This is a genomic window from Ruegeria marisflavi, from assembly GCF_025673445.1.
Taxonomy (GTDB): Bacteria; Pseudomonadota; Alphaproteobacteria; order Rhodobacterales; family Rhodobacteraceae; genus Ruegeria_B; species Ruegeria_B marisflavi.
In genome coordinates this window covers 1-55,989 of record NZ_JAOVQN010000006.1, presented here as the reverse complement: position 1 = coordinate 55,989, position 55,989 = coordinate 1, and the positions used below count along the sequence as shown (strand labels likewise).

The following is a 55,989-nucleotide window of genomic DNA, read 5'->3' as shown; positions in this document are numbered from 1 at the left end:
GATCGTACCCATCCCGGCAAACAAGGCCAAGGCAGAACGCAACACAGCGGGCAAGACCAGCCTATCTTATTTAATTTGACTTTCAAATTAAAATGACACACGATCCTTGCACCGGCCCCGCCCGAGGCAAGGAATGGCGTGCGGCTGCAAATGTTTTTGGGAGGACAGAATGAAACTCTATGCAACCGCATCCGCGGTGATCGTCAGCGCCATGCTGGGAACTGCGGCCTGGGCGGCCGATGTCGTCGTGGGCGTCAGCTGGTCGAACTTCCAGGAGGAGCGCTGGAAAACCGACGAGGCCGCGATCAAGGCCGAGCTCGAGGCCAAGGGTGCCAAGTATATCTCGGCGGATGCGCAAAGCTCGTCGGCCAAGCAGTTGTCGGACGTGGAAAGCCTGATCGCGCAAGGCGCCACCGCGCTGATCATCCTGGCGCAGGACGCGCAGGCCATCGGCCCCGCCGTGCAGGCCGCAGCCGACGAAGGCATCCCGGTCGTGGGCTATGACCGCCTGATTGAGGACAGCCGCGCTTTTTACCTGACCTTCGACAACGTCGAGGTAGGCCGGATGCAGGCCCGTGCCGTTCTCGAAGCAGCCCCCACCGGACGCTACGTGATGATCAAGGGCTCTCCCACCGATCCGAACGCGGATTTCCTGCGTGGTGGCCAGCAGGAAGTGCTGCAAGCCGCCATCGACAAGGGTGACATCACCATCGTGGGCGAGGCCTATACCGACGGCTGGCTTCCCGCCAACGCGCAGCGCAACATGGAACAGATCCTGACCGCCACCGACAATGGTGTCGACGCGGTTGTCGCCTCGAACGACGGCACCGCCGGCGGCGTTGTGGCGGCGCTGACCGCGCAGGGCATGGAAGGGCTGCCGGTCTCGGGCCAGGACGGTGATCATGCCGCGCTGAACCGGGTGGCCAAGGGCACCCAGACCGTATCGGTCTGGAAGGACGCCCGCGACCTCGGCCGCGCCGCCGCGCGCATCGCCGTGTCGCTGGCCGAAGGCACCAAGATGAACGCCATCGGTGGCGCTGACGACTGGACCTCGCCGGGCGGCACCAAGATGAGCGCGCTGTTCCTCGAACCGCTGCCGATCACCAAGGACAACCTGTCGGTCGTTGTCGACGCTGGCTGGATCACCCAGGAAACCCTGTGCCAGGGCGTGACCAACGGTCCCGCACCCTGCAACTGATCCTTTTCCAACACGACCGGTCTCACCCTTCATCGGGGTGAGACCCCCAAAATCGCAGGACATCCCATGACTCATTCCGAGGCGGAGCTGTCCCCGGCACATCCCAAGAAATCCTTTGTTCAGACGCTGGAACTTGATCTGCGCCTTCTCGGCATGATCGGTGCCTTCGCGATCCTGTGCATCGGCTTCGACCTTGTGACCGGCGGCCGTTTCCTGACACCGCGCAACATCTTCAACCTGACCATCCAGACCGTTTCGGTCGCGATCATGGCCACCGGCATGGTGTTCGTCATCGTCACCCGCCATATCGACCTGAGCGTCGGCGCGCTTCTGGCGACCTGCTCGGCGGTGATGGCGATGACCCAGACCGAGATCCTGCCCAACATGCTGGGCCTGGGGCTGGGCCATCCGCTGATCCCTTGGGTAACCATCCTTGTCGGCTTGCTGATCGGCACGCTGATCGGCGCCTTTCACGGCTGGCTGGTGGGCTATCTGACCATCCCCGCCTTTATCGTGACCCTGGGCGGCCTGCTGGTCTGGCGTAACACCGGCTGGTACCTGACCAGCGGCAAGACCATCGGCCCGCTGGACCCGACCTTTGAAAAGTTCGGCGGCATCAACGGCACACTGGGCGCGGGCTGGTCCTGGATTGTGGGTCTGCTGGCGCTCACTGCCGCCCTCTATGGCCTTTGGATGAGCCGCAGCAACAAGATCCGCCATGGCTTCCCGGTCAAACCGCTCTGGGCCGAAGGCGTGCTGGCCGGGCTGATCTCGGCGGCGATCGTTGGCTTTGTGGCGATCCTGAACGCCTATGAGGTGCCGACCGCGCGGTTGAAGCGTGATTTCGAGGCGCAGGGTCTCACCTTGCCCGAAGGCTATACCGAGGCCTATGGCATCCCGATCTCGGTGCTGCTGCTGATCTTCATCGCAGTGGGTATGACCATGCTGGCGCGGCGCACCCGGCTTGGCCGTTACATCTTCGCCACCGGCGGCAACCCCGACGCGGCGGAACTCAGCGGCATCAACACGCGGCTTCTGACGGTCAAGATCTTTGCCCTGATGGGCGCGCTCTGCGCCATCTCGGCGGTGGTGGCCTCGGCCCGCCTGACCAACCACTCCAACGACATCGGCACGCTGGACGAACTGCGCGTGATCGCGGCGGCCGTCATCGGCGGCACCGCGCTGGCGGGCGGCTTCGGCACCATCCACGGGGCGATTCTGGGCGCGCTGATCATGCAGTCGCTGCAATCGGGCATGGCCATGGTCGGTGTAGATGCGCCCTTGCAGAACATCGTCGTGGGCACGGTTCTGGTGCTGGCGGTGCTGATCGACATTCTCTATCGCAAACGGACGGGGGTGGCGTGATGGAACAGTGTACAAAACGGTCAATAGGTGCGTCATGACAGGTACAAAACAGTCAAAACGCGGTACACCTCTGGTCGAGATGCGCGACATCTGCATCTCCTTCGGCGGCGTGCATGCGGTCGATCACGTGAGCGTCGACCTATATCCGGGCGAGGTCGTGGGCCTTTTGGGCCATAACGGCGCCGGCAAGTCGACCCTGATCAAGATCCTCTCGGGCGCCTACCAGATGGACTCAGGCGAGATCCGCATCAACGGCGAAAAGGCCGAGATCCACAATCCCCGCGATGCACGGCGTTACAATATAGAGACGATATATCAGACACTTGCGCTGGCAGATAACCTCGATGCAAGCTCGAACCTGTTCCTCGGGCGCGAGCTGGTGACGCCCTTCGGGCTGGTCGATGACGACGCGATGGAGGCCGAGACGCGCAAGATCATGGCGCGGCTCAACCCCAACTTCAAGAAGTTCAACGTGCCGGTCTCGGCCCTGTCCGGCGGCCAGCGCCAGTCGGTCGCCATCGCCCGCGCGGTCTACTTCGACGCCCGCATCCTGATCATGGACGAACCTACCGCCGCCCTCGGACCCCATGAAACGCAGATGGTCGCCGAGCTGATCGAGCAGCTAAAGGCCCAGGGAATAGGGATTTTTCTGATCAGCCACGACATTCACGACGTGATGAAACTGTGCGACCGGGCCAGCGTCATGAAGAACGGACAACTGGTCGGAACGGTGGACGTGGACAAGGTCACCGATGATGATCTGTTGGGCATGATCATCCTGGGCAAGCACCCAGGTGCGCAGGCCGAGGCGTGACCATGCCGGTTCTGGTCGCAGATGTGGGCGGGACCAATACTCGCGTGGCACTGGCCAGCGCCGGGCGCCTGTCCCAGCTTGCCCGCTTCGGCAACGACGCCTACGCGTCGTTCGCCGAGGTGCTGTCGGCCTATGCGCGGGGCCACAACCTGCCGGCCCTGCGCGGCATCTGCGTGGCTGTGGCGGGTCCGGTCGCCGCTGGCCGCGCCGAATTAACCAACAGAAACTGGCACTTCAACGAATCCGGGTTGGCAGCCCCGCTGCCGGAACAAGGGGATATCCCCGCACGGCTGATCAACGATCTGGTGGCGCTGGGTCATGCCTTGCCGGGGCTTGTGCCGTCGCAACTCGACGTGATCCGTGCCGGTGCCGTGCAGCCCTCGAACGACCAGGCGCTGGTCGCAGGGCTGGGCACCGGTTTCAACGCCTGCCTACTCAAGGGCGGGTCGGTGGTCGAGGCAGAACTGGGCCACGCCAGCCTTCCACTGGCCATCGCCGAGGAGCTGCGCGCACAGCTGGGCGACGCGGCCTCGGGGTTTCGTACAAATGAATGCCTGTTCTCCGGTCGCGGCCTGTCTCGGTTGCACAACATATTGACAAATAAGGATAAACGAGGCCAGGATATCCTGGAGGATTTCGCCACCGGGGCTGATCCGCAGGCGGCGGCCGCGGTAACCCTGACCGCTCGCCTGCTGGGGCTTTTTGCACGAGAACTGGTGTTCCAGTACCTGCCGTTTCGCGGCATCCACTTCGCTGGCGGCGCGGCGCGCGGCATCCTCGGCTCGGCGGCGCGGGCAGAGTTCCTGTCAACATTTGAAGCCGGGGGACGGTTCGCCGACCATCTGGACCGGGTGCCGGTGCGGCTGATCGCCGACGATGCCGCAGCACTGAGCGGCGCGGCCCGGCTGATGGAGGAAAGCGCATGACTGCCCCCTTGTTCCGATGGGGCATCCTGTCGACGGCCAAGATCGCGCGCGAGCACGTGATGCCCGCCATAGCCCGATCTGAAACCGGCGTGATCCACGCCATCGCCAGCCGCGACGCGGGCCGGGCGCAGGCACAGGCGGCACGGTTCTCGGCCGCGCGCTGGTATGACGGTTACGATGCGCTGCTGTCCGATCCGGATGTGGACGGGGTCTATATCCCGCTGCCAACGTCGCAGCATGCCGAATGGGCGATCCGCGCGGCCGAGGCGGGTAAACACGTGTTGTGCGAGAAGCCCATCGCGCTGAGGGCCGAGCAGATCGACCGCGTCATCGCGGCGCGCGATGCCATGGGCCGGGTCGTGTCCGAGGCGTTCATGGTCTGGTATCACCCGCAATGGCACAAGGTGCGCGAGCTGATCGCCAGCGGCGCCATCGGGGCGCTGCGGCAGGTCACCGGCGGGTTTTCCTATCACAACACCGACCCGAACAACATGCGCAACCGGCCCGAACTGGGTGGCGGCGCGCTGCCCGATATCGGGGTTTATCCGGTGGTGACGACCCTCTTGGCAACCGGGGCAGAGATGCGCCGGGCCGAGGCGCGGATCGCGTACTCGCCTGCCTTCGGAACGGATGTTTTCGCACGTGCTACTGTCGGCTTCGACGGGTTCGACCTGAACTTCCACGTGGCCACCCAGATGGGCGCGCATCAGTCGATGCGGTTTTTCGGCGAAACCGGCTGGATTGACGTGCTCACCCCGTTCAACGCGGGGCTTTATGGGTTTGACGAGGTGGTGCTGCATGATCAGAAGGCGCTGTCGCGGCAGGTCTTCCGGTTTCCCGGCGTGAACCAGTACGAGGCGCAGGTGGATGCTTTCGTGCGCGCCACTCGGGGCACGGGCGAAGTGTTTCCGCTGGAACTGTCGCGCCGTGTGCAAGAGGTGATCGACGCAATCTACGATGCGGCTGCCCGGCATGGGGGAGAGTAGGGGGCTCTACCCCCCTCGTCCCTTGCGGGCCCCACCCCCGGAGTGTTTCAGACCAGAAAGAAGCGCATCAGCGCCCGATGGCATAGGCCTGCATCAGGCGTGGCGTGGCGGCGGCGCGCAACAGTCCGTCTGAATTTCGGCTGGCGGCGGTGAGCCGCCCGATGGACCAGGGCTCGGATACCTCGACCGCGTGGCCGCGCTGGCGGAGCTCGGCGATGACCGCCTCGCCAAAGGCGGGTTCGATCATCAGGTGACCGGGCCTTGCAGGGCGGGGATAGAAAGACTCTTGGAAATGACCGGTATGGAACAGCGGCGCATCCACCGCCTGTTGCAGGTTCAGGCCGCCATGCACCAGCCGCAGCAGGTACATGAGCTGCCACTGGTCCTGCTGGTCGCCGCCCGGCGTACCAAAGGCCAGCTCGGTCCCGTCCGGTTCGCGCGCCATCGACGGCGACAGGGTGGTGCGCGGCCTGCGTCCCGGCGCCAGCGAGGTGGGCAGCCCCTCGTCCAGCCAGAACATCTGGGCACGCGTGTTGAGCGGCATGCCCAGCCCCGGTACCACCGGCGAGCTTTGCAGCCAGCCGCCCGAAGGTGTGGCCGAGACCATGTTGCCCCAGCGGTCGATCACGTCGATATGCACCGTATCGCCCCGGCGTTGCGACAGATGCGCCATGGTCGGCTCGCCCGCGCCGGTGCCGCCGCCCGAAACATAGTCTTCGCTCGCATGGCGCCGCGCGGCGGCAGCCCAGGTCTCATGGCCCGGCAGCTGGCCCGGGCGCTGTTCGACCGAGGCCGTCTCGCCGATCAGCGCGCGCCGTTCCTCGGCGTATTTCTCCGACAACAGCGTGTTCATCGGGATGTCGGTATGGTCCGGGTCGCCGTAATAGGCCTCGCGGTCGGCAAAGGCCAGCTTCATGACCTCGGTCACCAGATGCACGAAACGGGCGCCGTTAAGGTCGAGCGCATCCAGATCGAACCCGTCGAGGATTTGCAGCGATTGCAGCAGGGCGGGGCCCTGCGTCCAGGGCCCGCCTTTCCACACGGTCCAGCCTTTGTAGCGGGTCGAGATCGGGGCCTCGTAGCTTGCCTGCCAGCCGGCCATATCCTCGCCGCTGAGCACGCCCTTGCGGCGGCGGCCGGCGGCATCCATCACGCAGGCGTCGCGCAGATAGCGGTCGATCGCTTCGGCAACGAAGCCGCGATAGAAGGCGTCGCGCGCCGCCTCGATCTGCGCCTCGCGGCCCTGTTTTGCCTCGGCCTCGGCCAGCAGACGGGTCCAGGTGTCGGCCAGCGCGGGGTTTTTCATCAGCGCGCCGGGTTGTGGCGCGGACCCGCCCGGCAGCCATGTGTCATAAGAGGTCGGCCACTCGTCCCGAAAGAATTCGGCCAGCCCCGAGATCGTCGTTGACACGCGCGCCAGCGCGGGGTGGCCCGACCGGGCATAGTGGATCGCCGGTTCCAGGATATCGCGCAAGGGCAGGCTGCCATGGTCGCGCAGCGTGATCATCCAGGCATCAAAAGCGCCGGGGATCACGGTGGCCAGCAGTCCCGAACCTGGGATGCGGGTCAGGCCCTCGTCCCGGTAATGCCTGATAGTGGCGCGAGCCGGTGCGGTGCCCTGGCCGCAGACCAGGGTCGGCACTGTGTCGCACGAGGGCTTGATCAGCATCGGCATGTCGCCCAGTGGCCCGTTCAGGTGCGGTTCGACCACATGCAGCACAAACCCCATCGCCGCCGCCGCGTCAAAGGCGTTGCCGCCCTTCTCCAGCAGGCTCATCCCGACCGCCGAGGCGATCCAGTGGGTCGAGGTGGCCACGCCGAATGTACCGGCGATCTCGGGACGGGTGGTGAAGTGCATCGGTTCAGTAATCCCGTTCGAAGAAGATCCCGACCGATGTATCGCCCGCATTGTCCACCGTGCCCTTTAGCGTCAGGTTGTCGGTGACATCGAGGTTGAGGTTCACCTCGGTTTCACCGGCAGTGTTGACGTTGAAATCGGTATAGAGGTTCTCGCCCAGGTAAGCGCCCGCGCCCAGCTGGGCCTTGCCGTCCGCATCGGCACCGATTTCGATGGTATCCGCCCCCGTCGCATTGCGCACACCCTTGGTGGCATCGCCCCCGGCGCCGGACAGTTGTGCCAGCGAGGCCGCCATCTGTGCGATGACAAAGGGCGACAGGTCCGAGAACTGGTTGCCGAAGAGCAGCATGGCCAGTGCCTCTTCAGAAGGGCGGTCGGGATCCGCGGTCACCTTGATTTCGGGTGCGTCCAGTGGCCCGATGATCTGAAGCGACGCCTGCCCCTCCGAGGTGGTGGTGGTCGAGGCAAACTCGACGAAGGGCGTAAGGTCGCCTTGCAGCGTGATGATGCCCTTGCTCAGTTTCAGTCGCCTGCCGAGCATGTTGAAATCGCCCCGGATCAGACCGATCTGACCGGACGGCACCACCGCGGCGGTGGTGCCGCCAATGTGAATGCGGCCGCCCATTTCGGCGTTCAGCCCACGCCCTCGGGCATAGACCCGACCGGGAGCGTCGATGGCGATGTCCAGCGACATTGACGAACCGCCACCGCCGCCGTTGCCGGTATCGACAAGCTTTGCGCGCTGGCGGGTGGCATAGACCGGGCCGGGTTCGGCGCGATGCGCGATATCGGGGATCGGCGCCGCCCCGGCGGCGCCCCCGGCGGTATTCAGGTTAATATTGGTTTCCCCGACATTGATCTGCCCTGACAGCGAGCTGTTGCCGGTCAGCGGCCCGGCCAACGTGATCTGGCCGCCAAGCCGGCTGTCGTAGGACAGGTTGTCCGTCATCACCAGGTCATTGAGTGCCACGGTGATCCGCCCGTCAAAGGGGGGCAGCAGCGACACCGGGCCAGACACGGTGAACCCGCCACCGGCGCGAACACCGCCGTTGATGGCAATCTGCACCGCCTGATCGGCGATCCGCACGGTGCCGCCGATGCCGGTGATGGTCTGCCCGGCGTCCGGTATCGCCAGCGACGTCCCCGAGGTGGTGATGCTGCCGCTCAGCGCGCTCAGGCCCGGGGTGCCCTTCATCACCATGTTGAATTGCGCGCTGCCGTCGATCTTGTTGGGCGACAGCGCCTTGTTTGCGATGCCCAAGCTCAGCTGGCCCGAGGTGGTCATGTCGACCTGTCCGCTGGCCTCGTCGAATGTTCCGCCGACATCGGCGGCCAGCCCGGCCGGCCCGCGCGCGTTGCCATTGATGGTCCAGACGCCGCCGGAACGGTCCGCTGTGCCGCGTGCGGTCAGGCTGCCCGGCATGTCCGGCACGAACCGTTCCAGCCGGGCCAGTTCCGCGTCGAAATCCAGGTCCGCCGCGCCTTCGCTGTCGATGGTGCCGTCAAGGCGCGCAAAAGAGCTGTCCGGCCCTTTCAGCGAGACGTCTGTGCGGATGCCTGTTGGCGTGGGCGAAACCGTACCCGCCAGTTTCAGCGGCCCCGACACGGCAGTGGTGACCCGCGCCAGATCGTCGAGCGCCGCCTTGAACCGCAATTCGCTGTCTGCTGACCGGAAGGAGCCTTTGGCCTCGGCGCTGAGCGCACTGCCATTCAGGGTGAAGTCGCGGATATCCATGCCCGCATCGTCGCGCAGCCCATCGAAATGCAGCTTTGTGCGCCCGGCGATCAGCGTGTCGAGCTGTTCGATCCCCGCCTTCAGGTCCATGGTGTCGAGATCGAGCCGCATGTCAAAGGTCTGGTCGACCACCTGTGCCCGGCCATCCAGCGCGGCCGTCACCGATCCGCCCAACTCGCGGCCCGCAAGGGCCGAGAAGACCGACAGGCGCGGGGCCGAAATCTTGGCCTTGCCATCCACGACCAGCGCCCCGGTCAGGTCGGTGATCAGCGCCGCGACCTCGGCGGTAGCGGCGCGGCTGTCCAGCGTCACCTTGCGCAGGTCGAGGGCGTTGCCGTCACGGCTGGCATCCAGATGCAGGGTGACCGGGCCGGTGATCAGCGGATCGATCTGGGCCAAGCCGGTCGACAGCCCGCGCCCGTCGACATCCAGCACCAGGTCGAAATTTTCACCCGTCTGTGTCGCCTTGCCGGTCACTTCGGCCACCACGGTTCCGGTCAGGTCGTAACCCGCAAGCGCCGAGAAAGGCGCCAGGTCCGGGGCCTCGACCCGGGCCCGGCCATCCAGCGTCAAAACGCCGTCCGGCTGGGTCACCATCGCCGCCGCCTCGGCCCGGACCGCAGGCGCGTCCAGTCTGAGTTCGCGCACGGTCATCCCGGTCGTGTTGCGCACCGCGTCCAGGTGGATGGTACTGCTACCCGCCAGCAGCGGGTCAATCTCGGCCATGCCGCTGACCAAGTCCCGGCCAACCGCATCCAGAACGAAATCGAAAGAGCCCGATAAGGGCGCGCCCTTGCCGGTCAGTTCGGCACTGACAGACCCGCCCAGGGACTGCCCGGCGAGGTCGGAAAACCGGCCCAGGTCATCGGCGGACAGGGTGACCTTGCCATCCATTGCAAAGCCCGATGTCAGCCCGTCGATCACCGCATCCGCCGTGGCTGTGAAATCCGCGCCTTTCAGCTCGACTCCGCTGAGCGTCAGCGATTGGTTTGCCGGCAGGTCGAACTGACCGTCCAGCGTGATCGCAGCGCCAATCGCGCGGTTCAGCGCCGGGTCGGCAAAGGCAAGCCCCGCCAGCGCCGATTGCAGATCGCCGGTAACATGGGCGCCTTCGGGGCCGGTGGTCAAAGTGCCTTCGGCGGCAATGCGCGCGCGGCCCAGCCGCAGGCCGGGTGTTGCCACCTCGTCGGCGGTCAGGCTCAGCACCCAGCCGTCGCTGTTGGACTTGTCATAAAGCCCCGAAATCTGCGCCGATTTCAGTGTTATGCGCGGCTCTGCCACAGGCAGTATCACGCGGTCGCCATCGGGTGGTGTCACCCGCCCCTGCAAGGCGGCATGCAGCAACTGGCCACCGGCGGCCATGGACATTTCGCCCTCCAGCCGCAGCGCCTGGGCAGCAAGGGTGAACTCGTCCACATCCAGCGCGCCGCCGGGAGAGCTGATCCCGGTCACGAATAGACGGGTCTCGGTGCCGAAGAACGGGTCGTATTCCGCGTTCAGAAACGGGGTCAGGTCGCCGCCCAGATCGGCGGTAAAGGCAATGCCCGGCTGCGCCGTGCCGGTTACCGGCAGGGCCGATTGCAACCGAACCTGGCCTGAGACCCGTTCGGTGCCTTCGCTGGCCAGTGCGATATCGGCGGTGAAATCGGTCACCGGGCCTTCGCCCGCTGCGGTCAGTTTCAGCGCGGGCGCATCCGGAATGCCAAGTGTGGTGGAGATCAGCCCGCCCGCATCCTCGGTCACCTGCATGTCGAGGGTGATCTGGCTTGTCTCGTTGGCAAAGCCAGCGATCAGGTCCACCTTGTCCCCCGGACGGTCCAGCCGCGTGATGTCTAGCGCGCTGTCTAGCGCCCCGTCCGCCAGCGTGAGCTTGCCCAGAACCGAGAGCTCCGCCGCCGTACCCGCCAGCGGTGCGCCAAGCGTCAGCTTGTCCACCCGGATCTCGCCCAGTTCGATCGCCACCGGCAGTTCCGGCAATTGGAACGGGGTTGCGGCGGCATCGGGCAGGTCTTCCTGTTCGGGGCCGGGCAGGGGGGCGCGGTTGATACGGATTTCCGCCGCAGTCAGCTCGTTGACCGAGAACCGCCCCCGGATCAGCGCCAGCCGGTTCCAATCCAGCGCCGCGTCGCGGATCGTCAGCCAGACGCCGTCATCATCGGCAACGGTAATCTCTTCGATGGTGGCCTTGGCGCTCAGCGCGCCGCTCAGGCCGCGCACCTTGATGTTGCGCCCGTCGCCCGACAGCGTGTCCTCGAGGAAATCGACCAAAAGGCCGCCGCTTTCCTCCAGGCTTTGCGACATGGCCATGCCCGAAGGGGTCAGCATCAGCGTCACGGCAAGGGGATAGGTGAACTGTTTCATCAGAATGCCTGCCCGATACCGATGTAGAATTGCAGACCATCCCCGGTCGCGCCGCTGGTCGGATAGGCAAGGTCGAGCCGCAGCGGCCCGAAACCGCCCAGATCATATCGCACGCCCAAACCGGCGCCCGCATGGCTGTCGGAGCCGGAGCCGACAAAGGCCGAGTCCCCGACCATTCCGAAGTCATAGAAACCGACCAGCGAGATGTTCTGAGTCACCCTGCCGCGCACCTCGGTCGACAGGCCAAGGAACGACCGGCCGCCCGCCGTGTTTGCGCCAACGGGAATGCCGAGGCTTTCATACGGCTGACCGCGCACCGTGCCCGCCCCGCCGGAAAAGAACAGCAGTTCCGGCGACACCTCGGACAGCGACGGGCCGAACACCGAGCCAAGCTGCATCCGCCCCGCCAGAACCAGCCGGCCCTCGGTGCCGATGTCCCAATAGACCCGGCCATCGGCCAGGAATTGCGCCCCGGACTTGGTGCCGGACAGGCCGACAAAGGGGGCAAGCCCCGCGTTCAGGTAGAACCCCCGCGTCGCGCTGACCTTGTTGTCGCGCTTGTCCCATTCGAAAGTGGTACGCAGCCCGAAATAGCGGAACTTGCGGCCCGAGCCGAAGGCATCGGACGCATCGCCATAGCTGAAGCCAACGGCGGCCTCGGCATAGAGCTCGTCCGAAAAGGTGCGCCGCGCGCCTACGCCCAGAACCGCGCGCGTGATGTTGTAATGCGTCCGGTTCCGGCGTTCTGCCTCGCCAATATAGAAGATGCTGTCGTCCGGCCCCAGCCGGTCCGGTTTCTCCAGGCGAAAACCGATGCGGCCGTCGATATCCTCGGTGCCGCCGATGTTGCGGACTGTCGCCTCCAGCCGCAGCCGGTCTGCCCGGCCCGTCAGGTTGCGGTGGATCCAGACCGTGGACAGGTCGAGACCGTCGCGCGACGACAGTTCCGCGCCAAAGCTGATCCGGCGTTTTGGCAGGTCTTCGAAGGTGGCGTCAAAATCGAGCGTGCCGTCGGGGTTGGGCGTTTCGCGTTCCTTTATCGAAACCAGGTTGAAGGTTCCGGTCCGGCGTAAACGGGTGCCGACCTTTTGCACATGGGCCGGCGAATAGATTTCGCCGGTTGGAAAACCGGCGATCCTGCGAATGGAGTCCTGTTTAACGTCGGTTTCGCCGTCGATATGCATCTGGCCAAACCGCAGTTGCGGTCCCGGTAACAGGCGTATCTCGGCGTCCAGTTCGGCCTCGGCATGACGTGCCCGAATACGCTGATCACCGACCTTCGCCTTGGGGTAACCCGCATCGCGCCAACCCGAGATGCTGGCGCGTACCGTCGATTGCAGCACCTCGGTCGATGCAGGCTGTCCTGGTGCGAACTCAGGTGGAACCATGTTGCCGGGTGCGATCGGGTCGATCCGCGCCGTCCCGAAGCGGAAGGGCGGGCCGGTTTCGACGCTGATCTCGATCCGGTCGATCCGGGCTGGTGTCTGGATCGGGTCGATACTGGCAGCCTCGCTCCCGTCGAGCCGGATATGCACGACCGGGCTGAAGTATCCTTCGTCGTAGAGGATCTGGATCAGCGTCCGATAGTCGGCCAGCGCCGAGGACAGAAGTTCCAGCGGCGAATCGAGACCGCGCGCCGGCGCTGACAGGGCCGCAGAACTCTGTTCCAATCGCTCGATCAGATCTTCTGGTGCGCCCGGGGCCGTCAAGGTCGCTTCGAGCGCTGTGGCCGCTCCCGGAGCAAACAGAAAACCCGCGGCCACAAGGCCACGCGACAGGGCACCAATAGCGCCTTTGAACGTCATTCAACCGGCTCCAGACAGCTCCGCCTCAACAGTACGGGCCCTCCCCCCAAGGATGACTCGCAAGACATATCCGGGATAACACAGTCCCGCGCGCAATAGGAACGCAGAATGCGCCCCGCACCCCAAAGGATAGTAGGTGCGATGCCGGAACTGGCAATATGCCGCTGTTACTCGGTGGCGGCGCGGTACCAGGCAACGATGGCGGCCCGGTCCTCGGGCTCCATGAAGGTCACGTTGGCCGGGGGCATCGCATGGGTCACGCCCGACTGCACATAGATCGCCCGGGCATTGCGGGCGATATCGGCCTCGGTTTCGAGCAGAACGCCCTTGGGCGCCCAGAGGATGCCCTCCCAGACCGGCTCGCGGGCATGGCACATGGAGCAGCGCCCCAGCACCACGTCATGCGCCTCGGCAAAGCCGGGGGCGGCTGCGACGCGCTGCTCGGTCGCGGTCATTGGCTGCGCCTCGGCCTCTTCCAGCGGCTGGTGCATCGGGGCGGTGGACAGCCACATGATGGCGAGGAACAGCAGCGCAGTCACCAACCAGGTCCAGGTCGGGTTGCCGGTGCGGGCATGCAGCGAGTTGAAATAATGCCGGATCGTCACCCCCATCAGAAACACCAGCGCCGCGATGATCCAGTTGTACTGGGTGGCAAAGGCCAGCGGATAGTGGTTCGACAGCATCAGGAAGACGACCGGCAGCGTCAGATAGTTGTTATGGGTCGAGCGCAGCTTGGCAATCTTGCCATACTTCGGATCGGGCGCGCGCCCGGCCATCAGGTCGGCCACCACGATCTTCTGGTTGGGGATGATGATGAAGAAGACGTTGGCGCTCATGATCGTGGCGGTAAAGGCACCCAGATGCAGCATCATGGCCCGCCCGGTGAACACCTGGTTCAGTGCCCAGCCCATCAACACCAGCAGGCCAAAGAGAAGCACCATCAACAGGGTCGGGCGCTCGGCCAGGCCGGATTTGCACAGCCGGTCATAAACCAGCCAGCCGATCGACAGCGTCGCCGCCGAGATCAGGATACCCTGCCACAGCGCCAGCTCTGCCTTGGACTGGTCGATCAGATACAGCTCGCCCCCCGCCCAGTAGACGATCATCAGCAGGGCAAAACCGCTGAGCCAGGTCGAATAGCTTTCCCATTTGAACCAGGTCAGGTGTTCCGGCATCCGCTCGGGCGCCACCAGGAACTTGCGGATGTGGTAGAACCCGCCACCATGCACCTGCCATTCTTCGCCATGGGCACCAGGCGGCAGATCGGGCGCCTTGCGCAGCCCGAGGTCGAGCGCGATGAAATAAAACGACGATCCGATCCAGGCCACGGCGGTAATTACATGCAGCCAGCGCACGCCAAAGCCCAGCCATTCCCAGAACACGGCAAGATCATACATGAGACGGTCTCCGAACTGTTTTCACCAGACTATGCAAGAGCCATTTTTTCCGGTATTCCAGCATATTGCCAAGCTGTATCAAAAAATCCGGAACAATGTCCTATCTCGACAATATCCGAACCTTCGTGCGGGTCTACGATCTGGGCAGCATGTCAGCCGCCGGGCGCGACCTGCGGATCTCTCCGGCGGTGACCTCGGCCCGGATTTCGCAGCTCGAAGAGCACCTGAACGTGCGACTGTTCCAGCGCACCACCCGCAACCTGACGCCCACTGAACAGGGGCGGGCGTTTTATCCCGGGGCAGTTGCAGTGCTCGAAGCGGTGGACGAGGCCGAAGCGCAGGTCATGCACCTGACCGAGGCGCCACGCGGTGCGATCTATGTCGCCGCGCCCCTGGGTCTGGGGCGGCGGCTGCTGGCGCCGAACGTGCCGGAGTTTTTAGAGCAATATCCTCAGATCGATATCCGCCTGCGCCTGACCGACCGCACTGTCGACCTGACGACCGAGGGGCTGGATCTGGCGTTCTTCCTCGGTCAGCCCGAGGACAGCAACCTGCGTATCCGCAAGATCGCCGATTGCCGGCGGGTGCTGTGCGCGGCCCCCGATTATGTTGCCCGCCGTGGCCTGCCCGAACACGGGCAGGCGCTGATCGACCAGCGTCACGAGTGCCTCAACCTGCGGTTTCCCGGCGCGACCGAGTTTCAATGGATGCTTCAGACCCCGGATGGCCCGCGCCGCTTTGCGGTTTCCGGTCGCTATGAATGCGACGATGGCGATGTTCTGACCGACTGGGCGCTGTCCGGGCAGGGGATCGCGCTGAAACCCGTTTTCGAAGTGGCCGAGCACCTCAAGGACGGCCGTCTTGTGCCGGTGGCGCCGCAGACACCGCCGGTGCCGGTGCAGATGGCTTGCCTCTATACCCACCGGCGGCACCAGGATCCCAAGACGCGCCTGCTGATGGAGTTCATGACCGAACGGATCGGTCGTGCAGTCAAAGCCGCCGAAGCGCGCGCCGCCTGAGCGCGGCATACGCTCCCGCCTCCGGATCACCGCCCTGCCGGGCGATGCCCGGAGTTGGGTCCGGCGCCGGACCTGCGGTCCGGCGCGGTCGGTCCAAGCGGGCAAGGGTTGCCCCCAGCGTGACCGTGCCGCGCCCTTGGGCGCGGCGCCCGGCCCAACGGGAGGAGGGCATCTTTGATGCCCGATCGACGGGCGGGAGTGCCCCGTCGCCCTAGCTGCCGCGATAGGTCGAATAGCCGAAGGGCGACAAGAGCAGCGGCACATGGTAATGCGCCTCGCCATCGCTGATCCCGAACCGGATCGGTACCTCGTCCAGAAACAGCGGCTCATCGCCGGATTGGCCAGTCTTGCGCAGATAGTCCCCCGCTGCGAAGACCAGTTCGTAAACTCCGGGCACGAATTCCCCCTTGGGCAGGATCGGGCTGTCGGTGCGCCCATCGTCATTGGTGCGCATTTCGGCCAGTTGCTGCCGCGCTCCCCCGTTCAGCCGGTAAAGGGTGATGGTCAGCCCCTCGGCGGGACAGCCGCGCGCGGTGTCCAGAACATGTGTGGTCAGATATCCGTTCATCCCTGTCTCCTGTCTTTCCCCCAGATTTCACATTGGGCCAGAAACATGCAAACCCCGATCCGGCGAGACAGTTTCTGCTCCTTTTTGAAGATCGCGCGCCTATCGCCGCGCCTTCTCCGCATCGCGCTCTTTGTCATTTCCGAAAGCTGCGTCAAACTGCATTTGATAAACAGTGGCGATTTTCTGCGCTATTGAGGAAATAGGATATCCGTAAATTGCAGGACATTGCCCATGACCGCCCCCCGATACCCCCGCGACATGATCGGCTATGGCGCCACGCCGCCCAAGGCGAACTGGCCGGGCGGCGCAAAGCTCGCCGTTCAGATCGTGCTGAACTACGAAGAGGGCGGCGAGAACAACATTCTGCATGGCGATGCGGCGTCCGAGGCGTTCCTGTCCGAGATCGTCGGTGCCGCGCAATGGCCCGGCCAGCGCCATTGGAACATGGAGACGATCTATGAATACGGCGCGCGGGCCGGGTTCTGGCGCTTGCACCGGCTGATGCGGGACCTTCCCGTTACCGTCTATGGCGTCGCCACCGCGCTGGCCCGCTCGCCCGATCAGGTCGCGGCGATGAAATCGGCCGGTTGGGAGATTGCCAGCCACGGGTTGAAATGGGTCGAACACAAGGACATGCCCGCGGAAGAGGAGCGCGCCCAGATCGCCGAGGCGATCCGCCTGCATACCGAGGTGACCGGCAGCCGCCCGCGCGGCTGGTACACCGGGCGCTGTTCGATGAACACCGTGCGCCTCGCGTCCGAGGCGGGGATGGACTACATCGCCGACACCTATGACGACGATCTGCCCTACTGGAAACGGCTGGGCGGGCGCGACCAGCTGATCGTGCCCTATACGCTCGACTGCAACGACATGCGCTTTGCCACGCCACAGGGATTCAATTCGGGCGATCAGTTCTTTGCCTATCTCAAGGACAGTTTCGACGCGCTCTACGCCGAAGGCGCCGAGGGCGCGCCCAAGATGCTCTCTATCGGCTTGCATTGCCGCCTGATCGGCCGTCCTGGCCGGGTGATGGCGCTGAAACGCTTCCTCGACTATGCGCGCGGGCACGCGGACGTCTGGTTTGCCACCCGCTTGCAAATCGCCGAACACTGGGCGCGCGAACACCCGCCGGTGGCGCGCACCCGTCCGTCCGAGATGGCGCAGGCGGAGTTTGTCGCGGCCTATGGCGGTATTTTCGAACATTCCCCCTGGATTGCAGAACGCGCCCATGGGCTGGAGCTTGGCCCTGCCCACGATACTGCTGGCGGGCTGCACAATGCGCTCTGCCGCATGTTCCGCTCGGCCAGCGCCGAGGAGCGGCTGGGCGTATTGACCGCCCACCCGGATCTGGCGGGCAAGCTGGCGCAGGCGAAACGGCTGACGGCGGAAAGCACCTCGGAACAGGCCTCGGCTGGCCTGGATGCGCTGACCGACGAGGAACGCACCACCTTTACCCGGCTCAATGCCGAATATGTGGCGCGCTTCGGCTTTCCCTTCATCATCGCGGTGCGCGACCATGACAAGGCGTCGATCCTTGCCGCCTTTCAGCGCCGCATCGGCAATGACCGCGAGACCGAATTCGCCGAGGCCTGCCGTCAGGTCGAACGCATCGCCGAGTTCCGCCTGCGCGACGTGCTGCCCTCATGAACCGCCGCATCGTGACAGAGCCGATCACCGAAGCCGCCTTCGCGCCCTTTGGAGACCTCATGTCGGTTTCGGGAGCACCGGACAAGACCATCAATCAGGGCCAATGCGGGCGCTATCACGACCGCGCGCGGCTCGATTTCGCTGATGGGCGCGCGGGCATCAGCCTGTTCGACGCCAAGCCGCGCGCGCTGCCCTACACGCTCGACATGGTCGAGCGGCACCCCGACGGTAGTCAGGCCTTCATCCCGATGAGCCATCAGCCCTTTCTGGTCATCGTGGCCCCCGACGAGGACGGCCGCCCCGGCAAGCCGCGCGCCTTTGTCACCGAAGCAGGGCAGGCGGTGAACTATCATCGCGGCACCTGGCACGGGGTACTGACGCCGCTGGCCGCGCCCGGGCTGTTTGCGGTGGTCGACCGTATCGGCCCCGGCGCCAATCTTGAGGAATTCTGGTTCGACGACCCATGGGAGGTGGTCGCCGGATAAAGAAGCCGCCCGGCAGACAAGAGGCGGCAAGACCCCCATGATCCACACAGGGAGGACAGTGATATCATGGCCGACACTTCGATAGGGACAGCGGATCAGCTCCGCGATCCGGATTACACCCCGCCGCTGGCAAAGGCGGTGCCGCTGGGTATCCAGCATGTACTGGCAATGTTCGTCTCGAACGTCACGCCCGCGATCATCGTGGCGGGGGCGGCGGGCTTTGGTTTTGGCTCGAACTCGCCCGATTTTCCCGAACTTCTCTACCTGATCCAGATGTCGATGCTGTTTGCCGGTGTGGCGACGCTGTTGCAGACGGTGACACTGGGCCCGGTCGGCGCGGGCCTGCCCATCGTGCAGGGGACCAGCTTTGCCTTTCTGCCGATCATGATTCCACTGGTCGCGGGCAAGGGGGTGGACGCACTGGCGGCCCTGTTTGGCGGCGCGATCATCGGCGGCCTGTTTCATTTCTGCCTCGGCTTCTTCATCGGGCGCATCCGCTTTGCCCTGCCGCCACTTGTCACGGGCCTTGTCGTGACGATGATCGGTCTCGCACTGGTCAAGGTCGGCATCCAGTACGCTGCGGGCGGCGTGCCCGCCATCGGCACGCCGGAATACGGCTCGCTCCTCAACTGGTCGGCGGCGCTGGTGGTGATCCTGGTGACGCTGGGGCTGAAGTTCTTCACCCGCGGCATGCTGTCTGTCTCGGCGGTGCTGCTGGGGCTGATCGTGGGCTATGCCTATGCGCTGATGGTGGGCATGGTGACCTTCGAGGCGATCGGCACCAGCTGGGGTCGCGCTGCCGGGTTCGCCCTGCCGGTGCCGTTCAAATACGGGTTCGAGTTCTCGCTGGCCGCCGTCATCGGCTTTGCCATGATGGCGGTGGTTTCGGCCATCGAAACGGTGGGCGATGTTTCGGGCATCACCAAGGGCGGCGCGGGGCGCGAGGCGAATGACAAGGAAATCGCCGGTGCCACCTATGCCGATGGTCTGGGCACTGCGGTTGCGGGTCTGTTTGGCGCCTTCCCCAACACCTCGTTCAGCCAGAACGTGGGCCTGATCGCCATGACCGGGGTGATGAGCCGCCATGTGGTCACCATTGGGGCGCTGTTCCTGATCCTTTGCGGACTGGTGCCCAAGGTGGGCGCGATCATCCGTACCGTGCCCATCGAGGTGCTGGGCGGCGGTGTCATCGTGATGTTCGGAATGGTGGTTGCCGCCGGTATTTCGATGCTGTCGGATGTGCACTGGAACCGGCGCAACATGGTGATCTTTGCCATTGCGCTGTCGGTCGGGCTGGGCTTGCAACTGGAGCCCGGCGCGGTGCAGCACCTGCCTGATACCGCGCAGATCCTGATGACCAGCGGCTTGCTGCCCGCCGCCGTGATCGCCATCGTGCTGAACCTGATCCTGCCGCAGGAATTGGGGGAAGAGGCGACCGAGGAAGTCTCGGGCGGCATGGCCGGACACGGGCGTCGGTAAACCTATCACCGGGCGGGCCGCTCCCGCCCGGTTCCGCCGCATCGAAGATGCGTTGGCCCCGGTTGGGCCGGGCAGGCGGGGCGTAAGCCCCGCGCGCGGCTCTCGCCCTCAGCCCGCCATCAGGCGCGCCACATCCAGCATCCGCGCCGAAAACCCCCATTCATTGTCATACCAGCCAAAGACGCGCACCTGACGGTCACCCACCATTCGGGTTTCGAGGCCCGCAATGACCAGCGATTCCGGCCGCGCGCGCAGGTCCGAGGAGACCAGAGGCTTGCCGGTCCAGCCCAGCACCGGCGAGGCCGCAACCGCGTTGCGCAGGGTGGTATCGAATTCCGCCTCCGACATCAGGCGCTGCATCTGTACCACCAGATCCACGGCCGAAACGCTGGCCGTCGGCACCCGCACCGCAGCGCCCGAGATGCGACCCGCCAGATGCGGCAGCACCTCGTCGATCAGATGGGTGGCGCTCGATGTGGTCGGCACCATCGACAGCGCGCCCGCCCGCGAGCGCGCGGCGTCGCCGCGCGGCGCGTCGACCATCGGCTGGCTGTTGGTATAGCAGTGGATCGTGGTCATATGGGCGCTGGCGATGCCTGCGATCTCGTCGATCACCCGCGCCAGCGGCGCCAGCGCATTGGTGGTACACGACGCGTTCGATACGATCCGGGCATTACCCAGCCGCGCCTCGTTCGCGCCCAGCACCACGGTGATCTCGGCCGCCGGGGACGGCCCCGAGATCAGCACCTTGCCCGCCCCGGCGGCAAGACCGCGCGCGGCCACATCCGAGGTGCGCGCGATCCCGGTGCAATCGAGCAGCACATCCACCCCCGACAGATCCACCCGCGCCAGATCGGCGCTATGGCTCATCGGGATCTCGACCCCGTCCACCACCAGCGTCTCATCCCCTGTCTCGACGCTGCCGCGCCAGGGGCCGAAGGTGCTGTCGTATTCGAAGAGATAGGCGCAAGTGTCGAGCGGCGCGATATCGTTGATCAGCACAAGCTCGATATCCGTGACCCGCGGCCGAGCCATCAGCTGCCGCAGGATGGTGCGGCCGATGCGGCCGAATCCGTTGATCGCGATTTTCATGCGCAAGCTATGGCAGGAGCGTTGACCGACCTCAATGCCCCGGTTTGACGGATCTCACTTGCACGTGACCCGGGCGAAGAACTGACCCGAGATGTTCTGGTAGAGCGTCTTGCGGTCGACCGTGCAGCCGGTCGCTTGCTGCACGGCGGCAATTGCCTGATGGGTCCGCAGCCGGGCGGGCGGGCCAAAGGGGTTGAGGTTGTTCATGTCCCGCGTGGCGCGATAGACGATGGGATCCTGCGATACTTGCGTGACAGCCCAGCTCCGGCTCATCACGTGAACGGTGACCGATGCGTCCTGTGCCGTGGCAATCGCGGGCCAGAGAGCGCATAGGGCGACAAGGGCGACCGTGTTCGGGCGCTTGGGGCGCGTATTCATGGTGGGCCTCCTCTAAAACGTGAAATCCTGTGACAAGTTGAGCAGATTGCACGCGGCCTGAGAAGCCTATGCATGGATAAGCTTGGGGCATGGCTTTGACGCCGCGGAACAGCCGCTCGCAAGGGACGGGACCATACCGCCCACAACTGCGGGCTGGTTGCGCGGCCTCACCCCATGAACCGCGGATCGCCCGTCGCCCATGCGACACCATCGCCCCGGTCCATCGTTTCGATCAGGGCCATGTCATCGGCGTCGAGCACAAATCCGAACAGATCCATGTTCTCGCGCATCCGCCGGGGGTTGAGGCTTTTCGGCAGGACCGCAAAGCCCTTTTGCACGCCCCAATGCAACAGCACCTGCGCTTCGGTCACCCCGTATTTCGCGGCCATCGCCTTGAACGGAGACCCCGCATCGCTGCCCTCTGCCTGCATCTCGGCGGTCTTGCCGCTGGCTTGCCCGGGCTCGCTGCGCCAGGTGGACAGCGGCACCAGCGAGCTGTAGGCAATCGGCGCAATGCCGTTTTCCGCCATGAATGCCAGCAATTCGGGTTTCTGTGACCAGGGGTGCAGCTCGATCTGATTGTACTCGGGCATCGGCAGCCCAGCCGCCCGGATCTCTTCGATATGGGCTTCGGTATAGTTGCTGACCCCGATGGCGCGGGTCTTTCCTTGTTCCTTTAGGTCGACCAGCGCCCGCCATTCGTTGACCCGTTCTGACCCGCCGGACGGGGCATGGATCAGGTAAAGGTCGACATGGTCCAGCCCCAGCGCCGCGCGCGACGTCTCAAAGGCCGCGATGGTCTCGTCATAACCTTTGGGCGTGTCCCCCCAGGCCGGGTTGCCCGGCCAAAGCTTTGTCGTCACGAACACGTCGGCCCGGTCAAGCCCAGCCGCCGAAAGACCATCGCGGATGCCTTGGCCCACGCCAGCCTCGTTGTGATACCCCGCCGCCGTGTCGATGTGGCGATACCCGGCACCGATGGCCGCCGCGACCGCAGCGGCGGCATCCGCGTCGGAAATGAGGTAAGTGCCGAACCCGACCAGGGGCAGGCCGGCGGCTGTCTTTGGGGTGTCGTTGTGGGTACTGGTCATCTGGTTTCTCCGACACGTGTTCAGGAAAAGCTAGGGCTTGCTTTATTGGAGAAGTTGTAGCGAGGAATTAGCTCCAAATTTGTCAATTTGTCGTTTTGTCTTGCCATATTCTCCAGTTTCTCGGAGAATAGCCTCTGCCCGATCAGCTTTGTGCTATGCGGCTTCCAAGAAAGGTCTCAGGGGGGTCCCATGCAATCGGAACTCATTCGTCTGGCAAGTGAACTGGCAGCGCCCGATGCGGTCGATGGCGTGACCCGGCTTGGCTTGGGCGGGGCTGCCCTGCTGCGGCGCACCCGCCCCTCGGATATCGAGGGGACACTGTACCGTCCCTTGCTCTGCCTGGTCCTGCAAGGCGCCAAGGAGGTCATCGCAGGGACCCTGTCGGTTCATTGCCCGGCGGGGCATGCCATCATCGTCAGCCACGATCTGCCGGTGCTGTCGCGCATCACCCGGGCCTCTCCGGCGGAACCTTACATCGCCGTCGTGCTGCCGCTGGACCTCGGCCTGCTGCGCGGTTTCTTCGACCAGATGCCGGACATCGCCGAGGGCGCGGACAACCCGGCGGCGTTAATGGCTTGCACGGCCGAACGTGAATTGAGCGATGCCGTTGCCCGGTTCCTGGCGCTGGCCCGACAGCAGGCCGCCGCTCCACTTCTGGCTCCGATACTGCTGCGCGAGATCCACGCGCGGCTTCTGCTCTCGCCGCAGGGGGCGATCCTCAGACGGTTCCTCTACCGCGAGGACCCTTCGAACCACGTCGCGCGGGCCATCGCCTCTATCCACGCGTCGATCGACGCGCCGATGAAAGTGTCGGCGCTGGCCGAGCATGCGGGCATGAGCACGTCGTCTTTTCACGCGCATTTCAAGGCGGTGACCGGACTGACACCTGGGCAGTACCAGAAGGACATCCGCCTGCACGAAGCGCGGCGCCTGATCCTGGACAGCACCGCGGCCGTGGCCTCGGTCGCATTCGATGTCGGTTATGAAAGCCCCGCACAGTTCAGCCGCGACTACGCTCGGAAATTCGGGCGCCCCCCGCGCGAAGACCGTAGCACGGCGCGAGAACCGGGCAGGCCACAAACCCTGTCAAATTCGATCTAACCTTCGAAGGTTTGTTGAAGAAACCCGCCCGGAACAAGGCAAGCGCTCACACCTGCTTGGGTGTCAGTCCGTCAACCTGTGCAGCGGCCAATCGCCCGGCACACCGCGAAGCTGGCGGGAACCGAGAGCTGCGAACTCCATTTGTGCACCGAGGGAAAGGTCCTTGACGGTCTGTGACACCAGGATCTCATCTGGCCCGGCCTCGGACTGGATGCGGGCCGCAACGTGTACCGATATGCCGGACAGATCTTCCCCGCGTATCTCACATTCCCCGGTATGCACACCTGTTCGGCATTGCAGGCCCAAACCGGCCACGTCCTGGCGCAAGGTCCGGGCACATTCCACCGCGCTGGTTGGCCCGCGGAAGGACAGAAGATATCCGTCACCCGTATGCTTGACCTGTCTGCCGCCGAACACCGCGATACGCCGGGCGACGGTATGGTCAAGCTGTTCCAGAACGCTGCGCCACCGCTCGTCGCCCATATGCGCCAGGTGCTCGGTGGACCCTACCAGGTCCAGAAACACCAGCGTCACAAGCGCCCGTTCCGGTGGCGCCGAAATCCGTTCACCGGTCACGAATGCCCTGATCTCGGACACCAGCTGGTCCTGGTCACCATACCACGCGATGTGATCCTCTCCGGGCAGTATACGCAGTTCGGCGCCTGCGATGTGCTCAGCCAGGAATCGCGCGTGATCCGGGCTGCACCAGCGGTCGCCTTCGCGTTGCAGCAACAGCGTGGGCGCCTGGATCGACGAAAGCACGCCGCGATAGTCGATGTCGTAGTTCAGCACCGCCAGTTTCGCCAGGGCACGCGGGCTGGCGGCATAGCGGAAGTAGGTGTCCAGCCACTCGATTGCCGCCGGATCGTCGGCAATGCTCGGAGCCCCATCGACCTTTCGGTCGGCATTGTCTGACGGTTTGCTGAACTTCTCGATCTCGGCCCGCAGCGCGTCGGGTTTCAAGCCCATGGGGTAATCCGGATGCCATTTGTAACAGGCCCGGCTGCCATTCAGGATCAGGTGGCTGACGCGCTCTGGGTGAGTCGCGGCAAAGACGCTTGAAATCGCACCGCCCTCGGACATTCCGAACAGGGCTGCGCGATCCGTGCCCGCGGCATCCAGCACGGCTGTGATGTCCTGTGATCTTTCCTCCAACGTCGGGTATCCCACGTCGCGGTCCGACATGCCGACGCCGCGCTTGTCGAAGAAGATGATGCGGGCAAACCGGCTCATCTTGGTCAGAAACCGGGCGTAGTCGGGGCTTTCCCAAGCATATTCGATATGTGTGGCCCAGCCCTGCGCCCATAGCAGATCGACCGGGCCGTCTCCAAAAACCTGGTAGGCGATATGCGTATCCCCGGCCAATGCGTAGCGGGTTTGGGGTCGCTTCATGACGTTTCCGATTTTCCGTGGCGTCAGAGGGGGCGGCGAACAGGTCACAAAAAACCCTGAATGTCGCGAGACCTTCAGGGTACTTGAGCTTGACCGGAAAAACCAGCGTTGGTGGGAACCGTCCTACCGGCGCGGCAATGCCATGTGCCGGTTCACGTCCTTGTAGAGCAGGTAGCGGAACCGCCCCGGACCACCCGCGTAACACGCCTGCGGGCAGAAGGCGCGCAGCCACATGTAATCGCCCGCCTCGACCTCGACCCAGTCCTGGTTCAGCCGGTAGACCGCCTTGCCCTCCAGCACGTAAAGCCCGTGTTCCATCACATGGGTCTCGGCAAAGGGGATCACGCCGCCGGGCAGGAAGTTGACAATGTTGACATGCATGTCGTGGCGCAGGTCCTCGGGGTCGGTAAAGCGCGTGGTCGACCAGCGCCCCTCGGTACCCGGCATCTCGCGCGGGGCGACATCCTGCTCGCGGGTGACAAAGGGTTCAGGCCGGTCGATCCCCTCGACCGCCTCGTATGCCTTGCGGATCCAGTGGAACCGCGCCGCAGGCCCCGCATGGTTGCGCAGATGCCAGTCACAGCCGGCGGGCAGATAGGCATATCCACCCGGCTCCATCACGTGATCGGTGCCCGCGATGGTCAGCGTCACCGCGCCCTCGACGACAAACAGCACCCCTTGCGCGCCGGGATCGGTCTCAGGCCGGATGCTGCCGCCGCCGGGCTGCACCTCCATGATGTAATGCGAGAAAGTCTCGGCAAACCCGCTCAGCGGTCGCGCCAGCACCCAGACCCGCGTCTTGTCCCAGAACGGCAGGAAACTGGTGACGATGTCGCGCATCGTGCCCTTGGGAATCACCGCATAGGCGGTGGTGAACATCGCCCGGTCGGTCAAAAGCTGCTCTTGCCCCGGATGTCCGCCCTGGGGCGCGTAATAGGTGGGATGTGCCATCTGTGCCTCGTACCTGTGTTACCCAGCAATCTGGGACAAGCATTCCCCCGGTCCTAGGGCAAAAGACCCGATAGGTTCCTTCGGGATATTTTGAAGATACCCGGGACAGTTCGGCGCCTTGGTCTGGGCCGCTTTGGCGTGTAACGATGGGCGAAAGACCTGAACCGATTTCGAGGACCAGATGAGACGCGCCTTCCTTTTTCTGCTGACCGCCACCGCCCTGAGCCTTGCCGCTACCGCCGATGCCAAGCCGTTGTCGCGCATCATTGCCGAGATTGGCCTCTCGCCAGAGGATTTTCAGCTGATGGGTGCAGCCTCGCGACAGCTGGTGGTCGATGACCGCCCCGTGGTGGGGCGCGAAGTGACCTGGGAAAACGCCGGAACCGACTCGCGCGGCGCGGTGCGGGTGGACGCGGTACAGGGCGAGTGCGCGGTGCTCCACCACACCATTCACCCGGCCGGAGCGGCGCAGGCCAAGCTGATCGGCACCCGGCTGTGCAAGGGGGCGGACGGGGGGTGGATGCTGACGCCGTAGAGGGCAGACCCTTCACCACTATCTCCGCGAAAGGCTGCTGGTGATCATTCGGATCTTTCCCGGCATATGCACACTTCCAGCCAGAGCCGAAACTCGTGCGCGGTCTCGCTGGGCATGATATCTTTCCAAGAGTGAGAGTTCTTTCCGGTACTCGGGGGGAGGCACCCGGAAAATACCAACCGCCATCCCTAGTTCAGGGGTGCAGGGGTGATGAAAGGAGCCTGGCCGGGTCGAATGCAGCGGGCCAGTTCCGCCCGCCCAAGGGAGGTGTTGGCATGGATTTGATCGATCATGACAATCAAGCCTGTCTCGACTGGCGTCCAGGTGTCTCGACACGCATGCGCGTCTCGGCCCTGACAGGCGCTTCCGCCCTTTCCATTTTCGAACAATGGCGTGAGCCGGGACGAGGGGCTCCGACCCACTGGCATCCAGTGCAGGAGGCCCTGACGGTGCTTTCAGGTGAGGCGGAGATCTGGTTCGAAGGGGAACGGCTTCAGGCAAGGGTCGGCCATTCGGCACTGATACCCGCAACACGACGTCATGGTTTCCGCAATGTCGGCGACGGTCAGCTGCACATGCTGGCAATCCTCGCCGCCCCAATATTCGAAGCCCATTTCGACGACAGCCAAGACATCATACGGCGCTGGATACCGGGACCGGAGAGAAGCTGACCCGGTATGCAAACCCGCCGCGACCAATCCGGATCCGTCGCACGGATCTTGGTAAACCTGAATGACCCCCAGGGCGATGGCCGCCGTAAATGTTTCACTGCGCCGCATCTCACGGTCCACCTGACTAGGCCCGAGCAGGCCACGCCGACCGGCATCTGCCTGAGCAAACGGGCAGGCGGCGCTTGGCGGCTGATCTCCTGACACGGCCGGGGTGCCCTGGCCGCTGCGCTGTTCTTGAAAGGCTCTGCCGCTTCATTTCGCCTGAAATACTCCGGGGGAGACGCCGTCAGGCGACGGGGGCAACGCCCCCCACTGGACAGGGCGGCGCCCGCGCGATACCAGCGCGCCATGCCCAGATACGCGTTGAAAGTCGAATACCATGGCGCCCCCTTTGCCGGTTGGCAAAGGCAGAAAGAGCTGCCTTCGGTTCAGGGCGCCATCGAGGACGCGTTGGCCCGGCTGGAGCCGGGACCGCACACGATTGCCGCCGCCGGGCGCACAGATGCAGGGGTGCATGGGCTGGGCCAGGTCGCCCATTGCGACATGTCCAAGGACTGGGATCCGTTCCGCCTGTCCGAGGCGCTGAACTGGCATCTGAAGCCGTTGCCGGTGGCGATCGTCGCGGCGGCGCGGGTGGCGGATGACTGGCATGCCCGCTTCTCGGCCACTGAGCGGCAGTATCTGTTCCGCCTGCTGATGCGGCGCGCACCGGCGACGCATGATGCCGGACTGCTCTGGCAGGTGGGTCACCGCCTGGACGCCGCCGCCATGCAGGCGGCCGCCGATCTGCTGGTCGGGCGGCATGATTTCACCACCTTCCGCTCGTCGATCTGCCAGGCGGCCAGCCCGGTCAAGACACTGGACGAATTGCGTGTCGAAGAGGTGGAAAGTTTCTCGGGTTCCGAGATCCGCTTTCACGTGCGGGCGCGTTCGTTCCTGCACAACCAGGTGCGCAGTTTCGTCGGCACGCTCGAACGGGTGGGGGCAGGGGCCTGGAGCCCTGATCAGGTGCGCGCCGCGCTTGCGGCCCGCGACCGCGCCGCCTGCGGCCCCGTCTGCCCGCCCCAAGGCCTCTATCTGGCGCGGGTGGGCTATCCGGAACCGGTCTTCGAGAACGCCAGGGTCCTGAGCTGAATTCCCGTCACAACAGTGAGGGGGCGGCCCGGTCCAAAAGGGGCCGGGCCGCCGCCTGTCATGCGGCCTTGGCGCTGCGGACGGGGAAGTCGATATCGGTGCCCGCGACATGGTTGAGGTAGTTGGTGAAGATATTCGCCACCACATTCGCCGTGGTCTCGACGATATCCGCCTCGGTCAGCCCGGCGTCTTTCGCCGCTTTCAGTTCCGCGTCCGACACCTGGCCCCGGGTGGCCACGATCGCGGCGGCAAGGGTCAGGATGGCCGCGGTGCGCGGGTCGTCCGAGCGACCGGCCAGATGCGCATCGATGGTGTCCTGCGCGACCTTGAGACCCGCCGAGATCGCGGCATGGGCCGAGGCGCAGTAGTCGCAGGCATTCGCACCGGCAACGGTGAGCGCGATCGCCTCGCGGGTGCGGGCATCAAAGGCGCCACCGCCCAGTGCCTCGCTCAGGCCGAGCATCCCGGACAGGACCGCGGGCTGATTGCCCGCCACACGATAGAGGTTCGGCACCATGCCGATCTTGCCCTTGATGGCGGCAAAGAGGGTTGCCGCCTCGGGGCTTGCGGCGGTGTCGGAGAGTTGGGTGAGACGTGCCATGAAATCGTCCTTTCACTTGGCAGGGGAGGTGTACCGGAACCGGACCGCCCGGACATGCCGGGACCGATCCCACCGGGGAAAGGCGCTGGTATCGGACAGCATGATGAGGGGTCTTCCTTGAGATGCCCGCAATAGAGGGCCGGTTGCCGTGATGCCAAGATAGGGTGGCGAACCTGAACGTTGTATGCCTGATTGTTCAAAAAAATGTGTAGATCGTTCAAACTCCTGTATCTCTGGCATGAAATCGAAGCCCGCCGAGCCGGTTCTCGGGTTTCTGGGGCGGCTGCCGCCGGAAGGACAAGCGATCACCGGACGATCCGGCAGAAACTCCGGACGCCCGGGCATTCAACCGGCCGACGTCCTGGGGCAGTTGGGGGATGCGGATGCCCTGAAACCAGGGCAGCGCGCGGCGGGGCTGCGGCCGGGATACCGGCGCCGCCTTTGGCCGATGGACAGCAGAAGTTTGGAAAGGACACATATGACCACGATAGATCACCTGAGCCTTGGCGTTCCCGATGTACCGGCGGCGCAAGAGTTCTATACCGGGTTTCTAGCAACCCTCGGGATCAACTGCCTCGCCTCGGGCGTGGGTTTTGCCGCCTTTGGCAGGGACCGGGTTGCGTTCCTCTTGCTTTCGCCCTTTGACGGTGGACCGGCCAGCGACGGCAACGGCGCGCATGTGGCCTTTGCCGCTCCCAGCCGCGAGGCGGTATCGGCGGGCCATGCCGCGGGGCTTGCGGCCGGGGCAACGGACGAAGGCGCACCGGGCGTGCGTAAAGCCTATCCGATGCCGGATGTCTTTGCCGCCTATCTGCGCGATCCCTGGGGCAACAAGCTGGAAATCGTGCACGGCGGATTTTCGGGGTAAAACCGGTGCGGCGCGGGATCCGCGCCGCGCGGGCCTGCGGGCATCAGATCGCGCGCAGGAACAGACCGCCCGCGATGGTCGCAACCACCAGCCCGGCTGCCAGTTCGACCATCGGCAGCGCGACCCCCGCCACCCGCCAGGCCGAGGCCGCGCCCACCAGCCCGCCGCGCAGCCCGGCCGAGGCGAGGCCCACTCCGATGGTGACACTGGCCGTCCCCAGCGCCATGGCAAAGGCGCCTGCGATACCGGCGCCGGCGATCCCCATCTGCCAGGTCAGGATCAGCACGAAAAGCGCCCCGGTACAGGGGCGCGCGGCGATGCTGGCGATCAGGATCAGCGCCTCGCGCAGGGTTCCGGCCTGTTCGATCTCGGCCAGGTCCGGGCCATGCCTGTGACCGCATTGGGCACAGGTGTCGCCACCGTGATGGTGATGGTGGTCGTGATGAGCGTCAGGGTCGCGGCCCCGACGGGCCGCCGCCAGCCGCCGCACCCCACGCCAGACCAGCCAGAACCCGATCAGCGCGATGGCCGCATAGCTGACCGGGGCCATTACCTGCTCGGTCACGCCGACCAGATGCTGGCGCGACAGGTTGAACACCGCCACACCCGCATAGACCAGCACCACCGCCGTCACCGCCTGCCCAAGGCTGGCAGCCAGCCCGATCAGCGTAAGCCGCATCACCGGCACCCGGCGGCCCAGCCCATAGCCGCCGATCAGCACCTTGCCGTGCCCCGGGCCGACCGCGTGAAAGAACCCATAGGCGAAACAGACCGACAAGAGCAGCGCCAGCGCCCCGGCCTGCCCGCCGCGCAGCCCCCGCAGCGCCTGGGCGATCTGGTTCTGAAAGGCGCGCTGTTCGCCCGCCGCCCACAGCGCCAGCTGGTCAAAGCCGCCGCTGGCCCAGAACAGACCCAACGCCACCAGCGCCAAGCCTGTGGGAATGATCACGAGCCGGGGCATGTCACCCGGATCTCGGTTGCGAATTCGGCCCCCATCAGGGGAATGTCCATCTCTTCAAGGTCGGCATCGGCGTCGATGCGCAACAGCATCTGCTGCATCTGCGCCAGTTGCCCGTCGATATCCGGCTCGAACCGCTCCAGCCTGCAATCGTCGCGCCCGGTCAGGGTGACGGGCTGGGCAACCTCATAGGCGGTGTAATAGGTCTCGTCATAGGGTTTGATGGACAGCGCCGCGCCGTCCAGCCGGGGAGAGCCGCTCACCGACCGCAGATGCGTTGTCACGATCCGCCCGGCCTCGGTGGTGGCGGTGGGCTCAAGCGGGCCGGAAAGCTCCAGCGCCATATCCCCCAGCCGCATGTCGAGATCGCCGGTAAAACCTTCGATCCACTGTGCGTCGAACCCGCTCAACTGCGCCTGTTCCTCAGGCGTCAGTACCCCATCGCCATCGGGGTCAAGGCCCATATCCTCAAGGATCAGCAGCGAATAGAAATCGTCATAGGCCCAGGTGACGCGTACATGGCTCAGCCGCCCTTCGGTGTCAAAGATCAGCTCGAACCCGGTGTCGACAAAGACATGCGGATGCGCCGCAAGCGACGCGGGAAACAGGGTCGAGAGAAGCAAGGCAATCCGGCGCATGGCCGGACGATAGGGCGCGGGCGCGGGGCTGGCAATCCGGGCGCGCGCGGCGTTGGCGCTATTTCGCCATCGGGTGCAGGACAATGGTCTGAAGCGCCATGCCGACAGGCCCGACCACATCATAGAGCACCGCTTGCGACATGCCGACGCCATTGGGCTGCCAATGCGACACCGCCTGCGCCGCGAACCAGTCTCCCTGCGGCTCGCGGTGGATTTGCAGGGTCAAATCGGTGTTCATGAAGCCAAACCGCACCGGCGGCTCGTTCCAGGAAATGCCGTTGCCGCAATCGGCCAGCGGACAGATCGCCTGAATGGGCGAGGGCGCCTCGTCCGCCAGCAGATGCGGCGCCTTCATCCAGACGGTTTTCGGCCCCGGACCCAGGTCTTCGCCCCGGGGATAGGCCATCTCGATGAACTGGCCAAAGGCGGGCCTGTCATGCAGCTTGCCCACCAAGAGCGGCTCCCCCCTCTCGGCCTCGCCGAAATCGGGCCCGGCAACATCCGCCGTCGGAACGTCGCCCAGGTCCTTGCGAACGAGGTGCATCGAGGTGCCGGACAGGCACAGCGTGCCATGAGTGTCATGCACCGCAACCCGCGTCGTGGTCAGCGTGCGGCTGTCGCGCTGCACTTCGACCGAGACCCGCAGGCCGGACAGCGGCAGGGGCCGCAGCACATCAAGCGTCAACCGCGTCAGCATCTTTCCCGGCCCGGCGGCACCCTCGGCGGCGCGCACGACAAGGCCGGTAACCGGCCCCGCGTGGCAGTGATCGGGAGACCATGGCCCGCGCGCCGGATCTTTACCCACGAACAGCCCCGGTTCGGTTTGAGTAAAATAGACCGGGGCCGTCACGCGTGTCAGACCTTTTCCTGCGTGTATTTCTTCAGCTCGGTCCGGGCGATCTGGCGCCGGTGCACCGCGTCGGGACCATCGGCAAAGCGCAAGGTGCGCTGGCCGGTCCAGGCCGCGGCCAGCGGCGTGTCCTGGCTGATGCCCTGACCGCCATGCATCTGCATCGCCTCGTCGATTACCTTGAGCGAGACGCGCGGCGCCACCACCTTGATCTGGCTGATCCAGGGGGCCGCAGCCCTTGCATCGCCCTGATCCATCATCCAGGCGGCCTTGAGGCACAACAGACGCGCCATCTCGATATCCATCCGGCACTCGGCGATGATGTCGTAATTGGCGCCCAGATGCGCCAGCTTCTTGCCGAACGCCTCTTTCGCCAGCGCCCGTTTGCACATGCGCTCCAGCGCGATCTCGGCTTGACCGATCGAACGCATGCAATGGTGGATGCGGCCCGGCCCAAGCCGACCCTGTGCGATCTCGAACCCGCGCCCTTCGCCCATCAGGATATTCTCGGCCGGCACCCGCACATTGGTGAACCGGATATGCATGTGACCATGCGGTGCGTCATCGTGGCCGAACACTAGCATCGGGCGCAGCACCTCGATGCCTTCGGTCCCTGCGGGCACCACGATCATCGAATGGCGCTGGTGCTTGGGCGTATCCTCGTCCCCGGTCTTGACCATCACGATATAGACCTTGCAGCGCGGATCGCCTGCGCCCGAGGCCCAGTACTTCTCGCCGTTCAGCACATAATCGTCCCCGTTGCGCACGCAGGACATCGAGATATTGGTGGCATCCGAACTGGCGACATCGGGTTCGGTCATCAGATAGGCAGAGCGGATCTGACCATCCAGCAGCGGCTCCAACCACTGCTTCTTCATCTTCTCGCTGCCGTAGCGCTCGAACACTTCCATGTTGCCGGTATCGGGCGCGGAACAGTTGAACACCTCGGCGCCCAGCGGGGTCTTGCCCATCTCCTCGGCGAAATAGGCATATTCGACGGTCGACAGGCCAAAGCCCCGCTCGCTGTCGGTCAGCCAGAAGTTCCACAGACCGGCGGCCTTGGCCTTGGCCTTCAGCCCTTCCAGTATCTCGGTCTGGCGGTCGGTATACTGCCAGCGGTCCCCCTTGGCGACCTCGGCATGGTATTCGTCTTCCAGCGGCATGATCTCTTCGCGGATCATGTCGGCGACCCGGCCCAAGAGCTTGCGGTTTTCCTCGCGCATCCCAAAGGACATGTTCATGATGTTTGCCATGGTGCCTCCCATACCCCGACATTCGGGGTTTACCTTGGCTGAAAGGATGACTTAGCTGCCACGGCAAAGTCTAGCGGCGTGACGAAACGTCACCGCGCTGAATGTGAAAGGGAGAGGCGCATGGTCCTGCTGGTCGATACCGGGATATCCGGCTGGATGTCGAACGAAGAGATCGCGGCGCAGTTGCGTGCGCAACTGCCCGGCGCCGATATCCTCACGCCCGAGGGGCTGGGGGATCCGGCGCAGGTGACTATGTTGGCGGTGGCCAACCTGCGCGCCGACTGGCCCGCGCGCCTGCCGAACCTGGCGCTGGTGCAGAAACTGGGGGCAGGGGTCGAAACCATTGTCGCCCATCCCGCCCTGCCGCCGCATGTGCGGGTCACGCGGCTGAAACCCGACGATCCGGCGCGCGAGATCGCCGAATGGTTCCTGGCCTATGTGCTGCGGGCGCATCGCAATCTGGATGCCCACCGCGCCAACCAGGCGCGGGCAACCTGGGTCGATATCGAGCCGAAATATACCCCCGACACGGTGGTCGGCGTGCTGGGACTGGGCCATATCGGCGGGCGCACGGCGCGCATGTTCCGAGATATCGGTTTCCAGGTGCGCGGCTGGTCACGCTCTGCGCGTGACATCGACGGGGTCGATTGCCGCCATGGCGCGGCGGCGCTGCCCGAGATGCTGGGTGAGTGCGACCACGTCTGCGCCATCCTGCCCTCGACCGCCGAGACAAACGGCCTCTTCGACGCCGAACTGCTGGGGGCGATGAAACCGGGCAGCCAGCTGTTGAACGCGGGGCGCGGCACCCTGATCGACGAGGCGGCCCTTCTGGCCGCGCTTGACGCCGGGCGACCGGGCCACGCCGTCCTGGACGTGGTCAGCACCGAGCCGCTGCCCAAGGGCAACCCGCTCTGGTCGCATCCAGGCGTCACGCTCACCCCGCATATCTCGGGCTGGCACCTGGGCGACGCGATGAAGGACGTGGCCGAAAACTTCCGCCGCCTCGGCGCGGGCGAGGCCCTGCTGCACGAGGTCGACCGCCAGCGGGGCTATTGAGCCTTCTGTATCTCGGTTTTGCTATTCTGGCCCCGTCAGTGACCTTTGCCGAGTTCGCTGACGGGGTGGTGCATGGCGTCTGAGCCTTGTGGCGTGACCACGTTTGTTAGCGAGCCAGCACCGCCTCTCTTCATCATCTCGAACAGTTGAATGTGGCCGGTTAGGACCACGGAGCAGAAGGAAGAGAGCATGGGGATGGTATCAGACCGGGCGATCCTTGGTATAGACGTCAGCCGTGATTGGCTGGATGTTCATTGCCTGCCAGAAGGTGGCAGATTGCGTTTGCCGAACACGGATGAATGGCACCGCGATCTGGCGGAGCATGCTCGATCCGTTGGCGCGCTGGTGGTCTTCGAGGCCACCGGAGGGCAAGAATGGCGACTGTGGGCTGCATTAGACGCAGCTGGCATAGCGACCAGGCAATTGCCTCCAGCGCAGATCAAAGCCTTCGCCGCCAGCAGGGGCACGCGGGCCAGAACAGACCGGATCGATGCGGAACTCATCGCGCGCTTCATGGTCTTCCGACCGGATGCCGGACGAAGCCTGCCGCATGTAAAGTTACGTCTTCTCAGGGCTTTGGCGCTCGAAGCGCGGGCAACTTGTCGAGGCCGGAAAGCGCCTTCTGGCACAAATCAAAGCACATGGGAAATTGAGCACTGCAGACTTGTTCGCGGATATGGACACCGAATTGAAAGGTATTCTGGATCGCTATATCCAACAGCTGGAGGTTCAGATCGAACAGGCTATCGCCTCGGATGACGACTTGGCGACGACCGCCGCCATCTTGCGCTCAGTTCCTGGGATCGATCCTGTTGCCAGCACCATGTTGATCGCGGAAATGCCGGAGCTGGGCCAGATCACGGGAGAGCAGGCCGCTGCACTTACCGGCCTAGCACCGATCGCGCATGACAGTGGCGCGATGCGAGGCAGGCGGGCCATTGGAGGCGGAAGACGACTGCTGCGGCATGTGATGTTCCAGGCGGCCCTTGTTGCAAGCAATCACAATCCGGTTCTGAAGGTCTTCGCCGATCAACTGCGCGCCATAGGAAAACCGCACAAAGTGATCATCACTGCCATCGCCAGAAAACTCGTTACCATCACAAACGCGCTCTGCAAATCGCGTCAGAAATGGTCACCAAAGGCCGCATGAGAGATACAGTGGCTAGGACAGTTCCCGCCCGAAGAACTCCATCGTCCGGGCCCAAGCCAGTTCGGCGGCCTCGGCGTCATAGCGCGGCGTGGTGTCGTTGTGGAACCCGTGGTTCACGTTCGGATAGAAATGCACGGTAAACGCCTTCTGACCCGCGCGCAGCGCCTCGGAATAGGCGGGCCAACCGGCGTTAATCCGGTCATCCAGCCCGGCGTAATGGATCATCAGCGGCGCTTCGATCGCGGGCACGTCCTCGACCGCGGGCTGGCGGCCATAGAACGGGACCGAGGCGGCCAGATCGGGATAGGCCACCGCCAGCGCGTTGCAGACCCCGCCGCCATAGCAGAACCCGACCGCGCCCACCCTGCCGGTCGATCCCTCGTGGTCGCGCAGAAACTCGAAGGCGGCAAAGAAATCCGCCATCAGCTTGGCCGGGTCGAGCATCTTCTGCATTGCCCGGCCCTCGTCATCGGTGCCCGGATAGCCGCCCAGCGGGCTGAGGCCATCGGGGCCAAAGGCAAGATAGCCCGCCTTGGCGCAGCGCCGCACCACATCCTCGATATAGGGGTTCAGGCCACGGTTCTCGTGCACCGCCAGGATCGCGGGCAGCATGCCCGCCGCCTCCGCCGGGCGTGCCATCAGCCCGGTGATCGCGCCGTTGCCCTGCGCGCTGTCATAGGTGACGCGCGCGGTCTCGATCGCCGGATCGTCGGCGGCCACCTGCTGGGCCAGCGCATAGTTGGGCTGCAACTGGTCCAGCAGCATCGCCCCGGTCACTCCGGCGGCGGCATAACGCCCGGCCTGGGTGATGAACTCGCGCTTCGACAGGGTGCCATGCACGTAGCCGTCGAAAATCTCCAGAATGCGCGGATCGAAATCCAGCGCCGTCTTGCGGGGGGCCTGTGCCATTCTGGGAACCTCTGATGCTGAACGGGCAGTCGCAGCATAGCACGAAACCCGGTCAGCCCAGATGAATTGCCCGCGTCAGCCGATGAAATCCTTGTAAGCGGCCTCGTCCATGTAATCATCCATCGGCGACAGGTCGCTGGGCCGCATCTTGAAGAACCAGGCGTCGCCGGTCGGGTCTTCGTTCACCAGGCCGGGATTGTCGGCAAGCGTCTCGTTGACCTCGACGATCTCGCCATCCAGCGGCGCCAGGATATCGGACGCTGCCTTGACCGATTCGATCACCACGATCTCCTCGTCCTTGGTGACCTCGGTACCGACCTCGGGCAGTTCGACAAAAACCACATCGCCCAATTGCTCGGCGGCATAGGCGGTGATGCCGACCACGATCAGATCATCCTCGGACAACAGCCATTCATGTTCTTCGGTATATTTCATCCGGTGTCTTTCCCTGTGAAAAACGTATGGTGGCAGCAAGCCTAGCCCCGGTCCCTGATTGCGGCAATACATCAAATCACCCGATGCTGGCCGTCCCGTCTCGATGCCCCGGTCGTTCCGGGAAATCGGGCGACCCTCAAGTATACCTCAACGGATAAGTTTTATGCGGCGCTGTGTTACAAACGCTGTCCATCGCGGTCGAACGCATAGGTGTTTTCCGGCTTGAACCCCAGGCGCAGGCTTTCGCCCTCGGCCACCTGATGCTGGCCAAAAAGCCGAGCGGTGATCTGATGGTCGTCGAGGCGGGCGATGACATTCGTATCGCCGCCCAGATGCTCGACATGGCGGACCCGCACAGAAAGTGGACCATCATCGGCGATGAACAGATCTTCGGGCCGGATACCCATCGTGCGGCCTTCGCCCGCACCCAAAAGCTCGGCGGGAAAGAAGTTCATCGACGGAGAGCCGAGGAAGCCTGCGACAAACTGGTTGGCGGGATTGTTGTAGAGCTCCATCGGGCTGCCGATCTGCTCGACGCGGCCATCGCGCAGAACAACGATCTTGTCGGCCAGCGTCATGGCCTCGGTCTGGTCATGAGTGACATAGATCATCGAGGCGCCAAGCTGGCTGTGCAGGTTCGCGATCTCGATCCGCGTGTTCATACGCAGCGCCGCGTCGAGGTTCGACAGCGGTTCGTCGAACAGAAACAGCTTGGGCTCGCGCACGATGGCCCGGCCGATGGCCACCCGCTGACGCTGACCGCCGCTCAGTTCGGACGGGTACCGGTCGAGGTAGGGGCCCAGATCCAGCATGTTCGCGGCTTTCTGCACGCGCTCTTCGATGACCGCCTTCGGCTGGCCCTCCTGTTTCAGGGCCAGTGTCATGTTGCCCCGCACGTTGAGATGCGGGTAGAGCGCATAGCTCTGGAACACCATCGCGATGCCGCGCTTGGACGGCGGCGTCAGGTTGACCTGATTGCCCGCAATATGAATCTCGCCCGAGGTCGCATCCTCCAGCCCCGCGATCACCCGCAACAGCGTGGACTTGCCGCAGCCCGATGGCCCGACAAAGACGACGAACTCGCCTTCCTCCACTTCTATGTTGATATCCTTCAGGACATGGATATCCCCAAAGGACTTGTTCACGTTCCTCAGCGACAAGGCGGTCATTTCAGGATCTCCTCAAGCGAAATGGTCTGGCCGCTGCGAATGCTTTCGTCGGCGGCCAGGCAAATGGCGAGCGAGTTTACGGCGTCGCTCATGTGGCGGGTCAGGTCGATGTCTTCGGCAATGGCGCGCAGCATGAAGGCCTGCTCGGCATCGCAAAGCTGTTGATGACCCGGTTCATCGGGCATCTCGATGGTGCGGTCGCCGGCCAGCGTGTGGACAAGGATGCCGCCGACCTTGGTGTGGCCATCAATATCGGCGGAGGCGCCCTTGTTGCCATCCGTGATCGAGACCGCGCCGCGCGGGCTGATGATATCCTTCACAAAAAACGCGGTTTCCGACATCATCGGGCCCCAACCGGCCTCGTACCAGCCGACAGAGCCGTCGGCGAATGTCACCTGGAACTGGCCGTAGTTGTACATGTCCGGGGCAATCTCTTCGGACAGGCGCAGGCCGATGCCATGCACCCGCACCGGCGCGGCATCGGTGATCTGGCACATGACATCGACATAATGCACGCCGCAATCGACGATGGGCGAGGTGGTTTGCATCAACGCCTTGTGGGTCTCCCATTCGGGGCCGGTCGATTGCTGGTTCAGGTTCAGGCGAAAAACATAAGGCCCGCCAAGACCGCGCGCCTCTTCGATCAGGCGAACCCAGGACGGGTGATACCGCAGGATATAGCCAACGACCAGCTTGCGGCCGGTCCGCTGAGCGGTATCCACCACCCGGCTTGCCTCGGCCACCGTCATGGCCAGCGGCTTTTCCACAAATACGTGGCACCCCGCCTCCATCGCGGCAATGGCGTAATCGGCGTGGGTGTCTGTATAGGTGGCGATCACGGCCAGATCAGGCGCGGTTTCGGCCAGCGCCGTCGCGAAATCGTCAAAGACCGGATAGGAACCCAGATCGGGATGATCGACTCGCCCGCTGCGATTGACCAGCCCCACGATCTCGGCATCCGGGTGGGCATGATGCGCCAGCGCATGGCTCAGCCCCATGTTGCCCAGACCGGCAATCAAAACACGCGTCATTTCACCGCTCCCGATGTGATCCCCCGGATCAGTTGGCGCGAGAAGATCACATAGAGGATCAGCACCGGCAGGATCGCCATCGACAGAGCCGACAGCACCGCGTTCCAATCGGTCACAAACTGGCCGATGAACACCTGGCTGCCCAGCGTCAGCGTCTTGGTTTCCTCGGCCGGGGCCAGGATCAGCGGGAACCACAGGTCGTTCCAGATCGGGATCATGTTGAAGACAGCGACCGTCGCCATCGCCGGGCGGACCAGCGGCAGCACGAGCCGGAAGAAAATCGTGTATTCGCTCAACCCGTCGATCCGTCCCGCGTTCTTCAGATCGTCCGAGACCTGCCGCATGAACTCGCTCAGGATGAAAACCGCCAGCGGCAGACCCTGTGCCGTGTAGACCAGGATCAGGGCCCAGAGCGTGTTTACCAGCCCGGTGGCCACCATCATTTCAAGGATCGCAACCGTTCCGATCCGGATCGGGATCATGATGCCAAGCGCCAGGTAAAGCCCCATCAGCATGTTGCCGCGAAAGCGGTATTCGCTGAGCGCATAGGCCGCCATCGCGCCGAAAAGCAGCACAAAGAACAGCGAGGCCACCGTGACGACCATCGAGTTCTGAAAGTAGAGGAAGAAATCCCCCTGCTTCATCACTGTCTCATAGCCGATGGTCGAAAAACTGTCCGCATCCGGCAGTGCAAGCGGCTCGCGAAAGATCGCCTTTCGGGTCTTGAAGCTGTTGATCAGGATCACAAAGACGGGGAACAGCGCGATCAGAGTGTAGAGGATGAGCGCCCCGTGCATCATCACCGTATTGAGCGGATTTGAGCGTGCCTTGTTCATGTCCGGGTCCTCAAAGCTGATAGCGGCGCATCCGCGTCTGGATGCCGAAGAGATAGATGCACACCCCCAAAAGAATGATCGCGAACATGGCGCCTGCGATGGCCGACCCCATATGCGGATCGCCAAGCTGAAGCTGGAAGCCAAAGAACGTGCGATACATGAAGGTGCCCAGAATATCGGTCGAGAAATCGGGGCCCGCCAGCGCCCCTTGGGCCGCATAGATCAGGTCGAAAGCGTTGAAGTTCCCCACAAATGTCAGGATCGAGATGATCCCGATCGAGGGCAGGATCAGCGGCAGCTTGATCTTCCAGAAAGCGGCCATGCCAGTGATGCCGTCGACCTCGCCCGCCTCCAGGATCTCCTCGGGGATGGTCAGAAGCGCGGCATAAATCAGCATCATCGGAATGCCCACGAACTGCCAGACCGAGATCAGCGCCAGCGTCGTCAGCGCATATTCCTCCTTGCCCAACCAGGGTGCAAAAAGCGATTTCAGCCCCACCGCGTCCAACATCGAGGGCGCGATGCCCCAGATCGGCGACAGGATCAGCTTCCAGGCAAAGCCGACGATCACAAAAGACAGGATCGTGGGAATGAAGATGGCCGAGCGGTAGAGCGCGGCAAAGCGCAGGCGCGGGTGGCTCAGGAGTGCGGCCAGAGCGATCCCGATAGGGTTCTGCACCAGCATGTGCACCAGAAAGAACCAGAAGTTGTTGCCCAACGCATTCCAGAACTGCTCGGCCCAGATCGGGTCAAAGAACAGCGTGCGGAAATTGTCGAGCCCGGCAAAGACCCGCTCCTGCTCGATCCGCGTGTAAAGCGCCAGGCGCAGCGTGTTGAACAGCGGAAAGATCATCACGGCTGTATAGATGAGGACGGCTGGCGCAAGGAACACGAGGATATGCCAGCGGATGCGGGCTTTGTTCATGGGTCAATCTCCGGCTAGGCGCCCCGGGCGGACAATTGCGCCCGGGACAAATTGCAGCGTCGGGAGGTTACTGCTGCGGTTCGTACCAGCTGGCCAGCCCGGCCTGAAGCTTCTGGCCCAGCTCTTCGGGCGTTGCCGTGCCCTTGATGGCGGCGACCGATGCGCCCCAGGTGTCGTTCTCAAGGTTCGGCGTGCCGCGCGACAGGATCTGGTATGTCGACCGGATCGTGCTCTCGCACTGGTCACGCCAGCTCACGAACTCCTTGGCAAGCGGGTCTTCCAGCGCGACCGGCGTTTTCGACAGCGGGAAGAAGCCGGGCAGGGCGTTGCCAAAGATCTCGGCGAACGCAGGGCTTGCGACCCAGGCCAGGAATGTCCGTGCCGCCTCGGGATTGCTGGAAGCGGCGTTCATGCCGATGCCGATATCCGTGTGATCCGAGATATAGCAGGTGTCACCGGCATTCTGGACCGGCGGCTTGAAGGCGCCCATCTCGAACGTCGCCTGGGTGTTGAAGCCCGAAATCTCCCAGGATCCGGCGGGATAGATTGCGGCACGGCCAAGGGTAAAGATGTTCTGGCTGTCGGGATAAGTCTGTGCCTCGTACCCGTCGCCAAGATAGGCGCCCCAGCGTGCCAGGGTGGCATAGGGCGCAACCCAGGCTTCGTCGGTCAGTTTCTGCTCGCCCTTGATCAGTGCCAGACGCCCCTCTTCGCCCTTCCAGTAGTTCGGGCCGATGTTGTTGTATCCCATGGTCGCGGCTTCCCACTGGTCGTTGGTGCCCATGGCCATCGGGATATAGCTGCCGTCTTCCTTGATCTTGTCGAGCGCGGCAAAGAACTCGGCCTCGGTGGTCGGCACTTCGATGCCGAGTTCTTCAAAGGCGTCCTTGTTGTAGATGAACCCGTGGATCACGGACGCCATCGGCACGCAGAACGTGGCCGAGCCATCATCGGTCTGCCAGGCGGACTTGGCCACGTCCGAGAAGTTCGACATGGCGTCCAGATCGCTGAGATCCGACAGATGCCCGGCCTGATACAGCGCCAGCGAGGCGTCGAACGGACGGCAGGTGATCAGATCGCCCGCCGATCCGGCATCGAGTTTCGAGTTCAGCACGGCATTGTATTCCGCCGGTGCCGACGGCGTGAACTTCACCTTGATGCCGGGGTGCTCGGCCTCAAAGGCGGGAATGATCTTGTCCTGCCACAAGGTCAGGTCATCGTTGCGCCAGCTTTCGATGATCAGCGTGGCGTCCTGCGCATGGGCCATTCCCGCCACGAGCGTCGTGGACAAGAGGGCCAGTTTCAGTGTGCTGCGGTTCATGTCTTCCTCCCTATGAGTCTTTGTGTTCGAGCCGCGCCAGGGCGGCGCGAAGGTTTCCTTCGGTTTCGCGAAGAATGGCTTGGGCGGTCTCGGGCGTTTGCCCTTTCGAGACCAGAACGGCGGATTTCACATGGCCGTGCGTCGCGTCCAGCGCAGTGCTGGCGGCCGCTTCGTCGACACCGGCGATGCGGGACACCATGCCAGCGGCGCGCAGGCGCAGCTTGGCATTGTCCGCCCGCAGGTTGACCATCATGCCGTCATGCACATGACCCAACTGGATCGCCATGAGGGTGGACAGCATGTTGAGTGCGATCTTTTGCGCCGTGCCCGCGCCCATCCGGGTGGACCCGGACAGGACCTCGGGCGGGGTGGCCAGAAGAATGGGGTGATCAGCCAGGTCGAGAAGGGCCGAACCGGCGTTATTGGCAATACCGACGATCGTCGCCCCAGCCGCTCGCGACAGCCGCGCCGCTTCAAGCGTGTAGGGCGTCGTGCCGCTGGCCGAGACGGCAATCACCGTGTCTCGCGCTGAAAGTGCCGAAAACCTCTCGTCAAGGCCGGACAGATCGTCCTCGGTTTCGCCGGGCATCTCGACGCTGGATGGCAATCCGCCCGCCATATGAATGCGAAGCTGGGTGTTCAGGATCGAAAACGTCCCGCCAAGCTCCAGCGCATCGGCAGCAGCCATCAGGCCGGATGATCCGGCAGCGACATAGTGGATGACGCCACCCGCACGGATCGTTTTTGCCAGGGTGCCCGCTGCCGCTGTGATCGCAGGAGCGGCGGTGCGCAGAACGGCCGCCGCGGCGATCTGGCCCTCTGCCAGGATCGCCGCCGCATCGGCCAGAGGAAGGGTGTCGAGCCCCTTTGCCTGGTCATGCAGCCCTTCTGTGTCCAATGCGGTCATGTGATTCACCCCAGATATTCCCGATAAAATACCATTATAATACCTTTTGTCCAGAAATTAATAATCGGAGGGTTTTGGTGTTATAAATATTGCGGAAACGCTCGATAGGCAGTATTTTGGTACCTGAACGGCCTTTCAAATGGCCAATAGGTATTATAAAGGTATCTACATGACGGAATCGCTGCATACCAGGGTCATAGCCATCGACGGTGGCGGCACGCGCTGCCGCCTCGCGCTTTGGACTGGCCGCGATGTGGTCTCGGTCGAAACCGGCTCTGCCAATGTATCCACCGATTTCGACGGTGGCGTGCGCCAGATCATCGAAGGGGTCGGTACCCTGGCCGCGAAAGTGGGCGAGAGCGTCGACGCGTTCTCGACCCTGCCTGCCTTTGTTGGTCTTGCGGGCGTAACGGGGCCCGAGATCGCGGACCGTTTGCGCCAGGCGCTGCCCTTCGCGCATCTGCGGATCGAAGATGACCGCCCTGCCGCGCTGCGCGGTGCGCTGGGCGACCGTGACGGGGTCATCGCGCATTGCGGCACTGGGTCCTTCTTTGGGTCGCGCATCGCGGGCGCGATGCGGTTCTCCGGCGGCTGGGGGCCGGTGCTGGGGGATGAGGCGTCGGCGCAATGGATCGGGCGGGCGGCGTTGAAAGTCACGCTCAGGGCGGTCGACGGGCGGCTGAAGCCGTCCGGGCTGTCACAGATGCTGCTGGACAGGTTTGGCGGCGCGGCAGGGATTGTGCGGTTCGGCGGTACGGCGCGCCCGTCGGAATTTGGGGCACTTGCCCCCCATGTCACCGAGCATGCGGCGGCGGGCGACGCGCTGGGCTGCCGTATCATGGGGGATGCAGCCTCCGATATCGCACAGAGCCTGCCCGCCATTGGCTGGGTTCCCGGCATGACGATCTGTCTGACCGGTGGCATCGGCCCGCATTTCGAACCCTATCTGCCCGCCGCGATGCAGGCTGACGTCTCTGCTTCGGTAGGCGAACCGCTGGCCGGTGCTCTATCGCTTGCCAAGGATTTTGCCATGGAGGCCGCCCGATGAGCGTGATCGAGTTTCTGCGACCTGAGGGATGGCTGGGTGAGACCGGCGGCCCACGCTATGTGCAACTGCGCCAGCGGCTTGAGACCGGCATCGAAAGTGGTGTTCTGCCGCCCAACTCCTCGCTGCCGCCCGAACGCGAGATCGCCGAGATTACCGAGCTTTCAAGGGTCACCGTCAGAAAGGCGATCCAGGAGTTGGTACGCGAAGGGCTGATCGAGCAACGCCAGGGGTCCGGCTCCTTTGTCCGCGAACCGATGAGCCGGATGGAGCAATCCCTGTCGCATCTGACCTCCTTCACCGAGGATATGGCACAGCGCGGCATGGAGACGACATCGCGCTGGCTGGAACGCGGCGTCTTTCTGGCAACCCGTGGCGAGATCGACGCGCTCGATCTTGACGCCGGGGCCGAAGTCGCCCGGATCTACCGCCTGCGCGAGGCGGGCGGGCGCCCGATGGCGCTTGAACGCGCCTCTTTGCCGCTCGACATTCTGCCCAACCCGCTGGAAGTGACCACCTCGCTTTACGAAGTTCTCGAACGGCGTGGACAGCGTCCGGTCCGGGCGCTCCAGAAGATCTCTGCCATCAACCTCGAACCGCGCGAAGCCGACCTGTTGAACGTGCCCGAAGGCGCGGCGGGGCTTTCCATCGAACGCACCTCATATCTGGTCAGCGGGAGGGTCGCAGAACTCACCCGCTCGCTCTATCGCGGCGATGCCTACGATTTTGTGGCCGAACTGCGCCTCTGACTGAAAGGCTGAACGACATGTCATCCGAACCGACCTTGATGCGCCAGGAAGTGCGCGAAATTCCATCGGCCGTCGAACGGCTGCTGAGCCAGGGCGGCGATGCGATCCGCACCGCGGCGGCGGCGGCACGCGATGCCGACCCGCGTTTTTTCATCTCGGTCGCCCGCGGTTCTTCCGATCACGCCGCCTCCTACCTCAAATATACCAGCGAGCTTGTGTTGCGCCGCCCGATGGCCTCGGTCGGCCCGTCGGTAAACTCGATCTACGGTGTCCAGTTGGATGCGCGTGGCGCTGTGGGCATTTCCGTCTCGCAATCGGGCCAGAGCCCGGACATCGTGCGCCTGACCGAGGCGCTGCGCACCAATGGCGCGCTGACCGTCGCCATCACCAATGACGCGGGTTCGCGCCTGGCCGGGGTGGCCGATGCCACGCTGCCGATACATGCCGGGCCCGAGTTGAGCGTTGCGGCCACCAAGACCTTTGTCACCTCGTTGGTGGCGGGGCTATGGTTCCTGGCCGAGATGCAGCAGGATGCCGATCTCGTCGCCGCCATTCACGCGCTGCCCGGACAACTGGATCAGGCCACACGCTGCGACTGGTCGGCGGCGGCGGCTGCCTTGGACGGGCGCTCGCTCTTCACCATCGGCCGCGGCCCGTCCTGGGCGATCTCCAACGAAGCGGCGCTCAAGTTCAAGGAAACCTGCCTTATCCATGCCGAAAGCTACTCTTCGGCCGAAGTGCTCCATGGCCCGGTCTCGATCGTCGACAGCAACTTTCCCGTGATCGCCTTTGCCGCCCGGGACAAGGCAGAGCCAAGCGTTGCCGAAACCGCTGATGCGCTGGCGGCCAAGGGCGCCAGGGTCTTCGCGGTGACTGACAAGGTATCCCGCGCGACAACGCTGCCCCACGTGCGGACAGGTCACTGGCTCTGCGACCCGATTCCGGCCATCGTGTCCTTTTATGCAATGGTTGAAACAGTGGCCCTGGCGCGCGGGATCAACCCCGACAAGCCCCGCCATCTCAACAAGGTGACCGAAACGGTATGAGCAGTGCTGCCATCACATTCAGGAACGGCCGGATCTTTGACGGGACGCAGCTTCTCGATGGGCAGGTTGCCCGTTTCGAGGATGGGCAAATCGCCTTTCTCGGACCCCAGGCCGAGGCCCCCCGCGCCGGTGAGAACATAGACCTTGGCGGCGACATCCTGTTTCCCGGCTATGTGGATCTTCAGGTCAACGGTGGCGACGGCATCCTGTTCAACGCGGATCCCTCCGTGTCCACGCTCCGCCGCATGGCCGGGGCGCATCGTAGCCTGGGCGTCACTGCGCTGCTGCCGACGCTCATCACCGATACGGTCGAGATCACCCGCGCCGCCATCGCCGCCACCCGCGCGGCCATTGCCGAACGCGTGCCGGGAATCGTCGGCCTGCACCTCGAAGGCCCGCATCTGTCGGTCGCACGCAAGGGGGCACACGATGCCGCCCTGATACGGCCGATGGAGGCGGGCGACATGCAGATGTTGCTTGAGGCCGCGCAGGCGCTTCCCGTCCTGAAGATCACCGTTGCGCCCGAGAGCATCACCGAGGAGCAGGTGACCACCCTCGCTAAGGCCGGTGTTCTGGTATCTTTGGGCCACAGCGACGCAGGTTTCGAGACCTGTCAGCGGTATTTCGCGGCGGGCGCGCGCTGCGTCACGCATATCTTCAATGCGATGAGCCAGTTGGGCAACCGCGAACCGGGCCTGGTCGGCGCCGCCCTGGCCAACGGCGCCGTGTCGGCGGGTCTCATCGCCGACGCGGTGCATGTCCATCCCGCGACGATACACTCGGCCTGGCAGGCAAAAACAGGGCCGGGCCGAATTTTCCTTGTCAGCGACGCTATGGCCGTCGCTGGCTCCGACGCCGTCGAGTTCGAACTGGGTGGCCGCCTGATCCGGCGCCGGAACGGGATCCTGACGCTCGAAGATGGGACCCTTGCAGGGGCGGACCTGGACCTCACGACAGCGGTCCGGACGATGGTTGAAAGCGTCGGCATCCCAATCGCGGACGCGCTTCGGGCGGCTACACGCACCCCCGCCGACATGATCGGCCTTGGCTATGGGTTCGGGCCGCTATCAGGCACCGTCAGGATAGCAAAAGATTTCTCAGCTACGGTTCCAACCGAACTTGCACCAGAAACCGGCAGCAAAGGCAGGAGCTGAGAGACCTTGGCCAGCAACAGGACATAATTACCAGGCTGAGGTATACAGTTGCTGGCAACCCGTCGTTCTGATCCCTATCTTGGCGCGGAAACAGGCAGGGGCAGAGTTTGGTCATTTCTTCCATCGCAGATCGTCTGGTGCGCGGCGTCGAGACGGTTTCGGATTCGGTCAGCGAGGCGCTGTTCGAACCGGTGATCCGTTTGGGCGTCACCGGGCTGGCGCGCTCGGGCAAGACCGTGTTCATCACCTCGCTGGTGGCCAACCTGCTCGACCGGGGCCGGATGCCCGGCCTTGTCGCCGCGCAAGAGGGCCGGATCGAGGCGGCTTTCCTGCAACCCCAGCCCGACGACACCGTGCCGCGTTTCGATTACGAAGCGCATCTGGCGGCGCTCACCGGCCCCGCGCCGCACTGGCCCGACAGTACCCGCGCGGTCAGCGAACTGCGCCTGTCGCTGCGGGTGCGCCCAGCTGGGCTGCTGGCGGGCTTGCAGGGACCGCGCACCGTTCATCTCGACATCGTCGACTATCCGGGCGAATGGCTGCTCGACCTCGGCCTGATGGACAAAAGCTATGCCGATTGGGCGGCCGAGACGCTGGCGCGCCTGCGCACCCGGCCCGAGGCGGCAGAGTATCTGGCCGCGCTCTCGGGCATCGACCCAGATGCCCGCCATGACGAGCCGCAGGCGCAGGCACTGGCGCGCGGCTTTACCGCCTATCTCGAAACGGCCCGCGCGGCGGGTTATTCCGATTGCACCCCCGGCCGGTTCCTCTTGCCGGGCGATCTGGCGGGCTCGCCGGTCCTGACCTTTGCGCCGCTGGCGGTTTCGGGCGCGTCGCGCCGGGGCTCACTCCTGCGCGAGATGGAACGCCGCTTCGAGGCTTACAAGTCACAGGTGGTGCGGCCCTTCTTTCGCGACCATTTTGCCCGTATCGACCGGCAGGTGGTTCTGGTCGACGCGCTGGGCGCGATCCACAAGGGGCCGTCGGCGGTCGAGGACATGCGCCGCGCCATGGCCGACATCCTGGGTGCCTTCCGCCCCGGCCGCAATGCCTGGCTGAACCGGCTGCTGCTGGGCCGCCGGATCGACCGCATCCTGTTTGCCGCCACCAAGGCCGACCACCTGCACCACCAGCAACACCCGGCATTGACCGCGATCATCGAGGCGCTGACCCGAGACGCCCGCGACCGCGCGCAATTCGCGGGCGCACGAACCGAGGCGCTGGCGCTGGCCGCGCTGCGTGTCACCACCGAGGAGATACGCACACATCAGGGGCGCGAATTGCCCTGCGTGCGCGGCACCCTGCTGGAGGGCGGGCGGCAGGCCGCCTTCTATCCCGGCGCCTTGCCGCAGGATCCGGGCCAGCTCCTTGGCGCGGCCCGCAGCGGCGCCACCGAATGGCTGAACGACGGGTTCCAGGCGATGACTTTCGCGCCCGCCCCGATGCAGTTGCGACCCGGCGACGGCCCGCCGCATATCCGGCTTGACCGCGCCGCCCAGTTCCTGATCGGAGACCGCCTGTGACCGCCCTGCTGCGCCCCGCGCTGCCAGACGACGCCACGGCTACGGGCGAAATCCTTTATGCCTTTGCCCGCGACACCGACTGGATGCCCCTGCTGCACTGCCGGGACGAGACCGTGATGTTCTGTGGCGTGATGATCGCGCGTGGCTGGGTAACGGTGGCGGTTCTGCACGGCCGGGTCGCGGGCTTCATCGCCCGCGATGGCGGCGAGATCTGCTCGCTCTACCTGGCACGCAAGGCGCAAGGGCGCGGCCTTGGCGCGCGCCTGCTGCAACAGGCGCAGCACAGCGCCGAGCAGCTGGAGCTCTGGACCTTTCAGGCCAATGTAGGCGCCCGGCGTTTTTACGAGCGGCACGGGTTCCGCGAAACCCAACGCACCGATGGCAGCCGTAACGACGAGCGTCTGCCCGACATCCGCTATGAATGGAGCCGCACATGACCCAAGGCCCGGTGCTGATCGACCTCGGCGACGAGACCACGCCGCCGCCGCCCGTGACCGAGGCGCCGATGGTCCCCGATCTCGACCGTCCGCAAGGGACCGCGATGCAAACCGCCGCGCGCATCGCGGCGCGGCCGCCCTCGCGGCTGGCGCGCTGGTTCTGGGGGCTGGCGCTGTCGCTTCTGGGCGCGGCGATCTCGCTGGCGGCCTGGGCCTGGGTCACCGACCTGATCGCGCGCGTGCCGGTGCTGGGCTGGGCCATGGCGGCTTTGCTGGCGGGCTTCGTGCTGGTCTGCGCCCTGATCGCGCTGCGCGAACTGGCGGCGATTGCCCGGCTCGGCCGGGTCGACGGGCTGCGCCGCGCCGCCGATGCGGCGCTGGCCGAGGCGGACCTGGGGCAGGCGCGGGCGGTCTGCGCCCGGCTCGACGCCTTCTATCGCGGGCGCGAGGATACCGCTTGGGGCCGCGCGCGCCTGACCGAACGCGCCGGTGAACAGTTCGACGCCGCGACGCTGCTGGCACTGGCCGAAGAGACGCTGCTGGCGCCGCTCGACGCCGAGGCGCAGCGCGAGGTCGAGGCGGCGGCGCGCCGGGTCGCCACGGTAACGGCGCTGGTGCCGATGGCGCTGGCCGATGTGGCCACCGCGCTGGCCTCGTCGCTCCGGATGATCCGTCGGGTGGCCGAGATCTATGGCGGCCGCGCCGGGGTGCTGGGCAGCTGGCGCCTGACCCGGGCGGTGCTGACGCATCTGGTGGCAACGGGGGCCGTCGCCGTTGGCGACGACCTCTTGGAACCGGTGCTGGGCGGTTCGGTGCTCAGCAAGCTGTCGCGCCGGTTCGGCGAGGGGCTGGTCAACGGCGCGCTGACCGCGCGCGTGGGCGTCGCCGCGATGGAGGTCTGCCGTCCGCTGCCGTTTTCCGGTGGCCGCAGGCCCTCGGTCCGCAAGGTCGTGCGCCGGGCGCTGACCGGACTGGTCGGCAAATCTGGCTGACCGGGTAGGGGGCGCTGCCCCCGTCGCCGCAGGCGGCGACTCCCCCGGAGTATTTCAAACCAGAAAGAAGCGGGATCAGAAGAGCGAGGGCACTTCGTCCGGTCGCTGCCGCATCGAGACGATACCGGTGCGGAAGCCTTCGCCGATCCGGTCGGCCAGCGCGGACCATTGCGCGGCGATGTCCTCGGGCAGTTCCTCGCGCAGAACCTCGCGGAACAGGCCCAGCCAGACCGCGAAATGCTCGGGTTTGATCTCGGGTCGGGTTACATGCACCCGCATCGGGTTGCCGTCATAGCTGCGCTCGCGCAGGATGGCGTTGCGCCAGAACCCGGCGATCTTCGCCTCGTGCTCGGGCCAGTCGGTCACATGGGCGGCAAACACCGGCCCCAGCACCGGATGGGTGCGGACGCGGGCATAGAACCGGGTCACCACCCGGTCTATCTGGGCGGCGGTGATGGCGAACCGGGCAAGCGGGTTGGGCAGGGACATGAGCCTAATTCCTGAGTTTACCACTCGGATATAAGCGATTGCTGTGCCGGAGCAAAGCCGGTTTGACCTGACGCAAGGTCACGGGGTCCAATTGCGGTACAGAGTGTTCAGAACCAGCCAAGGGAACGCGTCATGCCGGAACACAGCCATTCACCCGATGCCATTGCCGCCCGTATCGGCGCGCCGCCGGGGCGCGGGGTGCTGCGCGACGTGGTTTATGGCGGCATCGACGGCTCGGTGACGACATTCGCCATCGTGGCGGGCGTGGCGGGCGCGGGCCTGTCGCCCTTCATCATCGTGGCGCTGGGGCTGGCCAATGTGCTGGCCGACGGGTTTTCCATGGCGGCGGGCAATTATTCGGGCACAAAGGCCGAGCTGGACAACATCCGCCGCCTGCGCGTCGTCGAAGAGCGCCATATCGCCCGTTACCCCGAGGGCGAGCGGCTGGAGGTGCGCGAGATCCTGGCGCAAAAGGGCCTGTCGGGCGATGTGCTGGACCAGGCCACCGACGCCATCACCGCCAATCGGGAAAACTGGGTCGCGCTGATGATCGAGGGCGAATACGGCCTGGGCAGCATCGACCCCCACCCGATGCGCGCGGCGCTGGCGACATTCGCGGCCTTCCTTGTGGCGGGCATGATCCCGCTCCTGCCTTTTCTGTTCGGCATGGCCGAGGCCTTCACCGTCTCGGCCTGGATGACCGGTGCGGTGTTCTTTGCCATCGGCACGATGAAAAGCTTCTGGTCGCTGGCGCCCTGGTGGCGGTCCGGGCTCGAGACGCTGGTCATCGGTGGCGCGGCGGCGCTCATCGCCTATGGGGTCGGGCTCTTGTTCCACGCCTGAGGCGGGTGTCGGCCTGTCTATTGCAGCTCGATTTTCAGCGGATACCCATATACATCCTGCGACTTGTCCCGCTGGCTTGCCTGGCTGGCGGTGACGGCGGCGCCAACCAGACCGTACCCCACAAGGATATGAGCGCCGCCGCCGCTGTCGAATAGGCCTGCTGCGTCAGGTTCACCGGCTTGACAGTCTCGTCAAACGCGAACTGGTCAGAGACGCAGCGCACCCGCATCGGCGGCGTTCCTGCCCCGTAAGAGGGCAGGTTGACCTGTCCCGGGATCTTTACAACGGCGGTGAAATGGCTGCTGCTCAACTCGCAGGTCTTGGGATGAAAGGCCGGGGGCACGGCAGAGTAGGAGCGGCTGTCGGGAAAGGTGATCCGCACCGGGGTGATCTTGTCCGGCGCGGGCGAGGCACCGGCGGCGGTCAGTTGAACCGTATCGGACAAGGTCAGCGCCTTGTGCCCGCCGGTCGGGGTGGGCTCGGTACAGGCGGCAAGCGCCAGCAGGAGTGTCAGGGGAGCGATCGAAAACGGGGGTTTGAGCATTCTTGTGTCTTTGTGCGCGCTTGTGTCGTGGCTTCCAGCCGCCGGTCTGACCGCAAGCGTCAGAAATGCAAACCTTTGTTGCCCTGCGCCGACAAAGATATCCTGCTGTGTCATATCGGCGCTTTCACCCCGCCCGCGAATTGCCTATAAGGCGCCCATGACCCACCGTGCGGCCATCATTATTCGAATTAGCTCCCCGGCGCTCTGACCAGATCGAGACGCCGGGCAAAGGTGCTTGAGCCATCGCACCGAACCGAATATCCCCCAACCGACATGTTTGCCAGAGGACGCCCGAGATGTGCGCCGACACGACCGCTGAAACGCCTGAATACAAAGATACGCTGAACCTGCCGAAAACCGATTTCCCGATGCGCGCCGGATTGCCCGCGCGCGAGCCGCAGTGGCTGGAGCGCTGGGAGCGGATCGGCGTCTATGACCGCCTGCGCGAGAAAACGGGCCGCGCGCCGTTCACCCTGCATGACGGCCCTCCCTATGCCAACGGCCACCTGCATATCGGCCACGCGCTGAACAAGACCATCAAGGACATGATCGTGCGCAGCCACCAGATGATGGGCTTTGACGCGCGCTATGTGCCCGGCTGGGACTGTCACGGCCTGCCCATCGAATGGAAGATCGAGGAACAGTACCGCAAGAAGGGCAAGAGCAAGGACGATGTCAACGTTGTCGAGTTCCGCCAGGAATGCCGCCGCTTTGCCGAGGGCTGGATCGACATCCAGCGCGAAGAGTTCAAGCGCCTGGGCATCACCGGCAACTGGGCCGATCCCTATGTCACCATGGACTATCACGCCGAGGCGGTGATCGCCGACGAGTTCATGAAGTTCCTGATGAACGGCACGCTCTATCAGGGCTCGAAGCCGGTGATGTGGTCGCCCATCGAACAGACGGCGCTGGCCGAGGCCGAGGTCGAGTATCACGACAAGGAAAGCTTCACCATCTGGGTGAAGTTTAAGGTGTTGGGAAATAGGCTCTTTGATGCTGCGGCACAAGATGAACCTCCTTACTTTAATATGGATCTTCAAAACGCCTATGTGGTGATCTGGACCACCACGCCCTGGACCATCCCGTCGAACAAGGCGGTGGTCTATGGCAAGGACATCGCCTATGGCCTCTATGAGGTCACCGGTACGCCCGAGGAATGCTGGGCGTCGGTGGGCGACAAGTACGTCCTTGCCGACAAACTAGCCGATGACGTGATGCGCCGTGCTCGCTTGGAGAACAACCAGTACCGGCGTGTTAGAGATGTGACAGCTGAAGAGTTGAGCCATATTGCGTTGGCTCATCCGCTCCGTGATTCCGAAGGCTCGGGTGGCGAATGGGACGATATCCGCGATTTCCGCGCCGCCGAGTTCGTGACCGATACCGAGGGCACCGGCTTTGTCCATTGCGCGCCCTCCCACGGGATGGAGGAATTCGAGCTTTATCGTGATCTGGGCATGCTGGAGCAGGTCATCACCTATAACGTGATTGACGATGGCTCGTTCCGGGCCGACCTGCCGTTTTTCGGCGGCAAGTACATCCTGTCCCGCAAGGGCGGCGAGGGCGATGCCAACAAGACGGTGATCGACAAGCTGGTCGAGGTCGGCGGGCTGCTCGCGCGTGGCAAGATCAAGCATTCCTACCCGCATAGCTGGCGGTCCAAGGCGCCGATCATCTATCGCAACACGCCGCAATGGTTCGCCAGCGTCGACCGGCCCGTGAATGACGGGCAGGATACCTATGGCAAGACCATCCGCGAACGCGCGCTCACCTCGATCGACCAGCTGGTGAAGTTCACGCCGCAAACCGGGCGCAACCGGCTCTATTCGATGATCGAGGCGCGGCCCGACTGGGTGCTGTCGCGCCAGCGCGCCTGGGGCGTGCCGCTCACGTGTTTCACCCGCAAGGGCGCGCTGCCGACCGATGCGGACTTCCTGCTGCGTGATCCGGCGGTCAACGCCCGCATCTTTGCCGCGTTCGAGGCCGAGGGCGCCGATTGCTGGTATGCCGAGGGCGCCAAGGAGCGTTTCTTGGGCAACGATTACAACGCCGACGAATGGGATCAGGTGTTCGACGTGCTCGACGTCTGGTTCGACTCTGGCTCGACCCATGCCTTTGTGTTGCGCGACCGCGCTGACGGCACCGAGGACGGCATCGCCGATGTCTATATGGAGGGCACCGACCAGCATCGCGGCTGGTTCCATTCCTCGCTGTTGCAAGCCTGCGGCACGCTGGGCCGCGCGCCTTACCGCAACGTGGTCACGCATGGCTTCACCCTCGACGAGAAGGGCATGAAAATGTCCAAGTCGCTGGGCAACACCATCGTGCCCGACGAGGTGGTCAAGCAATACGGCGCCGATATCCTGCGGCTCTGGGTGGCGCAGACCGATTATACCGCCGACCAGCGCATCGGGCCCGAGATCCTGAAAGGCGTGGCCGACAGCTATCGCCGTCTGCGCAATACCATGCGTTTCATGCTGGGCTCGCTCTCGGATTTCACCGAGGCCGACCGGGTCACGGATCCGGCCGAAATGCCGCCGCTGGAACGCTGGGTGCTGAGCCGCATGGCCGAACTCGACGAGCAGGTGCGCAAGGGCTATGCCGTTTTCGACTTCCAGGGCGTCTATAGCGCGGTGTTCAACTTCGCCACCGTGGACCTTTCGGCCTTCTACTTCGATATCCGCAAGGACGTGCTCTATTGCGACGGCGACACGACGCGCCGCCGGGCGGCGCGCACCGTGCTCGACCTGCTGTTCCACCGCCTGACCACCTGGCTGGCGCCGGTGCTGGTGTTCACCATGGAAGAGGTCTGGCTGGAGCGTTATCCGGGCGAGGACAGCTCGGTCCACCTGGTCGATTTCCCCGACACACCCGCCAACTGGCGCGACGCCGAGCTGGAGGCGCGCGTTGCCCGCATCCGCCGCGTGCGCCGGGTGGTGACCTCGGCGTTGGAAATCCAGCGCCGTGACAAGGTCATCGGCTCCAGCCTTGAGGCGGCCCCGGTGGTGCATGTCGAGGACGCGGGCCTGCGCGAGTTGCTCGCCGGTCTCGACATGGACGATCTCTGCATCACCTCGGGCCTGACGGTGACCGGTGATCCGGCGCCTGCCGAGGCCTTCCGCCTGCCCGAGGTCGAAGGCGTCGGCGTGGTGTTCGAAACCGCCGAGGGCGAGAAATGCCAGCGCTGCTGGAAGATCCTGCCCGATGTTGGCCGCCACACCCATGCGGGCGTCTGTGGCCGCTGCGACGCGGCGCTGGGCTGAGATGCCCCGCGCCCGTGATCTGGGCCTGTCGATCGGGCGGTTCCCGCCCGGTCCGCTAAACGCGATCACCGATGTGGGGCAGGTGGCCGTGGGCCACGTGACCCTGATCGAGGGCGACCGCACCCGCACCGGCGCCACCGCGATCCTGCCGCATCCGGGCAATGTCTTTGCCGACCGGCCTCGCGCGGGCCTGTCGGTGCTGAACGGGTTCGGCAAGTTCGCGGGCGCCACCCAGGTGCAGGAACTGGGCGAGATCGAAACGCCGATCCTGCTCACCAATACGCTGGCGGTTGGTCGCGGGGTCGAGGCGCTGGTGCGGCACACGCTGGCGCAGCCGGGCAACGCACATGTCACCTCGATCAACGCGGTGGTGGGCGAGACCAATGACGGGCGTCTCAATGACATCCGCGCGGCCCGGCCCACGGTGGAGGAGATGCGGGCGGCGCTTGCAAACGCCCGCCCCGGCCCGGTGACCGAGGGCGCGGTGGGGGCGGGCACCGGCACCATCTCCTTTGGCCTGAAAGGCGGGATCGGCACCGCCTCGCGGCGGGTCGGTGAACATATGCAGGGCGTGCTGGTGCAGGCCAATTTCGGCGGTACCCTGCGGGTGGACGGGCGGCCCGTCGCGGGTGTGCCCGAGGCGGATGCCGACGGCTCCATCGTGCTGGTGATCGCAACCGACGCGCCGCTCTCGTCCCGCAACCTGACCCGGCTTGCCAGCCGCAGCTTTGCCGGGCTGGCGCGCATCGGCTCGGCGCTGTCGAACGGATCGGGCGATTATGCGCTGGTCTTTTCGGTGGGGCCCGGCGCGCCGCTGGGAAATGACGCCTGCTCGCCCCTGTTCGAAGCGGTAATCGAGGCGGCGGAGGAAGCCATCCTGAACGCGCTGCTGATGGCGGGGGACATGGACGGATACGATGCGCGCCACGACCGGCCCAACCGGGTGGCGGGGCTGAAGCTTTGATCCCGGGTTTCGGCGCCGGGCGGCGGGGAGCCGCCCGGGGGCGCGGCC

General features: G+C 64.8%; 53 protein-coding genes. 27 read left to right on the top strand and 26 right to left on the bottom strand.

Annotated features, from left to right (window positions below):
- The first annotated feature begins 169 nt into the window (after positions 1-169).
- From xylF to OEZ49_RS07785, 5 genes are all read left to right on the top strand, one after another.
- The gene (gene xylF, locus OEZ49_RS07805; RefSeq protein ID WP_263387780.1) at positions 170-1,198 is read left to right on the top strand and encodes a D-xylose ABC transporter substrate-binding protein; all 1,029 of its coding nucleotides are present in this window, start codon (positions 170-172) and stop codon (positions 1,196-1,198) included.
- A 66-nt stretch (positions 1,199-1,264) separates the two neighbouring features.
- Complete coding sequence (locus OEZ49_RS07800; RefSeq protein WP_263387779.1) at positions 1,265-2,563, top strand: sugar ABC transporter permease; 1,299 nt, start codon at positions 1,265-1,267, stop codon at positions 2,561-2,563.
- Positions 2,564-2,597: 34 nt separating this feature from the next.
- On the top strand, positions 2,598-3,377 hold the full coding sequence (locus tag OEZ49_RS07795; protein ID WP_263387778.1) for an ATP-binding cassette domain-containing protein: 780 nt from the start codon (positions 2,598-2,600) through the stop codon (positions 3,375-3,377).
- Between the two features lie 2 nt (positions 3,378-3,379).
- The gene (locus tag OEZ49_RS07790; protein WP_263387881.1) at positions 3,380-4,303 is read left to right on the top strand and encodes a glucokinase; all 924 of its coding nucleotides are present in this window, start codon (positions 3,380-3,382) and stop codon (positions 4,301-4,303) included.
- Positions 4,300-5,289, top strand: coding sequence for a Gfo/Idh/MocA family protein (locus OEZ49_RS07785; protein WP_263387777.1), 990 nt, complete (start codon positions 4,300-4,302; stop codon positions 5,287-5,289). Before OEZ49_RS07790 ends, OEZ49_RS07785 begins: the two co-directional genes overlap by 4 nt.
- 67 nt (positions 5,290-5,356) lie before the next feature.
- Here OEZ49_RS07785 and OEZ49_RS07780 read toward each other — a convergent pair whose 3' ends face one another.
- The 4 genes from OEZ49_RS07780 to OEZ49_RS07765 all read right to left on the bottom strand — a co-directional run bounded on the left by OEZ49_RS07780 (position 5,357) and on the right by OEZ49_RS07765 (position 14,445).
- Positions 5,357-7,147, bottom strand: a complete 1,791-nt coding sequence (locus OEZ49_RS07780) for a gamma-glutamyltransferase family protein (protein ID WP_263387776.1) — start codon at positions 7,145-7,147, stop codon at positions 5,357-5,359.
- A 4-nt stretch (positions 7,148-7,151) separates the two neighbouring features.
- Positions 7,152-11,243 (bottom strand): translocation/assembly module TamB domain-containing protein, encoded by a 4,092-nt coding sequence (locus OEZ49_RS07775; RefSeq protein WP_263387775.1) that lies wholly within the window; start codon positions 11,241-11,243, stop codon positions 7,152-7,154.
- On the bottom strand, positions 11,243-13,048 hold the full coding sequence (locus OEZ49_RS07770) for an autotransporter assembly complex protein TamA (RefSeq protein ID WP_263387774.1): 1,806 nt from the start codon (positions 13,046-13,048) through the stop codon (positions 11,243-11,245). The genes OEZ49_RS07775 and OEZ49_RS07770 overlap by 1 nt, the downstream gene beginning before the upstream one ends.
- Before the next feature lie 167 nt (positions 13,049-13,215).
- Complete coding sequence (locus OEZ49_RS07765; protein WP_263387773.1) at positions 13,216-14,445, bottom strand: urate hydroxylase PuuD; 1,230 nt, start codon at positions 14,443-14,445, stop codon at positions 13,216-13,218.
- A 95-nt stretch (positions 14,446-14,540) separates the two neighbouring features.
- Between OEZ49_RS07765 and OEZ49_RS07760 the strand changes: the two genes are divergently transcribed.
- Positions 14,541-15,464, top strand: a complete 924-nt coding sequence (locus OEZ49_RS07760) for a LysR family transcriptional regulator (protein ID WP_263387772.1) — start codon at positions 14,541-14,543, stop codon at positions 15,462-15,464.
- A gap of 211 nt (positions 15,465-15,675) precedes the next feature.
- On the opposite strand, the gene uraH is transcribed toward OEZ49_RS07760, so the two are convergent.
- Positions 15,676-16,032, bottom strand: coding sequence for a hydroxyisourate hydrolase (gene uraH, locus OEZ49_RS07755; RefSeq protein WP_263387771.1), 357 nt, complete (start codon positions 16,030-16,032; stop codon positions 15,676-15,678).
- A gap of 231 nt (positions 16,033-16,263) precedes the next feature.
- Here uraH and puuE point away from each other — a divergent pair, with 231 nt between their 5' ends.
- The 3 genes from puuE (at position 16,264) to OEZ49_RS07740 (ending at position 19,643) form a co-directional block, all read left to right on the top strand.
- Positions 16,264-17,679 (top strand): allantoinase PuuE, encoded by a 1,416-nt coding sequence (gene puuE / locus OEZ49_RS07750; protein ID WP_263387770.1) that lies wholly within the window; start codon positions 16,264-16,266, stop codon positions 17,677-17,679.
- On the top strand, positions 17,676-18,164 hold the full coding sequence (locus OEZ49_RS07745; protein WP_263387769.1) for an ureidoglycolate lyase: 489 nt from the start codon (positions 17,676-17,678) through the stop codon (positions 18,162-18,164). The genes puuE and OEZ49_RS07745 overlap by 4 nt, the downstream gene beginning before the upstream one ends.
- Positions 18,165-18,230: 66 nt before the next feature.
- Complete coding sequence (locus OEZ49_RS07740) at positions 18,231-19,643, top strand: nucleobase:cation symporter-2 family protein (RefSeq protein WP_263387768.1); 1,413 nt, start codon at positions 18,231-18,233, stop codon at positions 19,641-19,643.
- A 108-nt stretch (positions 19,644-19,751) separates the two neighbouring features.
- On the opposite strand, the gene OEZ49_RS07735 is transcribed toward OEZ49_RS07740, so the two are convergent.
- The 3 genes from OEZ49_RS07735 to OEZ49_RS07725 all read right to left on the bottom strand — a co-directional run bounded on the left by OEZ49_RS07735 (position 19,752) and on the right by OEZ49_RS07725 (position 22,204).
- Complete coding sequence (locus OEZ49_RS07735; RefSeq protein WP_263387767.1) at positions 19,752-20,735, bottom strand: type I glyceraldehyde-3-phosphate dehydrogenase; 984 nt, start codon at positions 20,733-20,735, stop codon at positions 19,752-19,754.
- A 54-nt stretch (positions 20,736-20,789) separates the two neighbouring features.
- Positions 20,790-21,113, bottom strand: a complete 324-nt coding sequence (locus tag OEZ49_RS07730) for a hypothetical protein (RefSeq protein ID WP_263387766.1) — start codon at positions 21,111-21,113, stop codon at positions 20,790-20,792.
- 167 nt (positions 21,114-21,280) lie between these two features.
- Positions 21,281-22,204, bottom strand: coding sequence for an aldo/keto reductase (locus OEZ49_RS07725; protein ID WP_263387765.1), 924 nt, complete (start codon positions 22,202-22,204; stop codon positions 21,281-21,283).
- 189 nt (positions 22,205-22,393) lie between these two features.
- On the opposite strand from OEZ49_RS07725, the gene OEZ49_RS07720 reads away from it, so the two are divergent.
- The gene (locus tag OEZ49_RS07720) at positions 22,394-23,305 is read left to right on the top strand and encodes an AraC family transcriptional regulator (RefSeq protein WP_263387764.1); all 912 of its coding nucleotides are present in this window, start codon (positions 22,394-22,396) and stop codon (positions 23,303-23,305) included.
- 63 nt (positions 23,306-23,368) lie between these two features.
- On the opposite strand, the gene OEZ49_RS07715 is transcribed toward OEZ49_RS07720, so the two are convergent.
- The gene (locus OEZ49_RS07715) at positions 23,369-24,697 is read right to left on the bottom strand and encodes an adenylate/guanylate cyclase domain-containing protein (RefSeq protein ID WP_263387763.1); all 1,329 of its coding nucleotides are present in this window, start codon (positions 24,695-24,697) and stop codon (positions 23,369-23,371) included.
- A gap of 123 nt (positions 24,698-24,820) precedes the next feature.
- Entirely contained in the window at positions 24,821-25,648 is an 828-nt protein-coding gene (locus tag OEZ49_RS07710; protein WP_263387762.1) for a bifunctional allantoicase/(S)-ureidoglycine aminohydrolase, read from the bottom strand.
- Positions 25,649-25,829: 181 nt separating this feature from the next.
- Between OEZ49_RS07710 and OEZ49_RS07705 the strand changes: the two genes are divergently transcribed.
- From OEZ49_RS07705 to truA, 3 genes are all read left to right on the top strand, one after another.
- Positions 25,830-26,183: a hypothetical protein gene (locus OEZ49_RS07705; RefSeq protein ID WP_263387761.1), complete on the top strand. Its 354-nt coding sequence runs from the start codon at positions 25,830-25,832 to the stop codon at positions 26,181-26,183.
- 275 nt (positions 26,184-26,458) lie between these two features.
- A complete protein-coding gene (locus OEZ49_RS07700; RefSeq protein WP_263387760.1) occupies positions 26,459-26,854 on the top strand; it encodes a cupin domain-containing protein in 396 nt (131 codons plus the stop codon).
- Between the two features lie 348 nt (positions 26,855-27,202).
- The gene (gene truA, locus OEZ49_RS07695) at positions 27,203-27,988 is read left to right on the top strand and encodes a tRNA pseudouridine(38-40) synthase TruA (RefSeq protein ID WP_263387759.1); all 786 of its coding nucleotides are present in this window, start codon (positions 27,203-27,205) and stop codon (positions 27,986-27,988) included.
- Between the two features lie 58 nt (positions 27,989-28,046).
- Here the strand turns inward: truA and OEZ49_RS07690 are convergent, their stop codons facing one another.
- The gene (locus tag OEZ49_RS07690; RefSeq protein ID WP_164128920.1) at positions 28,047-28,589 is read right to left on the bottom strand and encodes a carboxymuconolactone decarboxylase family protein; all 543 of its coding nucleotides are present in this window, start codon (positions 28,587-28,589) and stop codon (positions 28,047-28,049) included.
- A gap of 478 nt (positions 28,590-29,067) precedes the next feature.
- Between OEZ49_RS07690 and OEZ49_RS07685 the strand changes: the two genes are divergently transcribed.
- Positions 29,068-29,457 carry a VOC family protein gene (locus OEZ49_RS07685; protein ID WP_263387758.1) on the top strand — a complete coding sequence of 130 codons (390 nt, stop codon included), beginning with the start codon at positions 29,068-29,070 and terminating at the stop codon, positions 29,455-29,457.
- 43 nt (positions 29,458-29,500) lie between these two features.
- Here the strand turns inward: OEZ49_RS07685 and OEZ49_RS07680 are convergent, their stop codons facing one another.
- From OEZ49_RS07680 to OEZ49_RS07665, 4 genes are read right to left on the bottom strand one after another with little or no spacing between them, the layout of a single operon-like run.
- On the bottom strand, positions 29,501-30,418 hold the full coding sequence (locus OEZ49_RS07680; protein ID WP_263387757.1) for a nickel/cobalt transporter: 918 nt from the start codon (positions 30,416-30,418) through the stop codon (positions 29,501-29,503).
- Positions 30,403-31,137, bottom strand: a complete 735-nt coding sequence (locus OEZ49_RS07675; RefSeq protein WP_317853161.1) for a DUF1007 family protein — start codon at positions 31,135-31,137, stop codon at positions 30,403-30,405. Before OEZ49_RS07675 ends, OEZ49_RS07680 begins: the two co-directional genes overlap by 16 nt.
- The gene (locus OEZ49_RS07670; protein ID WP_263387756.1) at positions 31,112-31,903 is read right to left on the bottom strand and encodes a thioesterase family protein; all 792 of its coding nucleotides are present in this window, start codon (positions 31,901-31,903) and stop codon (positions 31,112-31,114) included. Before OEZ49_RS07670 ends, OEZ49_RS07675 begins: the two co-directional genes overlap by 26 nt.
- Before the next feature lie 5 nt (positions 31,904-31,908).
- Positions 31,909-33,144: an acyl-CoA dehydrogenase family protein gene (locus OEZ49_RS07665; protein ID WP_263387879.1), complete on the bottom strand. Its 1,236-nt coding sequence runs from the start codon at positions 33,142-33,144 to the stop codon at positions 31,909-31,911.
- 132 nt (positions 33,145-33,276) lie between these two features.
- On the opposite strand from OEZ49_RS07665, the gene OEZ49_RS07660 reads away from it, so the two are divergent.
- Positions 33,277-34,212, top strand: coding sequence for a 2-hydroxyacid dehydrogenase (locus OEZ49_RS07660; RefSeq protein WP_263387755.1), 936 nt, complete (start codon positions 33,277-33,279; stop codon positions 34,210-34,212).
- Positions 34,213-34,413: 201 nt separating this feature from the next.
- On the opposite strand, the gene OEZ49_RS07655 is transcribed toward OEZ49_RS07660, so the two are convergent.
- Positions 34,414-34,536, bottom strand: coding sequence for a hypothetical protein (locus tag OEZ49_RS07655; protein ID WP_263387754.1), 123 nt, complete (start codon positions 34,534-34,536; stop codon positions 34,414-34,416).
- Between OEZ49_RS07655 and OEZ49_RS23035 the strand changes: the two genes are divergently transcribed.
- The gene (locus tag OEZ49_RS23035; RefSeq protein ID WP_397545653.1) at positions 34,489-34,971 is read left to right on the top strand and encodes an IS110 family transposase; all 483 of its coding nucleotides are present in this window, start codon (positions 34,489-34,491) and stop codon (positions 34,969-34,971) included. The two genes, OEZ49_RS07655 and OEZ49_RS23035, sit on opposite strands and share 48 nt — an antisense overlap.
- The gene (locus OEZ49_RS07650) at positions 34,862-35,362 is read left to right on the top strand and encodes a transposase (RefSeq protein WP_263387753.1); all 501 of its coding nucleotides are present in this window, start codon (positions 34,862-34,864) and stop codon (positions 35,360-35,362) included. Before OEZ49_RS23035 ends, OEZ49_RS07650 begins: the two co-directional genes overlap by 110 nt.
- 12 nt (positions 35,363-35,374) lie before the next feature.
- Here OEZ49_RS07650 and yghX read toward each other — a convergent pair whose 3' ends face one another.
- The 8 genes from yghX to OEZ49_RS07610 form a co-directional block, all read right to left on the bottom strand.
- The gene (yghX, locus tag OEZ49_RS07645) at positions 35,375-36,271 is read right to left on the bottom strand and encodes a YghX family hydrolase (RefSeq protein WP_263387752.1); all 897 of its coding nucleotides are present in this window, start codon (positions 36,269-36,271) and stop codon (positions 35,375-35,377) included.
- Between the two features lie 75 nt (positions 36,272-36,346).
- Positions 36,347-36,706: a glycine cleavage system protein GcvH gene (gene gcvH / locus OEZ49_RS07640; protein ID WP_263387751.1), complete on the bottom strand. Its 360-nt coding sequence runs from the start codon at positions 36,704-36,706 to the stop codon at positions 36,347-36,349.
- A gap of 176 nt (positions 36,707-36,882) precedes the next feature.
- A complete protein-coding gene (locus OEZ49_RS07635; protein ID WP_263387750.1) occupies positions 36,883-37,875 on the bottom strand; it encodes an ABC transporter ATP-binding protein in 993 nt (330 codons plus the stop codon).
- Entirely contained in the window at positions 37,872-38,906 is a 1,035-nt protein-coding gene (locus tag OEZ49_RS07630) for a Gfo/Idh/MocA family protein (RefSeq protein WP_263387749.1), read from the bottom strand. Before OEZ49_RS07630 ends, OEZ49_RS07635 begins: the two co-directional genes overlap by 4 nt.
- Complete coding sequence (locus OEZ49_RS07625; protein WP_164132892.1) at positions 38,903-39,742, bottom strand: carbohydrate ABC transporter permease; 840 nt, start codon at positions 39,740-39,742, stop codon at positions 38,903-38,905. Before OEZ49_RS07625 ends, OEZ49_RS07630 begins: the two co-directional genes overlap by 4 nt.
- Positions 39,743-39,752: 10 nt before the next feature.
- Positions 39,753-40,667 (bottom strand): carbohydrate ABC transporter permease, encoded by a 915-nt coding sequence (locus OEZ49_RS07620; RefSeq protein WP_263387748.1) that lies wholly within the window; start codon positions 40,665-40,667, stop codon positions 39,753-39,755.
- 67 nt (positions 40,668-40,734) lie between these two features.
- The gene (locus OEZ49_RS07615; protein ID WP_263387747.1) at positions 40,735-41,988 is read right to left on the bottom strand and encodes an ABC transporter substrate-binding protein; all 1,254 of its coding nucleotides are present in this window, start codon (positions 41,986-41,988) and stop codon (positions 40,735-40,737) included.
- A 10-nt stretch (positions 41,989-41,998) separates the two neighbouring features.
- Entirely contained in the window at positions 41,999-42,895 is an 897-nt protein-coding gene (locus OEZ49_RS07610) for an N-acetylmuramic acid 6-phosphate etherase (protein WP_263387746.1), read from the bottom strand.
- A gap of 169 nt (positions 42,896-43,064) precedes the next feature.
- On the opposite strand from OEZ49_RS07610, the gene OEZ49_RS07605 reads away from it, so the two are divergent.
- The 7 genes from OEZ49_RS07605 to OEZ49_RS07575 all read left to right on the top strand — a co-directional run bounded on the left by OEZ49_RS07605 (position 43,065) and on the right by OEZ49_RS07575 (position 49,841).
- Positions 43,065-43,943 carry a BadF/BadG/BcrA/BcrD ATPase family protein gene (locus OEZ49_RS07605; protein ID WP_263387745.1) on the top strand — a complete coding sequence of 293 codons (879 nt, stop codon included), beginning with the start codon at positions 43,065-43,067 and terminating at the stop codon, positions 43,941-43,943.
- A complete protein-coding gene (locus OEZ49_RS07600; RefSeq protein ID WP_263387744.1) occupies positions 43,940-44,689 on the top strand; it encodes a GntR family transcriptional regulator in 750 nt (249 codons plus the stop codon). Before OEZ49_RS07605 ends, OEZ49_RS07600 begins: the two co-directional genes overlap by 4 nt.
- Before the next feature lie 17 nt (positions 44,690-44,706).
- Positions 44,707-45,735, top strand: coding sequence for an SIS domain-containing protein (locus tag OEZ49_RS07595; protein WP_263387743.1), 1,029 nt, complete (start codon positions 44,707-44,709; stop codon positions 45,733-45,735).
- Entirely contained in the window at positions 45,732-46,889 is a 1,158-nt protein-coding gene (nagA, locus tag OEZ49_RS07590) for an N-acetylglucosamine-6-phosphate deacetylase (protein WP_263387742.1), read from the top strand. Before OEZ49_RS07595 ends, nagA begins: the two co-directional genes overlap by 4 nt.
- A gap of 107 nt (positions 46,890-46,996) precedes the next feature.
- Complete coding sequence (locus OEZ49_RS07585; RefSeq protein WP_263387740.1) at positions 46,997-48,412, top strand: YcjX family GTP-binding protein; 1,416 nt, start codon at positions 46,997-46,999, stop codon at positions 48,410-48,412.
- A complete protein-coding gene (locus OEZ49_RS07580) occupies positions 48,409-48,849 on the top strand; it encodes a GNAT family N-acetyltransferase (protein WP_263387739.1) in 441 nt (146 codons plus the stop codon). The genes OEZ49_RS07585 and OEZ49_RS07580 overlap by 4 nt, the downstream gene beginning before the upstream one ends.
- Positions 48,846-49,841, top strand: a complete 996-nt coding sequence (locus OEZ49_RS07575; protein WP_263387738.1) for a YcjF family protein — start codon at positions 48,846-48,848, stop codon at positions 49,839-49,841. The genes OEZ49_RS07580 and OEZ49_RS07575 overlap by 4 nt, the downstream gene beginning before the upstream one ends.
- 75 nt (positions 49,842-49,916) lie before the next feature.
- On the opposite strand, the gene OEZ49_RS07570 is transcribed toward OEZ49_RS07575, so the two are convergent.
- Positions 49,917-50,330 carry a group III truncated hemoglobin gene (locus OEZ49_RS07570; protein WP_164128908.1) on the bottom strand — a complete coding sequence of 138 codons (414 nt, stop codon included), beginning with the start codon at positions 50,328-50,330 and terminating at the stop codon, positions 49,917-49,919.
- Between the two features lie 132 nt (positions 50,331-50,462).
- On the opposite strand from OEZ49_RS07570, the gene OEZ49_RS07565 reads away from it, so the two are divergent.
- Positions 50,463-51,173 (top strand): VIT1/CCC1 transporter family protein, encoded by a 711-nt coding sequence (locus OEZ49_RS07565; protein ID WP_263387737.1) that lies wholly within the window; start codon positions 50,463-50,465, stop codon positions 51,171-51,173.
- 34 nt (positions 51,174-51,207) lie between these two features.
- Here the strand turns inward: OEZ49_RS07565 and OEZ49_RS07560 are convergent, their stop codons facing one another.
- Positions 51,208-51,717 carry a hypothetical protein gene (locus tag OEZ49_RS07560; protein WP_263387736.1) on the bottom strand — a complete coding sequence of 170 codons (510 nt, stop codon included), beginning with the start codon at positions 51,715-51,717 and terminating at the stop codon, positions 51,208-51,210.
- A gap of 296 nt (positions 51,718-52,013) precedes the next feature.
- Here OEZ49_RS07560 and ileS point away from each other — a divergent pair, with 296 nt between their 5' ends.
- Positions 52,014-54,977 (top strand): isoleucine--tRNA ligase, encoded by a 2,964-nt coding sequence (gene ileS, locus OEZ49_RS07555; RefSeq protein WP_263387735.1) that lies wholly within the window; start codon positions 52,014-52,016, stop codon positions 54,975-54,977.
- 1 nt (position 54,978) lies between these two features.
- The gene (locus tag OEZ49_RS07550) at positions 54,979-55,941 is read left to right on the top strand and encodes a P1 family peptidase (protein WP_263387734.1); all 963 of its coding nucleotides are present in this window, start codon (positions 54,979-54,981) and stop codon (positions 55,939-55,941) included.
- The last annotated feature ends 48 nt before the right edge of the window (positions 55,942-55,989 follow it).

Bases quoted from the DNA above. Each gene is read 5' to 3' on its own strand.
- xylF (WP_263387780.1), top strand. From the start codon at position 170: ATGAAACTCTATGCAACCGCATCCGCGGTGATCGTCAGCGCCATGCTG.
- OEZ49_RS07800 (WP_263387779.1), top strand. From the start codon at position 1,265: ATGACTCATTCCGAGGCGGAGCTGTCCCCGGCACATCCCAAGAAATCC.
- OEZ49_RS07795 (WP_263387778.1), top strand. From the start codon at position 2,598: ATGACAGGTACAAAACAGTCAAAACGCGGTACACCTCTGGTCGAGATG.
- OEZ49_RS07790 (WP_263387881.1), top strand. From the start codon at position 3,380: ATGCCGGTTCTGGTCGCAGATGTGGGCGGGACCAATACTCGCGTGGCA.
- OEZ49_RS07785 (WP_263387777.1), top strand. From the start codon at position 4,300: ATGACTGCCCCCTTGTTCCGATGGGGCATCCTGTCGACGGCCAAGATC.
- OEZ49_RS07780 (WP_263387776.1), bottom strand. From the start codon at position 7,147: ATGCACTTCACCACCCGTCCCGAGATCGCCGGTACATTCGGCGTGGCC.
- OEZ49_RS07775 (WP_263387775.1), bottom strand. From the start codon at position 11,243: ATGAAACAGTTCACCTATCCCCTTGCCGTGACGCTGATGCTGACCCCT.
- OEZ49_RS07770 (WP_263387774.1), bottom strand. From the start codon at position 13,048: ATGACGTTCAAAGGCGCTATTGGTGCCCTGTCGCGTGGCCTTGTGGCC.
- OEZ49_RS07765 (WP_263387773.1), bottom strand. From the start codon at position 14,445: ATGTATGATCTTGCCGTGTTCTGGGAATGGCTGGGCTTTGGCGTGCGC.
- OEZ49_RS07760 (WP_263387772.1), top strand. From the start codon at position 14,541: ATGTCCTATCTCGACAATATCCGAACCTTCGTGCGGGTCTACGATCTG.
- uraH (WP_263387771.1), bottom strand. From the start codon at position 16,032: ATGAACGGATATCTGACCACACATGTTCTGGACACCGCGCGCGGCTGT.
- puuE (WP_263387770.1), top strand. From the start codon at position 16,264: ATGACCGCCCCCCGATACCCCCGCGACATGATCGGCTATGGCGCCACG.
- OEZ49_RS07745 (WP_263387769.1), top strand. From the start codon at position 17,676: ATGAACCGCCGCATCGTGACAGAGCCGATCACCGAAGCCGCCTTCGCG.
- OEZ49_RS07740 (WP_263387768.1), top strand. From the start codon at position 18,231: ATGGCCGACACTTCGATAGGGACAGCGGATCAGCTCCGCGATCCGGAT.
- OEZ49_RS07735 (WP_263387767.1), bottom strand. From the start codon at position 20,735: ATGAAAATCGCGATCAACGGATTCGGCCGCATCGGCCGCACCATCCTG.
- OEZ49_RS07730 (WP_263387766.1), bottom strand. From the start codon at position 21,113: ATGAATACGCGCCCCAAGCGCCCGAACACGGTCGCCCTTGTCGCCCTA.
- OEZ49_RS07725 (WP_263387765.1), bottom strand. From the start codon at position 22,204: ATGACCAGTACCCACAACGACACCCCAAAGACAGCCGCCGGCCTGCCC.
- OEZ49_RS07720 (WP_263387764.1), top strand. From the start codon at position 22,394: ATGCAATCGGAACTCATTCGTCTGGCAAGTGAACTGGCAGCGCCCGAT.
- OEZ49_RS07715 (WP_263387763.1), bottom strand. From the start codon at position 24,697: ATGAAGCGACCCCAAACCCGCTACGCATTGGCCGGGGATACGCATATC.
- OEZ49_RS07710 (WP_263387762.1), bottom strand. From the start codon at position 25,648: ATGGCACATCCCACCTATTACGCGCCCCAGGGCGGACATCCGGGGCAA.
- OEZ49_RS07705 (WP_263387761.1), top strand. From the start codon at position 25,830: ATGAGACGCGCCTTCCTTTTTCTGCTGACCGCCACCGCCCTGAGCCTT.
- OEZ49_RS07700 (WP_263387760.1), top strand. From the start codon at position 26,459: ATGGATTTGATCGATCATGACAATCAAGCCTGTCTCGACTGGCGTCCA.
- truA (WP_263387759.1), top strand. From the start codon at position 27,203: ATGCCCAGATACGCGTTGAAAGTCGAATACCATGGCGCCCCCTTTGCC.
- OEZ49_RS07690 (WP_164128920.1), bottom strand. From the start codon at position 28,589: ATGGCACGTCTCACCCAACTCTCCGACACCGCCGCAAGCCCCGAGGCG.
- OEZ49_RS07685 (WP_263387758.1), top strand. From the start codon at position 29,068: ATGACCACGATAGATCACCTGAGCCTTGGCGTTCCCGATGTACCGGCG.
- OEZ49_RS07680 (WP_263387757.1), bottom strand. From the start codon at position 30,418: ATGCCCCGGCTCGTGATCATTCCCACAGGCTTGGCGCTGGTGGCGTTG.
- OEZ49_RS07665 (WP_263387879.1), bottom strand. From the start codon at position 33,144: ATGAACATGTCCTTTGGGATGCGCGAGGAAAACCGCAAGCTCTTGGGC.
- OEZ49_RS07660 (WP_263387755.1), top strand. From the start codon at position 33,277: ATGGTCCTGCTGGTCGATACCGGGATATCCGGCTGGATGTCGAACGAA.
- OEZ49_RS07655 (WP_263387754.1), bottom strand. From the start codon at position 34,536: ATGCTCCGCCAGATCGCGGTGCCATTCATCCGTGTTCGGCAAACGCAA.
- yghX (WP_263387752.1), bottom strand. From the start codon at position 36,271: ATGGCACAGGCCCCCCGCAAGACGGCGCTGGATTTCGATCCGCGCATT.
- gcvH (WP_263387751.1), bottom strand. From the start codon at position 36,706: ATGAAATATACCGAAGAACATGAATGGCTGTTGTCCGAGGATGATCTG.
- OEZ49_RS07635 (WP_263387750.1), bottom strand. From the start codon at position 37,875: ATGACCGCCTTGTCGCTGAGGAACGTGAACAAGTCCTTTGGGGATATC.
- OEZ49_RS07630 (WP_263387749.1), bottom strand. From the start codon at position 38,906: ATGACGCGTGTTTTGATTGCCGGTCTGGGCAACATGGGGCTGAGCCAT.
- OEZ49_RS07625 (WP_164132892.1), bottom strand. From the start codon at position 39,742: ATGAACAAGGCACGCTCAAATCCGCTCAATACGGTGATGATGCACGGG.
- OEZ49_RS07620 (WP_263387748.1), bottom strand. From the start codon at position 40,667: ATGAACAAAGCCCGCATCCGCTGGCATATCCTCGTGTTCCTTGCGCCA.
- OEZ49_RS07615 (WP_263387747.1), bottom strand. From the start codon at position 41,988: ATGAACCGCAGCACACTGAAACTGGCCCTCTTGTCCACGACGCTCGTG.
- OEZ49_RS07610 (WP_263387746.1), bottom strand. From the start codon at position 42,895: ATGACCGCATTGGACACAGAAGGGCTGCATGACCAGGCAAAGGGGCTC.
- OEZ49_RS07605 (WP_263387745.1), top strand. From the start codon at position 43,065: ATGACGGAATCGCTGCATACCAGGGTCATAGCCATCGACGGTGGCGGC.
- OEZ49_RS07600 (WP_263387744.1), top strand. From the start codon at position 43,940: ATGAGCGTGATCGAGTTTCTGCGACCTGAGGGATGGCTGGGTGAGACC.
- OEZ49_RS07595 (WP_263387743.1), top strand. From the start codon at position 44,707: ATGTCATCCGAACCGACCTTGATGCGCCAGGAAGTGCGCGAAATTCCA.
- nagA (WP_263387742.1), top strand. From the start codon at position 45,732: ATGAGCAGTGCTGCCATCACATTCAGGAACGGCCGGATCTTTGACGGG.
- OEZ49_RS07575 (WP_263387738.1), top strand. From the start codon at position 48,846: ATGACCCAAGGCCCGGTGCTGATCGACCTCGGCGACGAGACCACGCCG.
- OEZ49_RS07570 (WP_164128908.1), bottom strand. From the start codon at position 50,330: ATGTCCCTGCCCAACCCGCTTGCCCGGTTCGCCATCACCGCCGCCCAG.
- OEZ49_RS07565 (WP_263387737.1), top strand. From the start codon at position 50,463: ATGCCGGAACACAGCCATTCACCCGATGCCATTGCCGCCCGTATCGGC.
- OEZ49_RS07560 (WP_263387736.1), bottom strand. From the start codon at position 51,717: ATGCTCAAACCCCCGTTTTCGATCGCTCCCCTGACACTCCTGCTGGCG.
- ileS (WP_263387735.1), top strand. From the start codon at position 52,014: ATGTGCGCCGACACGACCGCTGAAACGCCTGAATACAAAGATACGCTG.
- OEZ49_RS07550 (WP_263387734.1), top strand. From the start codon at position 54,979: ATGCCCCGCGCCCGTGATCTGGGCCTGTCGATCGGGCGGTTCCCGCCC.